The 55,778-nt window shown below is 66.0% G+C and carries 55 protein-coding genes (2 of these 55 cut by a window edge); 40 read left to right on the top strand and 15 right to left on the bottom strand.

Translation table 11 applies throughout. The annotated features are described in order from the left end of the window. From ubiB to V6M63_RS14420, 20 genes are all read left to right on the top strand, one after another. A protein-coding gene (gene ubiB, locus V6M63_RS14515) for a ubiquinone biosynthesis regulatory protein kinase UbiB (RefSeq protein ID WP_332742929.1) crosses the window boundary here: on the top strand, positions 1-1,482 show its 3' portion. It extends 84 nt beyond the left edge of the window; the window shows 1,482 of its 1,566 coding nt (coding positions 85-1,566); the start codon falls outside the window, past its left edge; the stop codon is at positions 1,480-1,482. 163 nt (positions 1,483-1,645) lie between these two features. After that, positions 1,646-1,987, top strand: a complete 342-nt coding sequence (locus V6M63_RS14510; RefSeq protein WP_332742927.1) for an FmdB family zinc ribbon protein — start codon at positions 1,646-1,648, stop codon at positions 1,985-1,987. Positions 1,988-1,997: 10 nt separating this feature from the next. Continuing rightward, entirely contained in the window at positions 1,998-2,675 is a 678-nt protein-coding gene (locus V6M63_RS14505; RefSeq protein WP_332742925.1) for a DUF502 domain-containing protein, read from the top strand. 48 nt (positions 2,676-2,723) lie between these two features. Continuing rightward, on the top strand, positions 2,724-4,526 hold the full coding sequence (aspS, locus tag V6M63_RS14500) for an aspartate--tRNA ligase (RefSeq protein ID WP_332742923.1): 1,803 nt from the start codon (positions 2,724-2,726) through the stop codon (positions 4,524-4,526). Between the two features lie 156 nt (positions 4,527-4,682). Then, on the top strand, positions 4,683-5,003 hold the full coding sequence (locus V6M63_RS14495; RefSeq protein ID WP_332742921.1) for a DUF883 family protein: 321 nt from the start codon (positions 4,683-4,685) through the stop codon (positions 5,001-5,003). An 11-nt stretch (positions 5,004-5,014) separates the two neighbouring features. After that, a complete protein-coding gene (locus V6M63_RS14490) occupies positions 5,015-5,389 on the top strand; it encodes a phage holin family protein (RefSeq protein ID WP_332742919.1) in 375 nt (124 codons plus the stop codon). Then, the gene (locus V6M63_RS14485; protein WP_332742917.1) at positions 5,386-5,700 is read left to right on the top strand and encodes a YqjK family protein; all 315 of its coding nucleotides are present in this window, start codon (positions 5,386-5,388) and stop codon (positions 5,698-5,700) included. Before V6M63_RS14490 ends, V6M63_RS14485 begins: the two co-directional genes overlap by 4 nt. 13 nt (positions 5,701-5,713) lie before the next feature. Beyond that, positions 5,714-6,172, top strand: coding sequence for a dihydroneopterin triphosphate diphosphatase (gene nudB / locus V6M63_RS14480; protein WP_332742915.1), 459 nt, complete (start codon positions 5,714-5,716; stop codon positions 6,170-6,172). 41 nt (positions 6,173-6,213) lie between these two features. Then, entirely contained in the window at positions 6,214-6,942 is a 729-nt protein-coding gene (locus V6M63_RS14475) for an endonuclease/exonuclease/phosphatase family protein (protein WP_332742912.1), read from the top strand. Beyond that, entirely contained in the window at positions 6,939-8,255 is a 1,317-nt protein-coding gene (clsB, locus tag V6M63_RS14470; RefSeq protein WP_442909592.1) for a cardiolipin synthase ClsB, read from the top strand. Before V6M63_RS14475 ends, clsB begins: the two co-directional genes overlap by 4 nt. A 16-nt stretch (positions 8,256-8,271) precedes the next feature. After that, positions 8,272-9,315, top strand: coding sequence for a ligase-associated DNA damage response exonuclease (locus V6M63_RS14465; RefSeq protein WP_332742910.1), 1,044 nt, complete (start codon positions 8,272-8,274; stop codon positions 9,313-9,315). Further along, on the top strand, positions 9,312-11,198 hold the full coding sequence (locus V6M63_RS14460; RefSeq protein ID WP_332742908.1) for an ATP-dependent DNA ligase: 1,887 nt from the start codon (positions 9,312-9,314) through the stop codon (positions 11,196-11,198). The genes V6M63_RS14465 and V6M63_RS14460 overlap by 4 nt, the downstream gene beginning before the upstream one ends. A 26-nt stretch (positions 11,199-11,224) precedes the next feature. Next, positions 11,225-11,950 carry a GTP cyclohydrolase I gene (gene folE / locus V6M63_RS14455; RefSeq protein ID WP_056273008.1) on the top strand — a complete coding sequence of 242 codons (726 nt, stop codon included), beginning with the start codon at positions 11,225-11,227 and terminating at the stop codon, positions 11,948-11,950. A gap of 29 nt (positions 11,951-11,979) precedes the next feature. After that, positions 11,980-12,405, top strand: a complete 426-nt coding sequence (locus V6M63_RS14450) for a BLUF domain-containing protein (RefSeq protein WP_332742905.1) — start codon at positions 11,980-11,982, stop codon at positions 12,403-12,405. A 142-nt stretch (positions 12,406-12,547) separates the two neighbouring features. Further along, entirely contained in the window at positions 12,548-13,429 is an 882-nt protein-coding gene (locus V6M63_RS14445) for a DMT family transporter (RefSeq protein WP_332742903.1), read from the top strand. Between the two features lie 7 nt (positions 13,430-13,436). Beyond that, positions 13,437-14,282, top strand: a complete 846-nt coding sequence (locus V6M63_RS14440) for a DUF429 domain-containing protein (protein WP_332742901.1) — start codon at positions 13,437-13,439, stop codon at positions 14,280-14,282. 50 nt (positions 14,283-14,332) lie between these two features. Beyond that, complete coding sequence (locus V6M63_RS14435; RefSeq protein ID WP_332742899.1) at positions 14,333-14,836, top strand: 6,7-dimethyl-8-ribityllumazine synthase; 504 nt, start codon at positions 14,333-14,335, stop codon at positions 14,834-14,836. A gap of 71 nt (positions 14,837-14,907) precedes the next feature. After that, positions 14,908-15,414: a DM13 domain-containing protein gene (locus V6M63_RS14430; RefSeq protein WP_332742897.1), complete on the top strand. Its 507-nt coding sequence runs from the start codon at positions 14,908-14,910 to the stop codon at positions 15,412-15,414. Between the two features lie 148 nt (positions 15,415-15,562). After that, a complete protein-coding gene (locus V6M63_RS14425; RefSeq protein ID WP_056272989.1) occupies positions 15,563-15,784 on the top strand; it encodes a hypothetical protein in 222 nt (73 codons plus the stop codon). Positions 15,785-15,833: 49 nt separating this feature from the next. Then, entirely contained in the window at positions 15,834-16,355 is a 522-nt protein-coding gene (locus tag V6M63_RS14420) for a thermonuclease family protein (RefSeq protein ID WP_332742894.1), read from the top strand. A 1-nt stretch (position 16,356) separates the two neighbouring features. Here the strand turns inward: V6M63_RS14420 and V6M63_RS14415 are convergent, their stop codons facing one another. The 3 genes from V6M63_RS14415 to gpmA form a co-directional block, all read right to left on the bottom strand. Then, on the bottom strand, positions 16,357-17,109 hold the full coding sequence (locus V6M63_RS14415) for a HesA/MoeB/ThiF family protein (protein ID WP_332742985.1): 753 nt from the start codon (positions 17,107-17,109) through the stop codon (positions 16,357-16,359). 34 nt (positions 17,110-17,143) lie between these two features. After that, positions 17,144-18,625, bottom strand: coding sequence for a S41 family peptidase (locus V6M63_RS14410; protein WP_332742984.1), 1,482 nt, complete (start codon positions 18,623-18,625; stop codon positions 17,144-17,146). 147 nt (positions 18,626-18,772) lie between these two features. Then, on the bottom strand, positions 18,773-19,516 hold the full coding sequence (gpmA, locus tag V6M63_RS14405; protein ID WP_332742892.1) for a 2,3-diphosphoglycerate-dependent phosphoglycerate mutase: 744 nt from the start codon (positions 19,514-19,516) through the stop codon (positions 18,773-18,775). 116 nt (positions 19,517-19,632) lie between these two features. Here gpmA and V6M63_RS14400 point away from each other — a divergent pair, with 116 nt between their 5' ends. The 4 genes from V6M63_RS14400 (at position 19,633) to V6M63_RS14385 (ending at position 21,948) form a co-directional block, all read left to right on the top strand. Next, positions 19,633-20,043 carry a rhodanese-like domain-containing protein gene (locus tag V6M63_RS14400; RefSeq protein ID WP_332742890.1) on the top strand — a complete coding sequence of 137 codons (411 nt, stop codon included), beginning with the start codon at positions 19,633-19,635 and terminating at the stop codon, positions 20,041-20,043. 39 nt (positions 20,044-20,082) lie between these two features. Then, complete coding sequence (gene grxC / locus V6M63_RS14395) at positions 20,083-20,340, top strand: glutaredoxin 3 (protein WP_332742888.1); 258 nt, start codon at positions 20,083-20,085, stop codon at positions 20,338-20,340. Between the two features lie 104 nt (positions 20,341-20,444). Then, positions 20,445-20,903 (top strand): protein-export chaperone SecB, encoded by a 459-nt coding sequence (gene secB, locus V6M63_RS14390; protein ID WP_056272968.1) that lies wholly within the window; start codon positions 20,445-20,447, stop codon positions 20,901-20,903. Between the two features lie 22 nt (positions 20,904-20,925). After that, the gene (locus V6M63_RS14385) at positions 20,926-21,948 is read left to right on the top strand and encodes an NAD(P)H-dependent glycerol-3-phosphate dehydrogenase (RefSeq protein WP_332742982.1); all 1,023 of its coding nucleotides are present in this window, start codon (positions 20,926-20,928) and stop codon (positions 21,946-21,948) included. A gap of 33 nt (positions 21,949-21,981) precedes the next feature. Here V6M63_RS14385 and V6M63_RS14380 read toward each other — a convergent pair whose 3' ends face one another. The 3 genes from V6M63_RS14380 to panB all read right to left on the bottom strand — a co-directional run bounded on the left by V6M63_RS14380 (position 21,982) and on the right by panB (position 24,092). Beyond that, a complete protein-coding gene (locus tag V6M63_RS14380) occupies positions 21,982-22,227 on the bottom strand; it encodes a DUF1272 domain-containing protein (RefSeq protein WP_332742886.1) in 246 nt (81 codons plus the stop codon). Positions 22,228-22,244: 17 nt separating this feature from the next. Further along, positions 22,245-23,096 (bottom strand): pantoate--beta-alanine ligase, encoded by an 852-nt coding sequence (panC, locus tag V6M63_RS14375; RefSeq protein WP_332742885.1) that lies wholly within the window; start codon positions 23,094-23,096, stop codon positions 22,245-22,247. A 108-nt stretch (positions 23,097-23,204) separates the two neighbouring features. Then, complete coding sequence (gene panB, locus V6M63_RS14370; RefSeq protein ID WP_332742884.1) at positions 23,205-24,092, bottom strand: 3-methyl-2-oxobutanoate hydroxymethyltransferase; 888 nt, start codon at positions 24,090-24,092, stop codon at positions 23,205-23,207. A 72-nt stretch (positions 24,093-24,164) separates the two neighbouring features. On the opposite strand from panB, the gene nadC reads away from it, so the two are divergent. Beyond that, the gene (gene nadC, locus V6M63_RS14365; RefSeq protein WP_332742882.1) at positions 24,165-25,028 is read left to right on the top strand and encodes a carboxylating nicotinate-nucleotide diphosphorylase; all 864 of its coding nucleotides are present in this window, start codon (positions 24,165-24,167) and stop codon (positions 25,026-25,028) included. Positions 25,029-25,048: 20 nt separating this feature from the next. Next, positions 25,049-26,155: a quinolinate synthase NadA gene (gene nadA, locus V6M63_RS14360; RefSeq protein ID WP_332742880.1), complete on the top strand. Its 1,107-nt coding sequence runs from the start codon at positions 25,049-25,051 to the stop codon at positions 26,153-26,155. Between the two features lie 6 nt (positions 26,156-26,161). Here nadA and nadB read toward each other — a convergent pair whose 3' ends face one another. From nadB to V6M63_RS14340, 4 genes are all read right to left on the bottom strand, one after another. Next, the gene (gene nadB / locus V6M63_RS14355; RefSeq protein WP_332742878.1) at positions 26,162-27,769 is read right to left on the bottom strand and encodes an L-aspartate oxidase; all 1,608 of its coding nucleotides are present in this window, start codon (positions 27,767-27,769) and stop codon (positions 26,162-26,164) included. A 12-nt stretch (positions 27,770-27,781) separates the two neighbouring features. Then, positions 27,782-28,633, bottom strand: coding sequence for a segregation and condensation protein A (locus tag V6M63_RS14350; protein ID WP_332742877.1), 852 nt, complete (start codon positions 28,631-28,633; stop codon positions 27,782-27,784). Positions 28,634-28,659: 26 nt separating this feature from the next. Continuing rightward, positions 28,660-28,872: a DUF3460 family protein gene (locus tag V6M63_RS14345; protein ID WP_332742876.1), complete on the bottom strand. Its 213-nt coding sequence runs from the start codon at positions 28,870-28,872 to the stop codon at positions 28,660-28,662. Positions 28,873-28,943: 71 nt separating this feature from the next. Then, positions 28,944-30,575: a SulP family inorganic anion transporter gene (locus V6M63_RS14340; RefSeq protein ID WP_332742875.1), complete on the bottom strand. Its 1,632-nt coding sequence runs from the start codon at positions 30,573-30,575 to the stop codon at positions 28,944-28,946. A gap of 112 nt (positions 30,576-30,687) precedes the next feature. On the opposite strand from V6M63_RS14340, the gene V6M63_RS14335 reads away from it, so the two are divergent. Further along, a complete protein-coding gene (locus V6M63_RS14335) occupies positions 30,688-31,203 on the top strand; it encodes an outer membrane protein assembly factor BamE (protein WP_332742874.1) in 516 nt (171 codons plus the stop codon). A gap of 26 nt (positions 31,204-31,229) precedes the next feature. Here the strand turns inward: V6M63_RS14335 and metG are convergent, their stop codons facing one another. Continuing rightward, positions 31,230-33,284 carry a methionine--tRNA ligase gene (gene metG / locus V6M63_RS14330; RefSeq protein ID WP_332742873.1) on the bottom strand — a complete coding sequence of 685 codons (2,055 nt, stop codon included), beginning with the start codon at positions 33,282-33,284 and terminating at the stop codon, positions 31,230-31,232. A gap of 156 nt (positions 33,285-33,440) precedes the next feature. Here metG and apbC point away from each other — a divergent pair, with 156 nt between their 5' ends. After that, the gene (apbC, locus tag V6M63_RS14325) at positions 33,441-34,532 is read left to right on the top strand and encodes an iron-sulfur cluster carrier protein ApbC (RefSeq protein WP_332742872.1); all 1,092 of its coding nucleotides are present in this window, start codon (positions 33,441-33,443) and stop codon (positions 34,530-34,532) included. Between the two features lie 144 nt (positions 34,533-34,676). Further along, entirely contained in the window at positions 34,677-35,528 is an 852-nt protein-coding gene (locus tag V6M63_RS14320; RefSeq protein ID WP_332742870.1) for a GNAT family N-acetyltransferase, read from the top strand. Between the two features lie 14 nt (positions 35,529-35,542). On the opposite strand, the gene V6M63_RS14315 is transcribed toward V6M63_RS14320, so the two are convergent. After that, positions 35,543-37,105, bottom strand: a complete 1,563-nt coding sequence (locus tag V6M63_RS14315) for a benzoate-CoA ligase family protein (RefSeq protein WP_332742868.1) — start codon at positions 37,103-37,105, stop codon at positions 35,543-35,545. Positions 37,106-37,134: 29 nt separating this feature from the next. Further along, entirely contained in the window at positions 37,135-38,712 is a 1,578-nt protein-coding gene (locus V6M63_RS14310; RefSeq protein ID WP_332742866.1) for a 3,4-dehydroadipyl-CoA semialdehyde dehydrogenase, read from the bottom strand. A 198-nt stretch (positions 38,713-38,910) separates the two neighbouring features. On the opposite strand from V6M63_RS14310, the gene V6M63_RS14305 reads away from it, so the two are divergent. The 8 genes from V6M63_RS14305 (at position 38,911) to V6M63_RS14270 (ending at position 48,601) form a co-directional block, all read left to right on the top strand. After that, on the top strand, positions 38,911-39,840 hold the full coding sequence (locus V6M63_RS14305; protein ID WP_332742980.1) for a helix-turn-helix transcriptional regulator: 930 nt from the start codon (positions 38,911-38,913) through the stop codon (positions 39,838-39,840). A 120-nt stretch (positions 39,841-39,960) separates the two neighbouring features. Then, complete coding sequence (gene boxC, locus V6M63_RS14300; RefSeq protein ID WP_332742864.1) at positions 39,961-41,670, top strand: 2,3-epoxybenzoyl-CoA dihydrolase; 1,710 nt, start codon at positions 39,961-39,963, stop codon at positions 41,668-41,670. Between the two features lie 38 nt (positions 41,671-41,708). Beyond that, positions 41,709-43,136 carry a benzoyl-CoA 2,3-epoxidase subunit BoxB gene (gene boxB / locus V6M63_RS14295; protein WP_332742862.1) on the top strand — a complete coding sequence of 476 codons (1,428 nt, stop codon included), beginning with the start codon at positions 41,709-41,711 and terminating at the stop codon, positions 43,134-43,136. Between the two features lie 143 nt (positions 43,137-43,279). Beyond that, on the top strand, positions 43,280-44,566 hold the full coding sequence (gene boxA / locus V6M63_RS14290) for a benzoyl-CoA 2,3-epoxidase subunit BoxA (RefSeq protein WP_332742860.1): 1,287 nt from the start codon (positions 43,280-43,282) through the stop codon (positions 44,564-44,566). A gap of 106 nt (positions 44,567-44,672) precedes the next feature. After that, entirely contained in the window at positions 44,673-45,308 is a 636-nt protein-coding gene (locus V6M63_RS14285) for a DUF3305 domain-containing protein (protein ID WP_332742859.1), read from the top strand. A 2-nt stretch (positions 45,309-45,310) separates the two neighbouring features. Then, positions 45,311-45,943 (top strand): DUF3306 domain-containing protein, encoded by a 633-nt coding sequence (locus V6M63_RS14280; protein WP_332742857.1) that lies wholly within the window; start codon positions 45,311-45,313, stop codon positions 45,941-45,943. Continuing rightward, a complete protein-coding gene (locus tag V6M63_RS14275; RefSeq protein ID WP_332742855.1) occupies positions 45,903-47,969 on the top strand; it encodes a 4Fe-4S binding protein in 2,067 nt (688 codons plus the stop codon). Before V6M63_RS14280 ends, V6M63_RS14275 begins: the two co-directional genes overlap by 41 nt. A gap of 14 nt (positions 47,970-47,983) precedes the next feature. Next, entirely contained in the window at positions 47,984-48,601 is a 618-nt protein-coding gene (locus tag V6M63_RS14270) for a TorD/DmsD family molecular chaperone (protein ID WP_332742853.1), read from the top strand. A gap of 43 nt (positions 48,602-48,644) precedes the next feature. On the opposite strand, the gene V6M63_RS14265 is transcribed toward V6M63_RS14270, so the two are convergent. Then, positions 48,645-50,747, bottom strand: a complete 2,103-nt coding sequence (locus V6M63_RS14265) for a sensor histidine kinase (RefSeq protein ID WP_332742851.1) — start codon at positions 50,745-50,747, stop codon at positions 48,645-48,647. Between the two features lie 34 nt (positions 50,748-50,781). Beyond that, a complete protein-coding gene (locus V6M63_RS14260; RefSeq protein ID WP_332742849.1) occupies positions 50,782-52,170 on the bottom strand; it encodes a sigma-54-dependent transcriptional regulator in 1,389 nt (462 codons plus the stop codon). A gap of 99 nt (positions 52,171-52,269) precedes the next feature. Between V6M63_RS14260 and V6M63_RS14255 the strand changes: the two genes are divergently transcribed. The 3 genes from V6M63_RS14255 to V6M63_RS14245 all read left to right on the top strand — a co-directional run. Continuing rightward, complete coding sequence (locus tag V6M63_RS14255) at positions 52,270-52,509, top strand: hypothetical protein (protein ID WP_332742847.1); 240 nt, start codon at positions 52,270-52,272, stop codon at positions 52,507-52,509. 139 nt (positions 52,510-52,648) lie between these two features. Further along, the gene (locus V6M63_RS14250) at positions 52,649-52,879 is read left to right on the top strand and encodes a formate dehydrogenase (protein WP_332742845.1); all 231 of its coding nucleotides are present in this window, start codon (positions 52,649-52,651) and stop codon (positions 52,877-52,879) included. Positions 52,880-52,977: 98 nt separating this feature from the next. Then, on the top strand, positions 52,978-55,778 hold the 5' portion of the coding sequence (locus tag V6M63_RS14245) for a formate dehydrogenase subunit alpha (protein WP_332742843.1). It continues 166 nt past the right edge of the window; the window shows 2,801 of its 2,967 coding nt (coding positions 1-2,801); its start codon is at positions 52,978-52,980; the stop codon falls past the right edge of the window.

The following is a 55,778-nucleotide window of genomic DNA, read 5'->3' as shown; positions in this document are numbered from 1 at the left end:
GGCCGCTGGATCCGCCTGCTCACCCGCGTCGTTTCCGTTGGCCGCAACCTGGATGCGCCCCGCGGCGAGCGTCTGCGCGAGGCCCTGGAGCGCCTGGGGCCGATCTTCGTGAAGTTCGGCCAGGTTCTGTCGACCCGCCGTGACCTGCTTCCGTCCGACATCGCCGACGAACTCGCCCGACTGCAGGATCGGGTACCCCCGTTTCCCAGTGAAGTGGCCGTGGCCAGCATCGAGCGTGCGTTCGGCAAGCCGCTGTCCGAGGTGTTCACGCACTTCGAACAGGTGCCGGTGGCCAGCGCGTCGATCGCCCAGGTGCACTTTGCGACCCTGCGCGACGGCCGCCATGGCGGGCGCGAAGTGGCGGTGAAGGTGCTGCGGCCCAACATGCTGGCCGTGATCGACAAGGACCTGGGCCTCATGCGCATGATGGCTGGCTGGGTCGAACGGCTTTCCGCCGACGGCAAACGCCTCAAGCCGCGTGAGGTGGTGGGCGAGTTCGACAAATACCTGCACGACGAATTGGACCTGCTGCGCGAGGCGTCGAACGCCGCGCAACTGCGCCGCAACATGCAGGGCCTTGATCTGGTGCTGATCCCGGAAATGCTCTGGGACTATTGCTACACCGAGGTGATGGTGATGGAGCGCATGCATGGCCTGCCCATCAACAAGGTCGACGAATTGCGCGCCCTGGGCGTGGACATCCCGAAGCTCGCGCGCGACGGCGTGACCCTGTTTTTCACCCAGGTGTTCCGCGATGGTTTCTTCCATGCCGACATGCACCCGGGCAACATCCAGGTGAGCACGGAGCCAGCCACGTTCGGGCGCTACATCTCGCTGGATTTCGGCATCGTCGGCACACTCACCGAGTTCGACAAGGAATACCTGGCGCAGAACTTCACCGCCTTCTTCCGGCGCGACTACAAACGCGTGGCCGAGCTGCACATCGAGTCCGGTTGGGTGCCCGCCGAGACGCGTGTGGACGAGCTCGAGTCGGCCATCCGTGCGGTGTGTGAACCGTACTTCGACCGCCCGCTCAAGGAGATTTCGCTTGGCCTGGTGCTCATGCGCCTGTTCCAGACCTCACGCCGCTTCCAGGTGGAAATCCAGCCCCAGCTCGTGCTGTTGCAGAAAACCCTGCTCAACATCGAAGGCCTGGGCAGAGAACTCGATCCCGAGCTGGATCTCTGGAACACCGCCAAGCCGTTCCTGGAGAAGTGGATGATCGAGCAGGTGGGGCCGCAGAAGCTGCTGCAGCAACTCAAGGCCGAAGCACCGCAATACGCCAAGCTGCTGCCCGCGCTGCCACGCCTGCTGCACGACTACCTGCATCACAAGCCGCACGAACTGCGGCGCGAACTCGACAGTCTGCTGGCCGAGCAGCGACGCACCAACCGCCTGCTGCAAGCCATCCTGTATGGCGGACTGGGCTTTTTGCTCGGGCTCATCGTGATGCAGGTGCTGGTGCGCGTGCGCCTCTGGTGAAGACGGGCGGCTGCGTGCCGCCCGGGGCCGACGCCCGGCAGGGGCGCCTGACACCCCCTCAATTTATAATGACGGGTTTTGTTCCGCTTCCACCGCGGAATGCAGTGCGCCCGCCGGGTGACTGCCTTGACCGGACACCCCCCTTCTTCACCAGGTTCACGCCATGCCCATCTATGCCTACAAGTGCGAGTCCTGCGGCCATGCCAAGGACGTGCTGCAGAAAATGTCCGACGACCCGCTCACCGTGTGCCCGGCCTGCGGTCAATCCAGCTTCAAGAAACAGCTGACCGCTGCCGGCTTCCAGCTCAAGGGCTCGGGCTGGTACGTCACCGATTTCCGCGAGGGCAGCAAGCCCGCCGCCACACCAGCCGCCGAGGGCGCGCCCGCTGCCGCGGCGCCCGCCAAGCCGGCCGGTGACGCTGCCGCACCCGCGCCTGCCGCTGCACCCGCAGCCGCGCCGGCTCCCGCCGCACCGACCACACCGACCACACCGTCGGGCTCCTGAGTTATCCCGCATGCCGTCGTTTCGCAAATGGTTGTTCTCGGGCCTGCTGGTGCTGGTGCCCCTGATCATCACGCTGTGGGTGCTGGAGTGGGTGGTCAGCACGCTCGACCAGACCCTGCGCATCCTGCCCAGCAGCTGGCAGCCCGATCAGGTGTTCGGCATGCACATTCCTGGCCTGGGTGTGGTGTTCGCGCTGGTGGTCGTGCTCTCCATCGGTGCCCTGGCATCCAACATCATCGGCAACAAGCTGGTGAGCTGGTGGCACGCGCTGCTGCACCGCATTCCCGTGGTGCGCTCCATCTACTCGGGCGTCAAGCAGGTGTCGGACACGTTGTTTTCCGAGAAGGGAAACGCGTTTCGCAAGGCCTTGCTGGTCGAGTGGCCGCACGAAGGCATGTGGACCATCGGCTTCCTCACGGGTTCACCCGCGGGTGACGTGCTGACCCACCTGCAATCCATGCCCGGTGGCGCCGAGCACGACGAATTCCACAGCGTGTACGTGCCCACCACCCCCAACCCCACCGGCGGCTACTTCGTGATGGTGCGCAAGAGCGCCTGCGTGGAGCTGCAGATGAGCGTGGATGAAGCGCTGACCTACATCGTGTCCATGGGCGTGATCGTGCCCGGCGGACCCAAGAATCCGCACCTCAAGGTAGGCGCCGACGGCGCCATCCAGAAGACCCCCTGATCTCTCCCTGCGGGCCCGACCTGCGAACCTGTTGAAAGAAGAAGCGAAATGGCGATGCGTACCCACTATTGCGGTCTGGTGACCGAGGCTCAACTGGGCGAAACCGTGAAGCTGTGCGGCTGGGTGAACCGCCGCCGCGACCACGGTGGCGTGATCTTCATCGACCTGCGTGATCGCGAAGGTTATGTGCAGGTGGTGTGCGACCCCGATCGCGCCGAGATGTTCAAGACCGCTGAGGACGTGCGCAACGAATTCTGCGTGCAGGTCACCGGCCTGGTGCGCGCGCGCCCCGCCGGCACCACCAACGACAAGCTCAAGAGCGGCCAGATCGAGGTGCTTTGCCACGAACTGAAGGTGCTCAACCCCTCGGTCACGCCACCCTTCCAGCTTGACGACGAAAACCTCTCCGAGACCACACGCCTGACGCACCGCGTGCTCGACCTGCGCCGCCCCTACATGCAGAACAACCTGATGCTGCGCTACCGCGTGGCCATGGAAGTGCGCAAGTTTCTGGACGCCAACGGCTTCATCGACATCGAAACACCGATGCTCACCAAGAGCACGCCCGAGGGCGCGCGCGACTACCTCGTGCCCAGCCGCGTGCACGACGGCCACTTCTTTGCGCTGCCGCAGTCGCCCCAACTCTTCAAGCAGCTGCTGATGGTGGCCGGCTTCGATCGCTACTACCAGATCACCAAGTGCTTCCGCGACGAGGACCTGCGCGCCGACCGCCAGCCCGAGTTCACGCAGATCGATATCGAGACCTCGTTCCTGACCGAGGAAGACATCCGCGACATGTTCCAGGGCATGATCAAGACGGTGTTCCAGAACACGCTGGGCGTGGACCTGGGCGAATTCCCGGTGATGGCCTACAGCGAAGCCATGCACCGCTTCGGCTCCGACAAGCCCGACCTGCGCGTGACGCTGGAGTTCACCGAACTCACCGACGTGATGGGCGATGTGGACTTCAAGGTCTTCTCGGCGCCCGCCACCATGAAGGGTGGCCGCGTGGTCGCCCTGTGCGTGCGCGGCGGCGCCGACATGAGCCGCAGCGAGATCGATGCCTACACCGAATTCGTCAAGATCTACGGTGCCAAGGGCCTGGCCTGGATCAAGGTCAACGACGCCTCCAAGGGCCGCGACGGCCTGCAGAGCCCGATCGTGAAGAACCTGCACGACAAGGCCGTGGCCGACATCCTGGCGCGCACGAAGGCGCAGAACGGCGACATCATCTTCTTCGGCGCCGACAAGGCCAAGGTGGTCAACGACGCCATTGGTGCGCTGCGCCTGAAGATTGGCCACAGCGAGCTGGGCAAGAAGAACGGCCTGTTCGAGAGCCGCTGGGCACCGATGTGGGTGGTCGATTTCCCGATGTTCGAACACGACGAGGAAGCCGATCGCTGGACCGCCGTGCACCACCCCTTCACTGCGCCGAAAGACGGCCACGAAGACTGGATGGTCACCGCGCCCGAGAAGTGCATTGCCAAGGGCTACGACATGGTGCTCAACGGCTGGGAGATCGGTGGCGGTTCTGTGCGCATTCACACCGCAGCGGTGCAGCAGAAGGTGTTCGATGCGCTGAAGATCACGCCCGAGGAGGCCCAGGTCAAGTTCGGCTTCCTGCTCGATGCGCTGCAATACGGTGCGCCGCCCCACGGCGGCCTGGCCTTCGGCCTGGACCGCATCGTCACCCTGATGACCGGTGCCGAATCGATCCGCGACGTGATTGCCTTCCCCAAGACCCAGCGCGCCCAGTGCCTGTTGACCCAGGCACCCAGCCTGGTGGACGAGAAACAGCTGCGCGAGCTGCACATCCGCCTGCGCAACACGGACCTGGCCAAGTCCGCCTGACCTGCGGCTTCGGCAACACCAAAAAGGGCGACGACGGTCGCCCTTTTTTTTGGTGATGGGCGAGGGCGGATCCACACCACAGAGCAGCGGTAACAAAACGTACGGCGTGGTACGGGTACGGGTTTGTTAGGATGACTTTTTGAAAGGAGCCCATCCATGAGCAAGAACGCCCAAGACACCCTGGCCAACAAGGAGAAGCTGGTCGCCGACCTGCAGCGCGTCATTGCCGACGCCGAAGAGTTGATGGTGGCCACCGCCCACCAGACCGAAGGCAAGGTGGCGGAGTTGCGCGAGCGCATCAACGAAAACCTGCGCCTGGCCCGCCACAAGCTGCTGGACGCGGAAGACGCGATCAAGGAGAAGAGCCGTGAGATGGCCCGCGTCACCGACGACTACGTGCACGAACACCCCTGGCGCGCCGTGGGCACGGCTGCCGGCATCGGCTTGGTGATCGGTCTGCTCATCAGCCGGCGTTGACCGGACTCGGCATGTCTGTGCCAACGACCCGTTTGTCGGCCTCGCTCAAGGGGTTGACCGCCACCGTGCTGGAACTGCTCCAGCTGCGGCTGGAGCTGCTCAGCGTGGAAGCGCAGGAGGAAGTGTTGCGCGTCGGCGGCCTGCTGGTCTACGGCGCCGTGGCGGTGGCCTTCCTCAGCCTGGGACTGGGCTTTCTGGCCATGCTGATCACCGTGGCACTCTGGGACACCCATCGCCTCGTGCCGTTGGCGGTGTTCGCCGGGCTGTTTCTGGGTTTGGGCGGTGTGGCGGCCTGGCTCGCCCGCGAGCGCGTGCGCAGCGGCACCAGGCTGTTTTCGGCCACGATCGAGGAACTCCAGCAGGACCGAGAAGTGCTTCGCTCATGACCACACGCAAGCCCGACCGTGCCGCGCAGTTGGCTCGCCGACGCCAGGTGCTCGTGCACCGGTCCGGGCGCCTGCGCGTTCAGGTGGTTGACCGGTTGCAGGTGGTCCAGCCTGCGCTGGCCTGGGCCGACCGTTTGCAGGACGCCTGGCGCTGGTTGCGGGCGAACCCGCTGGCCGTGGCGGGGAGCTTGCTGGCGGTCGCCATTTGGCGGCCGCGCCGATCGTTGGGGTGGGCGCTGCGGGTGTGGTCGGCCTGGAAGCTGTTGCAGCGGGCACGTTCGGCCGGCCATGCGGCCTCTCGCCTCTTCTGACCTTCTTTTTTTCATGGTGGCGAAGATCCCGCAATCGGTGCTGGTCGTGATCCACACGCCGGCGTTGGAGGTGCTGCTGATCGAGCGCGCGGACGCGCCAGGCTTCTGGCAATCGGTGACCGGCTCCAAGGACACGCTGGATGAGTCGTTTGAACTCGCCGCGGTGCGCGAGGTGGCCGAGGAAACCGGGCTGAACGCACGAGCGAGCGGCCACGCGCTCACCGACTGGGCGCTGGAGAACGTGTACGAGATCTATCCGCAGTGGCGCCATCGCTACGCGCCGGGAGTGACGCACAACACCGAGCATCTGTTCGGGCTGTGCATCCCAGAGCCCGTGACCGTGCTGTTGAGCCCGCGCGAACACCGCGACCAGGTGTGGTTGCCGTGGACGCGAGCGGCCGAACGCTGCTTCTCGCCGTCGAATGCCGAGGCGATCTCCTGGCTGCCCAGAATGGCGGCGAGGCTGAACTGATTTGCACATGTCGCGGGTGGTGTTGGTGGCATGATTTGCTCATGAGCATTCTTCGCGTCGCCACCTACAACATCCACAAAGGCGTACAAGGCCTGGGTCCCACGAGGCGGTTGGAGATCCACAACCTCGCACACGCCGTGGAGCAGTTCGATGCCGACATCGTCTGCCTGCAGGAGGTGCGTCAACACAACCGCAAGCTTGAGAAGCACTTCACCCGCTGGCCCGACCTGGACCAGGCAAACTACCTGACACCCGACGGCTACGAGGCCGTTTACCGCACCAATGCCACCACGCGCCACGGCGAACACGGCAACGCGCTGCTCTCACGCTGGCCGGTGATCGACAGCCGGCACTCCGACGTCTCCGACCACCGCTTCGAACAGCGCGGACTGCTGCACGTGCAGCTGTTGATCGAAGGCATCGACGTGCACGTGGTCGTGGTTCACCTGGGGTTGATCCATGCCAGCCGAGCGCGCCAGGTGCAGCGCCTGGGCGAGTACGTCGCCACCGGAGTGCCCGAGACCGCGCCGCTGATCGTGGCCGGCGATTTCAACGACTGGGGCGCGCAACTGCTGCGGCCCATGGCAGACCTGGGCCTGCGCACCTTCGAAGGCATCCGTTTGCCGACCTACCCCTCGCGCCTGCCGCTGCTGCACCTGGACCGCATCTTCGTGCGGGGGTTGCGACCGGTCTCGGCGCAGGTGCCGCACGGGCGGGCCTGGTCGCGCATGTCGGACCACCTGCCACTGATCGCCGAGCTGGAGTTGTGAAAGCCGCCGACAAGTTGTTGCGCCGCTCGCGCGCTGTGCGCGGTGCCTTGCGAGGCGGTCACCAGCTGTTGCTGCTGCAGGGCGGCGCCGAGCTCTTCCCGGCCCTGGTGGCCGCCATGGATGCCGCGCGCCGTGTGGTGCATCTGGAAACCTACATTTTCGAGTTCGCAGGCTCTGCGCTCAGCGTGGCCGAAGCGATGGAACGCGCAGCCCGACGTGGCGTGGTGGTGCGGCTCGTGATCGACGGCGTGGGCACGCCGACGGTGCCCACGTCCTGGCAACAGCGGTTTGACGAGGCGGGCGTGCATTGGCACATCTATGCGCCGCTGGGGCGCTTCGGCCTGGTGCTGCCCAGCCGCTGGCGGCGGCTGCACCGCAAGCTCTGCGTGGTCGACGGCACGGTGGGCTTTTGCGGCGGCATCAACATCATCGACGACCAGGACGACGTGGCGCTGGGCAAGCTGGATGCACCGCGACTGGACTTTTCGCTGCGCGTGGCCGGGCCCTTGGTGCGCGACATGGCCGAGACCATGGAGCAGCTCTGGTGGCGCCTGCAAGCCGCTCGCAGCGCACGTCGGCGCGAGTTCAAGGCAGCGTGGGAGGCCTTGCGGGAATCGCGTCCCGTCGGTGATTTCTCGCGCCTGCTGCAGAAGCTCGACACGGCCCACACCAGCCCGCGGGAAGCGGGCAGCAACAGCACGTTTGGCGACGCGGCCACCATCCCCCTGGGCGTGGACAGTGCGCGCGCCACCTTGCTGCTGCGCGACAACGTGAGCCATCGGCACGACATCGAGCGCGCCTACCTCAAGGCGATCGGCGCAGCGCGGCGCGAGATCGTGATCGCCAACGCGTACTTCATTCCCGGTCGCAAGCTGCGCCGCGCGCTCATCCTGGCGGCCGCGCGGGGCGTGCGGGTGCGCCTGCTGTCGCAGGGCAAGTATGAGAACTTCTTCCAGTACCGCGCCGCGCGGCCGGTCTACCAGCACCTGGTCAACGCCGGCATCGAGATCCACGAGTACGCACCCAGTGCCCTGCATGCCAAGGTGGCGGTGGTGGACGAGCGCTGGGCCACGGTGGGTTCGACCAACCTGGACCCGCTCTCGATGCTGCTGGCGCGTGAAGCCAATGTGATGACCACCGACCAGCGCTTTGCCCGCCTGCTGCGCAGCCACCTCGATGGGCTGGTGCAAAACGCCGGTGACATGGTCGATGTGCGGGCTTTGAGCAGCCGGCACTGGACGCAGCGCGTGCTCGACCGCATTGCCTTCGGCATCATGCGCGCCACCCTGTTCGTCACTGGCCACCGCTATTGAAGTAACTCCCAAGGCCATGAACGACGATCTGATCGTCCAGCGCCCGCAAGGTCTGTACTGCCCGCCAGGCGACTTCTACATCGACCCGTGGCGCCGGGTCGAGCGCGCCGTGATCACCCATGCGCACGCCGACCACGCACGCCCTGGCCACGCGCACTACCTGGCCACCGCTGTGTCCGAGGGTCTGCTGCGCTCGCGCCTGGGACAGGGCATCACGCTGCAAGGGCTGGCCTACGGTGAGGTGGTGGAGCACAACGGCGTGCGCATTTCGCTGCACCCGGCCGGCCACGTGCTGGGTTCGGCCCAGGTGCGGGTGGAGCATGGCGGCCGGGTGTGGGTGGCCAGCGGCGACTACCGCACCACACCGGCCGGTGCCCCCCCCGACCGCACCTGCACGCCCTTCGAACCAGTGCCCTGCGATGTTTTCATCACCGAATCCACTTTCGGCCTGCCCATCTACCGCTGGCGGTCGGACGCGGAGCTGTTCGGCCAGATCGACCAATGGTGGGCCGACAACGCCGAGGCCGGGCGCGCCAGCGTGCTGATCTGCTACAGCCTGGGCAAGGCGCAGCGCATCCTGGGCGGGGTGGATGCGTCCATCGGCCCCATCGTCTGCCATGGTGTGGTCGAACCGCTCAACCGCGCCTACCGCGCCGCCGGTATTGCGCTGCCCGAGACGTTGACGGTGAGCGACGCGAACGACAAGACCAGCCTGCAGCGCGCGCTGGTGCTGTGCCCCGGCAGCGCGCTGGGCACGCCGTGGATCAAGCGCTTCGGTGATTTTTCGGACGCGTTTGCCAGCGGCTGGATGCAGGTGCGCGGACAGCGCCGGCGTGGCGGGCACGACCGCGGCTTCGTGCTCAGCGACCACGCCGACTGGCCCGGGCTGCTCGGTGCCATCGGTGCCAGTGGTGCCGAACGCGTGATCGTCACCCACGGCAGCGTTCCGGTGCTGGTGCGTTACCTGCAGGAGCAAGGGCTGCAGGCCGAAGGCTTCGAGACCGAGTACGGTGACGAACACGAGACCCGAACCGGGACCACGCCAGCGTCGACCCCATGAAGCGCTTTGCCGACCTGTTCGCCGAGCTGGATGCGACCACCGCCACCAGCGCCAAGGTGACCGCGCTGAGGCGTTACCTGGGCGCCGTCGACGACGCCGATGCGGCCTGGGCCGTGTACTTCCTCTCGGGCGGCAAACCGCGCCAGTTGATCAAGACCGCGCAGTTGCGCGCCCTGGCGCAAGAGGCTTCCGGATTGCCCGAATGGTTGTTTGAAGCGAGCTACCAGACCGTCGGCGACTTGGCCGAGACCATCGCGCTGGTGCTGCCCGCTCCCGAGAGCACCGAGGGCCTGGAGGCCGGCCTGAGCGACTGGATGGAGCAGCGTCTGCTGCCCCTGCGCGGGCAGGGCGAGGACATCGTGGCCATGGCGGTGCGCGCCTGGTGGCGCGAGCTGGACATGACCGGGCGGTTCCTGCTGGTCAAACTGGTGGGCGGCGGCTTCCGTGTGGGCGTGAGCAAGCTGCTGGTGCAGCGCGCCATCGCTCAACACGCGGGGCTGGACGCCAAACAGGTGGCCGCGCGCATGATGGGTTTCACCGACAGCAAGCGCCTCCCGACGGCGGCCATGTACCGCGCCCTGATCGCACCGGCCGGTGAAGCGGGCAACGAACATGCCGGACGCGAGCCCAGCCAGCCCTATCCGTTCTTTCTCGCCAGCCCGCTGGGCATGGATGCCGGCGACGACCTGCTGGGCCTGGAAGTGGCCAGCACCGACGTCGCGCAGGCCATGCAGGCGCGCCTGGGCCCCGCCACCGACTGGCTGGCCGAATGGAAGTTCGATGGCATCCGCGGCCAGATCGTCAAACGCGGCGGTCAGGTGTGGGTGTGGTCGCGCGGGGAAGAGCTCATGAGCGAGCGCTTCCCGGAACTGCAGGCCCTCGCCCAGCGTTGGCCCGACGGCACGGTGGTCGATGGCGAGATCCTGGTGTGGGACGAGGGTGATGGCGTGAGCGCCTTGCCCGGCAACGACCGGCCCGGCCGACCCGCACCGTTTGCCTTGCTGCAACAGCGCATTGGCCGCAAGACACTGAACGCCAAAGTGCTGGCCGATGCGCCGGTGAACTTCATGGCCTACGACCTGCTGGAAGCCGATGCGCAAGACCTGCGCGCGCAGCCACAGACCGAACGCCGCGCGCGCCTGGAGGCCCTGGCCCGGGGCATGAACGCCGTGTCGGGCCCGCGCCTGTGGCTCTCACCCGGCATCGCCGCCAGCGACTGGCCCACGCTCGCCGAGCAGCGGTCGAAGGCGCGCGAACTCGGCGTGGAGGGACTGATGCTCAAGCATCGCCGCAGCACTTATGGCACCGGCCGGCAGAAGCGCTGGACCGGCCCGGGCACCCAAACCGAAGACGGGGTGGTGGCCTGGTGGAAATGGAAGATCGACCCGCTGAGCATCGACGGCGTGTTGATCTACGCCCAGGCCGGCCACGGCCGCCGCGCCTCGGTCTACACCGACTACACGTTCGCGGTCTGGAACCGCTTGCCGGCCAGCGCCGAAGAGGCGCAGGCCGTGGTGGAGGCGATCGCTCGCCGAGAACCCGCCGTGCCCGGCGCGCTGCAACTGGTGGCCTTCACCAAAGCCTATTCGGGCCTGAGCGACGAAGAATTCAAGTCGGTCGACGCCGTGATCCGCCAGCACACGCTGGAGAAGTTCGGCCCGGTGCGCAGCGTGCGACCGACCCTGGTGTTTGAACTCGCCTTCGAAGGCATCGCCCGCAGCACCCGCCACAAGAGCGGTGTGGCGCTGCGCTTTCCGCGCATGCAACGCATCCGTTACGACAAGCCATTGCACGAGGCGAGCACCTTGCAGGAGCTGGAAGCCTTGCTGGGCGATGGAACGGGGGCGGCTCCACATCCCGGGAAAAGCCTTATTCATGCTTGAAAGAAAAGCGGGTGATAGCATGCCCCATGCTCATGAAATCCGACTCCGCCATGACCCCAGCCGTCCCCGACGACGACCACGGAACACCTGTCTCCGTCAAGATCCGCGAGCGCGTGAAGGCGGCTCGCCAGCGCTTTCACTCGAACGACAACATCGCCGAATTCATCCGGCCCGGTGAACTCGACCTGTTGCTCGACGAGGTGGCCGAGAAGATGAAGGGCGTGCTCGACAGCATGGTCATCGACCTCGACAACGACCACAACACCGGCGACACCGCGCGCCGCGTGGCCAAGATGTACATCAAGGAAGTGTTCAACGGCCGCTACGTCAAGGGTCCGGCGGTGACCGAATTCCCGAACGCCGAACACCTCAACGAGCTGATGATCGTGGGTCCCATCACCGTGCGCAGTGCCTGCAGCCACCATTTCTGTCCGGTGATCGGCCGCATCTGGATCGGGGTGATGCCCAACGAGCACACCAACGTGATCGGTCTGTCCAAGTACGCGCGCCTGGCCGAGTGGATCATGGGCCGCCCGCAGATCCAGGAAGAAGCCGTGGTGCAGCTGGCCGACCTGATCCAGGAGAAGACACAGCCCGACGGCCTGGCCATCGTGATGGAGGCCAGCCACTACTGCATGGCCTGGCGCGGAGTGAAGGACATGGACAGCAAGATGATCAACTCGGTCATGCGCGGCGTGTTCCTCAAAGACCCCAACCTGCGGCGCGAGTTCCTGTCGCTCATCCCGCGCTGAATTCACCGCTCATCCAGAAGAAGACCGCCATGCTTGTCCGCCTCCTCTACGTCAGCCGCGCTGTCGAAAAAGACTCCCCCCGTGTCATCGAGTCCATCCTGGAATCCGCGCGTTCGCACAACATGGGCCACGGCATCACCGGCGTGCTGTGCTATGGCGGTGGCGTGTTCCTGCAAGCCATCGAAGGCGGCCGCAGCGCGGTCAACACGCTCTACAGCCACATCGTGGCCGATCCGCGCCACTCGGACGTGGAGTTGCTGCACTATGAAGAGATCACCGAGCGCCGCTTCGGGGGCTGGACCATGGGTCAGGTCAATCTGACCAAGCTCAACATCTCCATCGTGCTGAAGTACTCGGAGAAGCCCGAGTTCGATCCGTACCTGGTCTCGGGCAAGGTTTCCCTGGCCCTGCTCGAAGAGCTGATGGCAACCGCGAGCATCATCGGCCGGGCTTGAAGGGTTGAGGAACTCCCCCCTGCGCCGCTGCGCGGCTTCCCCCCTCTCTGGAGCGCCTGCGGCGCCTGGAAGGGGGACGGCACCTGTGGCCGGCAGAGCCGGACCCTTGGTGCCCCTGGAATCCGGCTTCTTCTGACGCTGCATGTCGCTGACCGCCCTGGGCCTGATCGTTCTCGCGGGCCTGATCCACGCCTGCTGGAACATCGCCGCCAAGAAGGCAGGGGGCGACGCACGCTTCGCGTTCTTCAGCGCCTTTTTCATGATGCTGGTGTGGGCGCCGCTGGGCTGGTGGATGGGACGCGATGTGGTGGCCGACTGGGGCGCCATCGAGTGGGCGCTGGTGCTGGCCAGCGGAGTGCTCCACGTCTTCTACTACGTGATCCTGCTGCGCGGCTACCGCAAGTCCGACCTCACCGTGGTTTACCCCATGGCGCGCGGCACGGGGCCGCTGTTGTCCTCCCTGGTCGCCATCGTGCTGCTGGGTGAGCAGATCTCTGCCCTCGGCGTGGCGGGCATTGCCGGCGTGGTGGGTGGCGTGTTCCTCATTGCCGGCGGGCCCGGCCTGCTGCGCGCGGCGCACGACCCGGTGGCACGCAAGCGCGTGCACAAGGGCATGGTGTACGGCGTGGTCACGGGTGTCTTCATAGCGGCCTACACGGTGGTCGACGGCTACGCGGTCAAGGTGGTGTTGATGTCGCCCATCCTGGTGGACTACATGGGCAATTTCGTGCGCGTGGCGCTGCTGGCGCCCAGCGTGCTGCGCGACCTGCCCACCGCTCGCCAGCTGTGGCACACGCAGTGGCGCTACGCGCTGCTCGTGGCGGTGGTCAGCCCGGTGGCCTATGTGCTGGTGCTCTTCGCCATGCAACAGGCGCCGTTGTCGCACGTGGCGCCCGCGCGCGAGGTGTCGATGTTGTTCGCAGCGCTCATCGGCGGGCAGTTGCTCGGCGAAGGCGACCGCCTCGCGCGCTTGCTCGGGGCCATCTTGATCGCCGCCGGCGTGGTGGCGCTGGCGCTGGGATGATCGCGGCATGACGACTTCACCTTCGCCAGTCTTGTTGGGCTGCGATTTCACCAGCGCGCCGAGCCGACGCAAACCGATCGTTCTGGCGGTCGGCCGGACGGAGCGCAACCGCGTGGTCTTGAATGGCATTGAGCGCTTCGAGACGCTCGATGCCTGGTTGGCGCGCATGTCGGCACCCGGCACCTGGGTGGGCGGCTTTGACCTGCCCTTTGGCTTGCCGCGTGAGCTGGTGACCGCCTTGGGCTGGCCCACCGACTGGGCCGCCTGCATGGCGCACTACGGCGGCCTCAGCCGGGAATCCATTCGCGAGTCGTTTGCCGGGTTTTGCAACGCACGTCCGGTGGGGGGCAAGTTTGCCCACCGTACCACCGACGGCCCGGCGGGTTCGAGCCCCAGCATGAAGTGGGTCAATCCGCCGGTGGCCTTCATGCTGCATGCGGGCGTGCCGCGTCTCATGGCGGCAGGCCTCACCTTGCCGGGTCTGCAGCCGGGCGATGGCTCGCGTGTGGGCCTGGAGGCCTACCCCGGCCTGCTGGCGCGCAGCGTGCTCGGTGCCACGTCGTACAAGAGTGATGACAAGGCCAAGCAGACACCTGATCGGCTGATCGCCCGCAAGACGCTGATCAACGCGCTGGAAAACGGCCAGGCACCGCTGCTGCTGGCTGGTGGCCTGCGCCTGAAGCTCACGCACGCCCAGCGCGATCAATTGGCCGACGATGCCAGCGGCGACAGTCTGGACGCCGTGCTCTGCCTGCTGCAAGCCGCCTGGGCGCAAGCGCAGCACGCTGCGGGCCACCCGCGCTGGGGCTTGCCAGAATTCGATCCGCTGGAAGGCTGGATCGTGACCGCCTGACACCCCACGATACCTACAATGGCCGCGAGCCCTTTGCCACATTCCACACCATGACCACCACCCCGACCGAACTCCCCACGCTGCCCGAACTGCCCGCCGGCCTGCGTTTTGCTTTCGTCGAAGCCTCGTGGCACGCCGACATCGTGCACCAGGCCCGTGATGCGTTTTTTGAAGAAATGGCGCGCGGTGGTTTTCAGGCCGATGCCATCGACGTGTTCGATGTGCCCGGCGCGTTTGAAATCCCGCTGCATGCGCAGCGTCTGGCCCGTTCGGGTCGCTACGCCGCGGTGGTGGGCAGCGCGCTGGTGGTGGACGGCGGCACCTACCGCCATGATTTCGTGGCGCAGACCGTGGTGCAGGCGCTGATGGACGTGCAGCTGGACACCGGCGTGCCCGTGATTTCGGCGGTGCAGGCGCCGCACCATTTCCACGAACACGTCGAGCATCGCAAATACTTCATGCGCCACTTCGCCGTGAAGGGCACCGAGGCCGCACAGGCCTGTCTGCAGACCGTGGCCGGGCTGAGGCGCCTGGACGCCTTGTTGCCGTCCTGAAAGCGGCCCGTCGGCTGTAAGGCTTTCGCCCGTCGCCAGACGAACCAGGGTCTCGTTGAAGGAGTCCTTCCATGTCCGACACCGCCCGCCCCGCTTTTCGCCGTCGCATGCTGATGCTCATTGCGTCGCACGCGCTGGTCTTGCTCGTGGGCTTCGCCGCAGGCATCTATGCACTGCCCATCCTGATCGCACCGGACGGACCCAGCGCCCGGCAGGTGGCTCAAGCTGCCGCGGGTAGCACGTACAGCGGTGAGTTCCGCCGCGACTTGAAGGACAGTGATGCCCTGCACTGGGGCGAGGGCACGGTGACCGTGAGCCCTCGGCAGATCACCTTCACCGGACGCCTCGCGCCTGGGCCCGACTACAAGCTTTACCTGTCGCCCGAGTTCGTGGAGACCGAGGCCGATTTCAAGCGGCTCAAGGCGACCATGCTGCGCGTGGGCGACGTGAAGACCTTCGACAACTTCATCGTGGCCTTGCCCACCGGCACCGACCCTTCGCGCTACAGCAGCGTCATCGTGTGGTGCGAGACCTTTGACCAGTTCATCTCCGCTGCGCGTTACCGAGATCCGGCCTGAGCCGTGACAGCGTCTTGCGCGCGCGCCTTGCGGCGCGGCGAGTCGCCCGGCAGTCTCGCTTGCAATTGATGCATCATCGCTTCAGCGCTTCGTCGAGGCCGCTCCTGGATCGTCGACGCAAGCGCAGACATCAAAGAACGGAACAATCATGAACTCAACCAAACTGATCGGCATCCTTCTCATCGCGGCGGGCGCCATCGCCCTGGTGTACGGCAGCTTCAGCTACACCAAGGAAACCGAGGCCGTGAAGCTCGGCCCTCTGGAACTGACGGTGAAAGAAAAAGAAACCGTCAACGTGCCGGTGTGGGCCGGCGTTGGCGCCATCGTCATCGGTGGTTTGCTGCTTGTCATGGGTGGCAAAAAGGGCTGAGGCACTTCGCATCCGGTTCGTCGTCGTCCATGCTGTGCCGGTTTGTCGCATGACATTGCGCGGGATGTGCCGGTTTGCGCTCGCTGGCGCTTGCGTGTTTGGCGGCATGGCCCAGGCGCAGGAGCGGCCGGACGAGGTGTACAGCGCGCGCGTCAGCCGCGTGTTTGACGGCGACACGCTCTGGGTCAAGCCGCTGCAGGGTGGGCGTTACCGCAAGCTGCGCCTCGATGGCGTCGACGCCCCCGAAATCTGCCAGCGTGGCGGAGAAGCGTCGCGCGAAGTGCTGGCCAGACGCGTCCTGAACCAGGTTGTCGAGGTGCGTGTGCGCAGCCAGGACGACTATGGTCGGGGCATTGCACGCATCGTGCACCAGGGCGACGATGTCGCCGCCTGGTTGGTGGGCAATGGTCAGGCTTGGTCGTATCGCTGGCGGCGCAGCCTGGGGCCGTTTTCTGCCGAAGAGGCCGCGGCAAAAGAGCGTGGCCGGGGCCTGTTCGCAGAGGCTGCACCCGAGTTGCCGCGTGATTTCCGCAAGCGCCACGGGCCGTGCCCGATGCCATCGCGCGGCTGAATCAGTGAGGGCGGCCGCACACCGCGCACTGCGGGTTCTGTGGCAATGTGATTTGGGTGAAAGCAAGGTCGCGCCCGTCGAGCATGAGCAGTTTGCCGGTGAGGCGAGAGCCCAGGCCGGTGAGCAGTTTCAGCGCCTCGGCCGCCTGCATGGTGCCCACGATGCCCACCAGCGGCGCGAACACGCCCATGGTCGCGCAGCGGGTTTCCTCCAAGTCAGCCGACTCGGGAAATACGCATGCGTAGCAGGGGTTGTCCGGGCTGCGCGCGTCGAACACGCTGAGTTGCCCGTCCATGCGGATCGCTGCGCCCGAAACCAGCGGCTTGCGGTGTTTCACGCACGCGCGGTTGATGGCGTGACGCGTGGCGAAGTTGTCTGTGCAATCGAGTACCACGTCGGCTTGGGCGATCAGTTCGCTCAGCAAGGCCTCGTCGGCCCGCTGCACGATGGGCGTGACCCGCACGTCGGGGTTGATGGCGGCGATGGCTTCCACGATGGACTCGGCCTTGGGGCGGCCCACGCGCGCCAGGTTGTGTGCAATCTGGCGCTGCAGGTTGGTCTCGTCGACCACGTCGTGGTCCACCACCGTGATGCGGCCCACGCCAGCGCTGCCCAGGTACAGCGCGACAGGCGACCCCAGGCCACCCGCGCCGATGATGAGCGCGTGGGAAGCCAGCAAGGCTTCCTGGCCCTCGACGCCAAGTTCGTTGAGCAGGATGTGGCGCGAATAGCGCAGAAGCTGTGCGTCGTCCAAAAGCGTCACAGCGGGCTGTCAGCCCGCTGTGTCCTCAGTTTTCTTTTTTCTCTTCGGTGCGCACCGTCTGGCTCTTGCTCACCATGACCGGGCGACCCTTGAGCTGGTTGATCGCCTGCATGAGCTGGAAATCTTTGTCGGTGCCGAACTCAGGCACGAGACGCTGGCCCGGATTCTTTCGGGCTTCCTCTTCGAGTCGCTTGCGCGCCAACTCGCGGTCTTCACTGCGCTGCTGCTCGGCCGCACGCATGGCGTCTGTCATCGGTACCGCCGCGGCCTTGGGGTCCTTGCCGTTGGTCAGGCTGTTCGCCAGATCGGCTTCTCGAGTGCGCAGCGCGGCGAACACGTTGCCTTCCAGCGTTTCGTCCACCAGCACGTCGGGCACGATGCCCTTGCCCTGGATGGAGGTGCCCATCGGCGTGTAGTAGCGCGCCGTGGTCAGCTTCAGACCGGTGTCCGGACCGAGCGGGCGCACGGTCTGCACCGAACCCTTGCCAAAGGTCTGGCTGCCAATGATGGTGCCGCGCTTGTGGTCCTGCAGGGCGCCGGCCACGATCTCGCTGGCCGACGCCGAGCCCTCGTTGACGATCACCACCAGGGGCACGCGCTTCAAGGCGCCTTTGGTGTTGTCGGTCAGGCGCTTGATGGGGTCGTTGCCGCCGCGACGCAGGTAGTGCTGCGGAATGGCCTTGTAGATGAACTTGCTGTCTTCAAGCTGGCCGTTGGTGGAGACCACGGTCACGTTTTCAGGCAGGAAGGCGGCCGACAGCGCCACGGCGGCATCGAGCAGACCACCGGGGTCGTTGCGCAGGTCCAGCACCAGACCCTTGAGGTTGGGCTCGGTCTTGTACAGGTCTTCCACCTTGCGGGCGAAGTCTTCGATGGTGCGTTCCTGAAACTGCGACACACGAACCCAGGCGTAGCCCGGCTCCACCACGCGCGACTTCACGCTCTGGGTCTTGATCTCTTCGCGGGTGATGGTCACCGGGAAGGTGCGGTCCTCGTCCTTGCGGAAGATGGTCAGCAATACCTTGGTCCTGGGCTCACCGCGCATGAGCTTGACCGCCTCGTTGATCGACAGGCCTTTGACGTTGGTGTCGTCGATCTTGGTGATCAGGTCGTTGGTCTTGAGACCAGCACGGAAGGCGGGCGAATCTTCGATGGGGGAGACCACCTTCACCAGACCGTCTTCCATGGTGATCTCGATGCCCACACCCACGAAACGGCCGCTGGTGCCTTCGCGGAATTCCTTGAACGACTTCTTGTCGAAGTACTGGGAATGCGGGTCCAGGCTCGCCACCATGCCGGTGATCGCCTCGGAAATCAGCTTCTTCTCGTCCACCGGCTCCACATAGTCGGTCTTGACCATGCCGAAAACCGCGGCGAGCTGCTGCAGCTCTTCGAGCGGCAGCGGCGCCAGCGTGCCGCGGGCAACCGCCTGCAACTGGACCGTGGTCAGCGCGCCCGCGACCGCACCAATGGCCACCCAGCCTGCAATTTTCAGCTTGTGACTCACCTGTTTTGCCATTGAATTACCTCAGTAATGACGCCCATGTCGGACCACTTGACCCGACGGCGGATCAATATACACCTATGAGCATGGAGAATCGGTTCGGTTCCCCAATGCCCGGCCCGATGCCCGGGCTGTCCCGATCGCCGGTTGTCAGGCCTTGCCTTGTGCCGCCACCGCAGCGGCCGCCTGGGCTGCCGCCTCGGCGTCGCCCAGGTAGTAGCTTTTGATCGGTTTGAGGTCGGCGTCGAGTTCGTAGACCAGCGGGATGCCGTTGGGGATGTTGACGCCCACGATGTCGTCGTCGCCAATGCCGTCGAGGTACTTCACCAGCGCGCGGATGCTGTTGCCATGGGCGGCCACCACCACGCGTTTGCCGGACTTGATCGCGGGTGCCATGGCTTCGTTCCAGAACGGCAGCACACGCGCCACGGTGTCCTTGAGGCACTCGGTGAGGGGGATGTCCTGGGGATTGAGGCGGGCGTAGCGGCGGTCGCCGCGTTCGCTGCGCGGATCGCCTGGCTCCAGCGCCGGCGGCGGCGTGTCGTAGCTGCGGCGCCAGACCAGCACCTGTTCATCACCGTACTGCTTGGCCATGTCGGCCTTGTTCAGCCCCTGCAGGGCGCCGTAGTGGCGTTCATTGAGGCGCCAGCTGTGCACCACTGGCAGCCAGGTGCGGTCCATCTCGTCGAGCACGTGCCACAGGGTGCGGGTGGCGCGCTTGAGCACGCTGGTATAGGCCAGGTCGAAGTCGTAACCCTCGGCCTTGAGCAACCGACCAGCGGCTTTGGCTTGCTCCAGACCGGTGGGGGTGAGGTCGACATCGGTCCAGCCGGTGAAGCGGTTTTCCAGGTTCCAGGTGGATTCGCCATGGCGAATCAGGACGAGTTTGTGCATGGGGAAGAGGTGGCGTTGGGGGCAAGGGAGCCGTGAAATACGGCTGCACCGTGGATCACTTTGGCACAGTGCAGCCCGCCATTCTAAAATCGCGGGCTTACTCGAAAGGTGTCCTCGTGAGTTTCTTCATCGATAACTGGATTTTGCTGGCCGTGGCGTTCTCGTCGGGTGCCATGCTGTTGTGGCCCATGGTTTCTGCGGGCGCGCGTGCCGGCTCGCTCACCACGGTGGAGGCCGTGCAGCTCATGAACCGCGACAAGGCGGTGGTGGTGGATGTGAGCGAGCCCGCCGAATTCGCTGCTGGCCACGTGATCGGTGCCAAGAACGTGCCCCTGTCGGAGCTGGAGGCCAAGCTGCCCGGCACCGTCAAGAACAAGGCCATGCACCTGATCCTGGTCTGCCCCAACGGGTCCAAGGCCAACCGGGCAGTGGCCGTGGCCAAGAAGCTGGGCTATGAGAATGCGCAATCCCTGACGGGCGGCATGGGCGCCTGGCGCGCAGCCAGCCTGCCGGTGCAAAAAGCCTGATCATTTGGGCTTCGTTTTCGCACCGACAGGAAAGTTCGCATGGCCAAAGTCAAGATGTTCACCAGCGCCTATTGCCCCTATTGCAGCGCCGCCAAGGCTCTGTTGCAAAGGCATGGTGTGGCCGATCTGGAAGAAGTTTTCGTCGACGGGCAGCCGGAGTTGCGCGCGCAGATGAGAGCCATCACCGGCCGCACCAGCGTGCCGCAGATTTTCATTGGCGAGCAGCACGTGGGCGGTTGCGACGACCTGCACGCTCTCGATGGGCGTGGTGGGCTGGTGCCCATGCTGCAAGCCTGAGTCATCGAGTCGCCATGCCGGGCTGACATAATTCGCCCAGTGCCCGCCGCGGGAACGCTCCCCCGGCGGGTTTGTTTTTTCAACGCATTCTTCGAGACATCACCATGGCAGAAAACCAGGAACCCACTTTCCAGATCCAGCGCGTCTACCTCAAGGAAGCGTCGCTTGAGCAACCCAATTCGCCTGCCATCCTGCTCGAGCAGGAGCAGCCCACGGTGGACATCCAGCTCGGCGTGGAAGCCAGCCCGGCGGCCGACGGTGTGTTCGAGGTCTGCGTGACCGCGACTGTGACGACCAAGATCAAGGATCGCACCGTGTTCCTGGTTGAGGCCAAGCAGGCCGGCATCTTCGAAATCCGCAACCTGCCACAGGAGCAGATGGGTCCGATCATGGGCATCGCCTGCCCGCAGATCGTCTACCCCTACCTGCGCAGCAACGTGGCGGACATCATCCAGCGCGGTGGTTTCCCGCCCGTGCATCTGGCCGAGATCAACTTCCAGGCCATGTACGAGCAGCAGCAGGCGCAGGCCGCCGCCGACGCTCCCCGCATCGTCACGCAATAAGGCCTTGCCCGGCACCGGCCCGATGAACATCGTCGTGCTCGGAGCGGGCGCCTGGGGCACTGCACTGGCCATCAGCGCGGCTTCGCCAGGGGATGCGGGGCGGCGCGTCACGCTCTGGGCGCGAGACGCGCAGCAAGCCGCCGACCTGAAACAGCACCGAGAAAATCGCCGCTACCTGAGCGGGGTGTCGGTGCCGGAGGCGGTGCGGATCGCCACGGGCCCGCTGCACGGTGGCGCACCCGCGCTGGCAGGTGCCGACCTCGTGATCGTCGGAACGCCCATGGCCGGCCTTCGTGCCATGCTGACGCTGCTGGCCAGCCAGCGCGCTCCGGTGGCGTGGTTGTGCAAAGGCTTCGAAGCTCCGCTGGATGCCGCTCATTCCAACGGTTTGATGGGTCACGAGGTGCGCGCCCAGGTGGCACCCCAACTGCTGGCGGGGGTGTTGAGTGGCCCAAGCTTTGCCCTGGAAGTGGCGCGAGGACAACCCACCGCCCTGGTGGCAGCCAGCGAACACGCCAGCGTGCGCGACGTGCTCGTGGCCGCTTTTCACAGCCCCACCCTGCGCGTGTACGCGAACGACGACATCGTGGGTGTGGAAGTGGGCGGCGCGGTGAAGAACGTGCTGGCGATCGCCACCGGCCTGTGCGACGGCCTGGGCCTGGGGCTCAACGCGCGCGCGGCGCTCATCACCCGTGGCTTGACCGAAATGACGCGCCTGGGGCTGGCCCTGGGCGCCAGGGCCGAGACCTTCATGGGGCTCTCGGGCCTGGGAGATCTGGTGCTCACCGCCACCGGCGATCTCTCACGCAACCGCAAGGTGGGCCAACTGCTCGCGCAGGGCATGAATCTGCAGCAGGCGGTGGATTCACTGGGCCATGTGGCAGAGGGCGTTTACAGCGCGCGCACCGTGGCCCAGCGCGCGCGCGCGCTCGGTGTGGACATGCCCATCACCGATGCGGTGGTGGCCTTGCTGGACGGCGACCTGCTGCCAGCGCAGGCTGTGGCCATGCTCATGGGCCGCGACCCCAAGGACGAACTGCGCTGATGGACCGGGCAAAGCCCTTTGTCCGACGCCGGTTCAAGGTGCGGCGCAACCTGCCGGGTTGAACACCCGCTCGGTCGATGCCGGGTTGCGTGCCAGTGCCGCCGCTGGCCGGCGCGGGCGGCGCACCAGCTCGCCGCTGCAGTTCGGGCAGGTGTTGTTCAGCTTCGATTCAGCGCAGTCATTGCAGAACGTGCACTCGAAAGTGCAGATGCGTGCGTCCAGCGATTCGTTGGGCAGGTCGCGGTTGCAGCATTCGCAGTTGGGACGCAGCTGGAGCATGGCAAGGCCTTTCGACGTCAGATTTCAAAGTTGTCGATGAGCCGGGTGTTGCCCAAGCGAGCAGCGCCCAGCACCACCAGTGGATCACCCGCTTGCGGCGCTTGCAGGTCAGCCCGGCGGCGCACCGTGAGGTAGTCGGGTTGCCAGCCGCGCGCAGCCAGGTCTGCCATGGCGCGCGCCTCCAGCGCGGGCAGGTGCCGCGCCAGACCGTCGGCGGCGGCCAGCGCATCGCGGCCCAGCTCGCGCAACGCCAGCGAGAGTTGCACGGCCTCGGTGCGCTCGCTTTCGCTCAGATAGCCATTGCGCGAGCTCAGAGCCAGGCCGTCGGGTGCACGCCGGGTGTCGCCGCTGACGATGGTGATGGGCAGCGCAAACTGCCTCACCATGCTGCGAATCACCAGTTGCTGCTGATAGTCCTTTTGGCCGAAAACCGCGTGGCGCGGGCCCTTGGCCTCGGAAAAAACGCTCTGGAACAGCTTCATCACGACGGTGCACACCCCCGTGAAAAACCCGGGGCGAAAGTGGCCTTCGAGGATGTCGGCCAGCTCGGTGGGCGGTTGCACCTTGAAGCCCTGAGGCTCGGGGTACATCTCTTTTTCAGACGGCGCAAACACCACGTCGCAACCCTCCGCAGCGAGCTTGTCGCAATCGGCCTGCAAGGTGCGGGGATAGGTGTCGAAATCCTCATGGGGCGCGAACTGCAGGCGATTGACGAAGATGCTGGCCACGGTCACGTCGCCCAGCGGCTTGGCTACGCGCACCAGATCGAGATGGCCCGCGTGCAGGTTGCCCATGGTGGGGACCAGCGAGGGGCTGTTGAACGGCCGCAACGTGGCGCGCAGGTCTTCGAGGGTGTGGACGATTTTCATGAGCGAGAAGTGTCTTTTCAAGGGGCGCCGCGGAACCGGCTTTGCCGGGCCGCCAGCGCCGCCCCCTCGAGGGGGTAGCGCCGCAGGCGCTGCGGGGGTGATCCAGTGCTACCAGGCGTGCAGACTGTCGTCGGGAAAGCTGCCGTCCTTGACCGCGCGCACGTAGGCGGCCATGGCGTCGCGCACGCTGCCGGCGCCTTCCATGAAGTTGCGCACGAACTTCGGGTTCTTGCCCAGATTGACGCCCAGCATGTCGTGCATCACCAGCACCTGACCGGCGGTGTCCTTGCCCGCGCCGATGCCGATGGTGTGACAGCTCGGGAGTTGCCGCGTGATTTCGGCGGACAGGGCCGCGGGCACCATCTCCAGCACGACCATGGTGGCGCCTGCGTCCTGGAGTTCGAGCGCATGGCGCTTGAGCACGAGTGCGGCGGCGTCTCCGCGACCTTGCACGCGGTAACCGCCCAGCGCGTGCACCGTCTGCGGAGTCAGGCCCAGGTGCGCGCAGACCGGGATGCCGCGCTCGACCAGGAAGCGCACGGTCTCGGCGGTCCAGCCGCCGCCTTCGAGCTTGATCATGTGCGCGCCGGCGTGCACCAGTTGCGCCGCGCTGCGCATGGCTTGTTCTTTTGATTCGTGGTAGCTGCCGAAGGGCAGGTCGCCGAGCAGCCAGGCCGTGCCCTGCACGCGGCGCAGGCCGCGCGCCACGCTTTCCACGTGGTAGGCCATGGTCTCCAGCGTCACGCCCGCGGTGCTGGCGAGGCCCTGGCAGACCATGCCCAACGAGTCGCCCACCAGGATGCACTCCACACCGGCCGCGTCGGCCACGGCGGCGAAGGTTGCGTCGTAGGCGGTGAGCATGGTGATCTTCTCGCCACGCTCGCGCAACTCGTTCAGGCGCGGCAGGCTCACCGGCTTGCGCTGGGGCAGAGGCGAGGCTGTGGGCAGCGTGCCGTAAGGCGTGGCCATGGGCGCAGTCGGGGTGGGGGTGCTCATTCGTGGTTCCCGCGTGTTTCAGGGGTGGGTGAGAATGCGGGACTATAGACCATCCCGGTATGCTTGCGACCCATGAAACACCTCTCAGAATTCACCCTTGTTGACCTGCACAAAGTGGCCAGTTGCGATGTTGCGCTGGCCTTGGCGGAGGACGTGGGCGCGGGCGATCTGACCGCCGCGCTGGTGGATGCCACCCAATCTGCGCGTGCACGCATTCTGGCGCGAGAGTCCGCGGTGATCTGCGGCACGCCATGGGTGGAGGCGACCGTGCAGGCACTCGATCCGCAGGCCCGGCTGACCTGGCATGTGAGCGAAGGCCAGCGCTGTGCGGTCGACCAGACGGTGCTCACCATCGAGGGCGAGGCCCGGGCGCTGCTCACCGCCGAGCGCACGGCACTCAACTTTCTGCAACTGCTCTCGGCCGTGGCCACCAAGACCGCGGTGTTTGTGGAGGCGGTGGCGGGCACGCGCGCGCAGATCGTGGACACGCGCAAGACCTTGCCGGGGCTGCGGCTTGCGCAGAAATACGCGGTGAAGACCGGTGGGGGTGTGAACCACCGCATCGGCCTGTATGACGCGGTGCTGATCAAGGAAAACCACATCGCCGCGGCCGGCGGCGTGGCGCAGGTGCTGCAACGCGTGCGCGAGACCACGCCCCAGGCGAGATTTGTGGAAATCGAGGTGGAAACCCTGGCCCAGCTCGACGAGGCCCTCGCCAGCGGCGCCACCATGGTCTTGCTGGACAACATGGACATCCCCACCTTGGAGGAGGCGGTGCGGCGCAACGCGGGCCGTGCGGTGCTGGAAATCTCTGGGGGTGTGAACCTGCAGACCGTGCGCGCACTGGCAGAAACCGGGGTGGACCGCATCTCCATCGGTGCCCTCACCAAGGACGTGAAAGCGGTCGATTTCTCCATGCGATTCGAGGCGCTTTGACGCCTCGCGAAAGACCAACCATGAACACCGAAGCCAGCGTCATCGACGTCGAATACGAACAACCCGCCTGTCCCACGCAGCACGCCTGGGCGCGCGTGCCGGTGGAGCCGGGTCCCAAGCAGCGCGCCGAACTGAAGGACAAGATCCGCCGCCTGCTGAAGGAGCGCAACGCGGTGATGGTGTCGCACTACTACGTGCACCCGGACTTGCAGGACCTGGCCATCGAGACCGGGGGCATCGTGAGCGATTCGCTGGAGATGGCGCGCTTCGGGCGCGACCACGCGGCGCAGACCTTGATCGTCTCGGGCGTGCGCTTCATGGGTGAGACCGCCAAGATCCTGAGCCCGGAGAAGACCGTGCTCATGCCCGACCTCGACGCCAACTGCTCGCTCGACCTGGGCTGCCCGATCGACGAATTCAGCGCGTTCTGCGACGCCCACCCGGACCGCACGGTGGTGGTGTACGCCAACACCAGCGCGGCGGTGAAGGCGCGTTCCGACTGGTTGGTCACCTCCAGCTGCGCGCTCGACATCGTGGGCGCCTTGAAGGACAAGGGCCACAAGATCCTGTGGGCGCCTGACAAACACCTGGGTGGTTACATACAGCGCGAGACCGGCGCCGACATGGTGATGTGGGGCGGCGCCTGCATCGTGCACGACGAGTTCAAGGCCTTCGAGCTGCAGGCGCTGATGAAGGAGCATCCGCAAGCCAGGGTGCTGGTGCACCCGGAGAGCCCGGCCGACGTGATCGCGCTGGCCGACTCGGTGGGTTCCACCTCGGCCATCCTGAAAGCGGCGCGCGAGATGGACGCGCCCGAATTCATCGTCGCCACCGACAACGGGATGATGCACATGCTGCGCCAGCAGAACCCGGGCAAGGTGTTCATCGAAGCGCCCACGGCCGGCAACAGCGCCACCTGCAAGAGTTGCGCGCATTGCCCCTGGATGGCGATGAACGGCCTGGCGGGTGTCGCTCGGATTCTGGAAAAGGGCCTGAACGAAATCCACGTCGACCCGGCGTTGATTCCACGCGCGCGACTCCCGATCGACCGCATGCTGGCATTTACTGGTGCGCAGCGCAGTGGTCAAAATCCTGGCGCGCTGGTGCCGAATATCGGCGCGGCCTGAATCGCCTCAGCGAGCTGGCGGTACGAGGATGGTCGGTTTGGCGACCGGCAGCAGTTCCGGATAGTCCCGGCTGAAGTGCAGGCCCCGGCTCTCATGCCGCAGCATGGCCGACATCACGATCAGGTCGGCCACCTGCACCAGGTTGCGCAGCTCCAGCAGGTCGCGCGTGACGTGGAACTGCGAATAGAACTCGTGGATTTCGGCCTGCAGCAGCGAGATGCGGTGCGCGGCGCGCTCCAGTCGCTTGTTGGTGCGCACGATACCCACGTAGTCCCACATGAAGCGGCGCAACTCGTCCCAGTTGTGCGAGATCACCACCTGCTCGTCGGCGTCGGTCACGCGGCTGTCGTCCCACTGTGGCATGGCTGGCGTGCCGGCGTCGGCTGCCGAGCGAATCGCATTCACCGCGCCTTGCGCAAACACCATGCACTCCACCAGCGAGTTGCTCGCCAGGCGGTTGGCGCCGTGCAGGCCGGTGCAGGTGGTTTCGCCCACAGCGTAAAGACCGGCGATGTCGGTGCGGCCACCCAGGTCGGTCACCAGACCGCCGCAGGTGTAGTGCGCGGCCGGCACCACGGGAATGGGTTCCTTGGTGATGTCGATGCCCAGCTCGGCGCAGCGCGCGAGGACGTTGGGAAAGTGCTCACGCAGGAACTCGGGCGGCTGGTGCGAGATGTCCAGGTGCACGCAGTCCAGGCCGTGCTTTTTCATCTCGAAGTCGATCGCGCGCGCCACCACGTCGCGCGGTGCAAGTTCTGCGCGCGGGTCGTGGTCGGGCATGAAGCGGTGGCTGCCCAGGTGCGGCGGCAGCTTGAGCAGGCCGCCTTCACCACGCACCGCCTCGGTGATCAGGAAGCTCTTGGCGTGCGGGTGGTACAGGCAGGTCGGATGGAACTGGATGAACTCCATGTTGCCCACCTGGCAGCCCGCGCGCCAGCCCGCGGCGATGCCGTCGCCGGTGGCGGTGTCGGGGTTGGTGGTGTAGAGGTAGACCTTGCCCGCGCCGCCCGTGGCCAGCACGGTGTGGGTGGCGCTGAAGGTGACCACCTCGTCACGCACAGTGTCGAGCACGTAGGCGCCGAAGCAGCGCTCTGCCGCGTGGCGTGCCGGATCGTGGCCGCCCAGCTTGCGGTCGGTGACCAGGTCCACCAGCATGTGGTGCTCGAACACCTGGATGGCGGGCGTGGCGCGCACGCGCTCGATCAGCGTGGCCTGCACCGCAGCGCCCGTGGCGTCGGCCGCGTGCACGATGCGGCGGTGGCTGTGGCCGCCCTCGCGCGTGAGGTGCAGCTCGCCCGCTTCCAGCGAGAAGGGCACACCGAGTTCCCGCAGCCAGGCGATGGCCGCGGGCGCGTTCTCCACCGTGAATTGCGTGGCTTCAAGATCGCACAGGCCCGCACCGGCGACCAGCGTGTCGTCCACGTGAGACGCGACGCTGTCACCCTCGGCCAGCACGGCGGCAATGCCGCCTTGTGCCCAGTTGCTGGAGCCGTCGAGCAGGGCGCGTTTGGTCACCACGGCCACGCGGTGGGTGGTGGACAGGTGCAGTGCCGCGGTCAAGCCGGCCAGGCCGCTGCCGATGATGAGGACGTCGAAGCGGTGAGAGTCGGTCATGGATGAAAAGATCTAGCTGGGCGTGTAGGCCAAGCGGACATAGATCGGTGCAAAGGCCTCGGCCTGGGTCAACTCGATGAGTGTCTCTTTGGCCAGTTCGAGCATCGCGATGAAGGTGACGACCAGCACCGGCGAGCCCTTCGTGGGGTCGAACAGTTCGCCGAACTCGACGAACTTGCGGCCCTGCAGGCGGCGCAGCACGATGCTCATGTGCTCGCGCACCGAGAGCTCTTCGCGGCTGATCTTGTGGTGCTGCACGAGCTTGGCGCGCTTGAGGATGTCGCGCCAGGCGCTTTGCAGGTCGATGGCGCTCACATCGGGAAAACGTGGCGCCAACGCCTGCTCCACGTAGACCTGGGCGCGCAGGAAATCGCGGCCGTATTGCGGGGCATCGGCCAGGCGCTGGGCGGCCAGCTTCATCTGCTCGTATTCAAGCAGGCGTCGCACCAGTTCGGCGCGCGGGTCTTCCGGCTCTTCGCCCTCGGCCGTCTTCTTGGGCGGGAGCAGCATGCGCGATTTGATCTCGATCAGCATGGCCGCCATCAGCAGGTATTCGGCCGCCAGCTCCAGGTTGTTGGCGCGGATCTCATCCACATAGGTGAGGTACTGGCGGGTCACCGCCGCCATCGGGATGTCGAGGATGTTGAAGTTCTGCTTGCGGATCAGGTAGAGCAGCAGGTCCAGCGGGCCTTCAAAGGCTTCCAGGAAAATCTGCAGTGCGTCCGGCGGGATGTAGAGGTCGCGCGGCATGGCGAACAGCGGTTCGCCATACAGCCGCGCCAGCGCCACGTGGTCGACCACGGTGGGCAGCACCGCGTCGAGGCCCTGGGGCGCCTCGTCGAGCGTGTGGACCTCGTTGCCCATGTCGTGGTGAGGGGGGAGCCGTCGGATCAGCTGTGATCGGAGCCGGTCTGGTAGACGTAGGGCTGCTGAGGCACGCGGGCCGTCTCGGCTTCGGCCTGGAAGCTGCGGTCGATCTGCTTGTCCCACAGCAGCGAGCGGCCCAGACGCTGCGACTGCTCCAGCCCCGGCTTGTCGGCCTTGAGCTTCTCGATGAACAGCGTGGCGTCGGACTTGTAGTGCGGGCGGGCGAAGAAGGACATGGTGGTCGGGGCCTGGTGCGGGAGGAAAGGCGCGATTTTACCGGTCTGGGGCTGCTCGGGTTGCCCGCAGGTCACTCGCAAGTATTGAGTCGCGTTGCAAAGCCGGAACGCTCGATCAGGGAGCGCGGCTGGGGGTGCAGCCCCACCATGCCCAGATGCCCGCCGCGCTTGTGCACCGCCTTGTGCAGTTGCTCCAGCGCGTCCAGGCCGGTGGTGTCCAGCGAGATCATGTGGCTGGCGTCCAGCATCACATTCAGCGGCATGGTTGTGCGCTCGACCTCGGCCACGATGGGATCGATCTTGGCCACGGCGCCAAAGAAGAGCGAACCGTAGAGCTTGTAGGTCGCCTGGTGTTCCGTGCGCGCCACCGGTTCGGCACGGAAGATCTCGCTCTGGCGCCGCACGAACAGCACCACCGCGAGCACCAGCCCGAGCTCGACCGCCACAGTAAGGTCAAAGACGATGGTGACGAAGAAGGTGGAGAGCATCATCAACCGGTAGTGGTTGCTGAAGTGCTTGAGCCGCGCGAACTCGCGCCATTCGCCCATGTTCCAGGCCACGAACAGCAGCACGCCGGCCAGCACGGACAGCGGAATGTGGTACGCCAGCGGCGCGGCCAGCAGCACCACCGCGGCCAGCGTGAGGGCATGCACCATGCCCGCCACCGGCGAGGCGGCGCCCGACCGGATGTTGGTCACCGTGCGCGCGATCGTGCCGGTGGCCGGCATGCCGCCAAAGAAGGGCACCACCGTGTTGGCAATGCCCTGGGCCATGAGTTCCTGGTTGGGATCGTGCTTGGGCGCGTCGCCCAGTTGGTCGGCCACGCGCGCGCACAGCAGCGATTCGATGGCGCCCAACAGCGCGATGGTGAGCGTGGGCGTGACCAGCAGGCGCACGGTTTCCCAGGAAAAGTCCGGCAGCTCGAAGTTGGGCACACCCTGCGGGATGCCGCCAAAGCGGGTGCCCACCGTCTCCACCGGCAGGCTGAGCAGCCAGGCCAGCAGTGAGAGCGTGATCAGCGCGACCACCGGGCCGGGGATGCGCGACGTGGCCTTGAGCGCACTCACCGTCTCGATGGATTCGAGTTGGCGGCGGAACTGCGAGTCGACCGCCCACAACCGCGGCCACACCACGAGACCCAGCACGCACAGGCCACCGAGCCCGAGTGCGAAGGGGTTGAGGCTGTGGATGTGGTCGGTGATGGCGCCGATCTGGCCGAAGAAGCTCGCCGGCATCTTCTCGATGTCCAGCCCCAGCAGATCACGCACCTGCGACAGGGCGATGAGCACCGCGATCCCGTTGGTGAAGCCGATCACCACCGTCACCGGCACATAGCGCACCAGCGTGCCCAGGCGGAACAGACCCATGAGGAAGAGCAGCACGCCGGCGCTCGCGGTGGAGATCAGCAGGTTGGCCACGCCGTAGCGCTCGACGATGCCGTAGACGATGACGATGAAGGCGCCCGCCGGTCCCCCGATCTGCACCGAGGTGCCGCCCAGCGCCGAGATCAGGAAGCCCGCGATGATGGCCGTCCACAGCCCGGCCTCGGGCTGCAGGCCGCTGGCAATCGCGAAGGCCATGGCCAGCGGCAGCGCCACGATGCCGACCGTGGCGCCAGCCCCCATGTCGCGCGCCAGCTTGTCCCGGTTGTAGCCCTTGAGGTCCTGGATCAGACGCGGACGGAACGGGGCGAGGGGCGGCATTCCTTGAAACATGGGGCATGTTACCTTTGGCAACGGCCTGCGAAGCTGACAGGCAGGGCCTCAAACACTGCGGGTTTACACTGAATTTTTCACCCTTGAAGAGGTTGTCCGCATGCGTGGTTTGTCCGATGCCGTTCGCCAAGGATTCCTGATCACCCTGCTGGCGCTGGCCTCGTTGCTGGCGGGATGCGACGTGAAGAACATCAGTGAACTTGAAGAGGGCGTGTCCACCGAAGCCGATGTGCGAGAGCGCTTTGGCGCACCCGAGGCGGTGTGGGAAGGCGAGGAAGGCGCGCAGATCTACGAATACAACCGCCAGCCCGCCGGCCATGTGAACTACATGATCACCATCGGCCCCGATGGCCGCATGGCCGCGCTGCGTCAGGTGCTCACCGAACGCAACTTCGCACGGGTGTTGCCCGGCATGGCGATGGAAGAGGTGCGTCGCATGCTGGGCAAGCCGATGAAGATCACCACCTATGCGCTCAAGCGTGAGACGCACTACGACTGGCGCTACCTCGACGGCGCCAGTCGGTCGGACTCCATGGTGTTCACCGTGGTGTTCGACCCGGACTTGCGGGTGGTCAACACGATGACCGCGCCCGATCCGGACCTGGAACGCAGATAGCGGATCAGCCCCCGTGGGGGGGCAGCCTACCTGACGCGCATGCCGGGCGTGGCACCGGGCCACGGGTTGAGGATGTGGATGCCCGGCTCGGCGTTCTCGTCGGCGTGGCTGGCCGCCAGCACCATGCCTTCGCTCACGCCGAACTTCATCTTGCGTGGCGCCAGGTTGGCCACCATCACGGTGAGCTTGCCCACCAGGTCTTCGGGGGCATAGGCGCTGGCGATGCCGCTGAACACATTGCGCGTCCTGCCTTCGCCGACGTCCAGCGTCAGGCGCAGCAGCTTGGTCGAACCTGCCACCGCTTCGCAGTTCACGATCTGCGCGATGCGCAGGTCGATCTTGCTGAAGTCGTCGATGGTGATGGTGTCGGCGATCGGCTCGCCACCGGGCACGGTGGCTGCCACCGCCGGGACCGGAGGCGGTTCGAACAGCGCGTCAAGCTGCTTCACGTCCACGCGCTGCATGAGGTGCTGGTAGGCGTTGATGGTGTGTCCGGCTCCCAGCAGGCGGCTCGCATCGGTGAACTGCAGGGGTTCGACCTGCAGGAAGGCCTCGACGTTGGCGGCGAGCGCAGGCAGCACCGGCTTCAGGTAAAGCGTGAGCAGGCGGAAGGCTTCGATGCAGGCGGTGCACACATCGTGCAGACGCCCATCCATGCCTTCCTGCTTGGCGAGCTCCCAGGGCTTGTTCTGGTCAACGTAGGCGTTCACGCGGTCGGCCAGCTGCATCACCTCGCGCAGTGCCTTGCCGTACTCGCGCTCGGCATACAGTGCCGTGATCGATGGCGCAGCGGTCTGCAGGTGGTCGAGCAGGTTGTCGCCATCGGCCGAGACTTCACCGAGCTTGCCCTCGAAGCGCTTGGCGATGAAGCCGGCCGCGCGCGAGGCGATGTTGATGTACTTGCCGATCAGGTCGCTGTTGACCCGGGCCATGAAGTCCTCGGCGTTGAAGTCCACGTCTTCATTGCGGCTGCTGAGCTTGGCCGCCAGGTAGTAGCGCAACCACTCCGGGTTCATGCCCAGGCTCAGGTATTTCAACGGATCCAGGCCGGTGCCCCGGCTCTTGCTCATCTTCTCGCCGTTGTTGATGGTGAGGAAGCCGTGCACGAACACCGCGTTGGGCACCTTGCGGCCGCTGAAGTGCAGCATGGCCGGCCAGAACAGCGTGTGGAAGGTGATGATGTCCTTGCCGATGAAGTGGAACTGCTCGGTGGCCGGGTCGGCCATGAAGGCGTCGAAGTCGCGTCCGGTCTTGCCGAACCAGTTCTTCAGCGAGGCGAGGTAACCCACGGGCGCGTCCAGCCACACATAGAAGTACTTGCCGGGTGCGTCGGGGATCTCGATGCCGAAGTAGGGCGCGTCGCGGCTGATGTCCCAGTCCCCCATCTTCGGCTTGCCGTCTTCGCCCGGTTCGATCCACTCGCTGATCTTGTTGAGCACCTCGGGCTGCACCGCGCCGCTTTGCGTCCATTGGTCCAGAAAGGCCAGGCAGCGCGGGTCGGAGAGCTTGAAGAAGAAGTGTTCCGATTGCTTGAGCACCGGCTTGGCGCCAGACAGGGCGGAGTAGGGGTTGATCAGCTCCGTGGGGCTGTAGACCTTGCCGCAAACCTCGCAGTTGTCGCCGTACTGGTCTTTGGCATGGCAGTTCGGGCACTCGCCCTTGATGAAGCGGTCGGGCAGGAACATGTTCTTCTCGGGGTCGAAGAACTGTTCGATGGTGCGTGTCTCGATCAGGCCGTTGGCCTTGAGGTCGCGGTAGATCTGTTGCGCGAGCTCGTGGTTCTCGGGCGCGTCGGTGCTGTGCCAGTTGTCGAAGCCGATGTGAAAGCCATCGAGGTAGGGCTTGCGGCCGGCCGCGATGTCGGCCACGAACTGCTGCGGCGTCTTGCCGGCCTTGTCGGCCGCGATCATGATCGGCGCGCCGTGCGCGTCGTCGGCGCAGACGAAATGCACCTCATGGCCCTGCATGCGTTGGAACCGCACCCAGATGTCGGCCTGGATGTACTCCATGATGTGACCGATGTGGAAGTGGCCGTTGGCGTAGGGCAGGGCGGTGGTGACGAACAGGCGTCGCTGGCTCATGGGATGGGCTTTCTTCTGGGGAACCGGCGATTTTAGGGCGTCGGCCTGTCTATGTCCTCATGGCGATTGTGTGAATGACCCCGGTCAGGGTGGGGCGTTAGACTTCAGCCCGTTCGTTAGATCCGATACCCCCATCCCCACTGGAGCCAGTTCCCCATGCCCGTTGATTCCCAGGCGCTCCTGACCGCGCTGCAAGCCGTCATCGATCCGAACACCGGACGCGACTTCGTCACCAGCAAGGCGCTGAAAAATCTCCAGACGCAGGACGGCGATGTGTCCTTCGATGTTGAACTGGGTTATCCGGCCAAGAGCCAGATGCCGGGGTTTCGCAAGACCCTGATCGCCGCGGCCAAGTCGGTGGCGGGCGTGGAGAACGTCTCGGTCAACATGACCATGAAGATCACGGCGCATGCGGTGCAGCGCGGTGTGCAGGTCATGCCCAATGTGAAGAACATCATTGCCGTGGCCTCGGGCAAGGGCGGGGTGGGCAAGAGCACCACCGCGGTCAACCTGGCGCTGGCACTGTCGGCCGAAGGCGCCAAGGTCGGCATTCTGGATGCCGACATCTACGGCCCGAGCCAGCCCATGATGATGGGCGTGGAAGGCCGCCCCGAGAGCGCTGACGGCCAGACCATGGAGCCGCTGGAGAACTACGGCGTGCAGGTGATTTCGATCGGTTTCCTGATCGACCGCGACGAAGCCATGATCTGGCGCGGCCCCATGGCCACGCAGGCGCTGGAGCAACTGCTGCGCCAGACCAACTGGAAAGACCTCGACTACCTGATCGTCGACATGCCCCCGGGCACCGGCGACATCCAGCTCACCCTGAGCCAGCGCGTGCCGCTGACCGGCGCGGTGATCGTGACCACGCCGCAGGACATTGCCCTGCTGGACGCGCGCAAGGGCATCAAGATGTTCGAGAAGGTGGGCGTGCCCATTCTGGGCATCGTGGAGAACATGGCGGTGCACGTGTGCGAGAAGTGCGGCCACGTGGAGCACATCTTCGGCGCCGACGGCGGCAAGAACATGGCGGCCGAGTACGGCATGGACTACCTCGGCGCGCTGCCGCTCAACATGAGCATCCGTGTGCAGGCCGACAGCGGCATGCCCACCGTGGTGGCCGACCCCGAGGGCGAGATCGCTGGCCTGTACAAGTCGGTCGCGCGCCAGTTGGCGATCAAGATCGCGGCCAAGGCCAAGGACTTCTCGAACAAGTTTCCCAGCATCAAGATTTCCAAGGAAACCTGAATCGGCCTGTCGACCGTTCCTCTCCCAAAAAGCCGGCCCGTCGCCGGCTTTTTTGCGCCTGGGTGCCTCTCAAAGTACTGCCAATGAAGTATGGCGCGACCGTTGGGTTTGCGATGTGATGCCGTATACCCCCTGGAGCACACCTTGTCATTTGCGTCTTACGAGATTCGCCGCATGACCCGCGGCCACCTGTCCACCACCATCGGTTGGGCCGCACGCGAAGGCTGGAACCCCGGACTGCACGATCTGGACCCCTTCCACGTCATCGATCCCGACGGTTTCTTCATGGGCTGGCTCGGTGAACGGCCCGTGGCCTCGATCGCCTGCGTGCGCTATGGCGACAGTCACGGATTCATCGGCCTCTACATGGTCGAGCCGACACTGAGGCGCCATGGATTGGGTCTGGCCCTCTGGAACGCGGCACTGGGCCATGTCAAGGGCTGCGTCGTTGGCCTGGATGGCGTGCCGGCCCAGCAGGACAACTACCGCCGCAGCGGTTTCGAGCTGGCTTGGTACAACGTGCGCTACAGGGGTTGGGGCCGCGAGTCGGTTGCGCAGGACCGGCGGGTGGTGTCGCTGTCGTCGCTGCCGTTTGCGCGGCTGGTCGCCTACGACCAGGCCTTTCAACCCGTTGCACGCCCGGTGTTTCTGCAGGCCTGGATCCAGATGCCGCAGAGCCATGCACTGGGGTGGTGGGAAGACGGCGAATTGCGGGGCTATGGCGTCCTGCGGGCCTGCAAGGAAGGCCACAAGCTTGCACCCCTGTGCGCCGACTCGCCGGCCATTGCCGAGGCCTTGTTCGAAGCGCTGTGCGCGCGGGCACGCAGGGACCAGCCGGTGTTCATGGACGTGCCCGAGTGCAACCTGCAGGCCACCCGGCTGGCCCTGACCCAGGGCATGGAGGCCACGTTTCCCACCGCACGCATGTACCGCGGCCCGGCGCCGCAACTGGCGCTCTCGCGCCTGTACGGGCTGACGACACTGGAAGTCGGCTGATTCAGGTGCCTGGATCAGGCGCTGGGTGCCTCGCGTTCGCGCAGCCGAAAGCGCTGGATCTTGCCGGTGGCGGTCTTCGGCAGCTCGGGCAGGAATTCGATGAAGCGTGGGTACTTGTAGGGCGCCAGCTTCTCCTTCACGAAGGCCTGCAGCTCGGCTTCGGTGGCGTGTACACCGCTCTTGAGCACCACGAAGGCCTTGGTCTTGGTCAGACCGTCGGCGTCCGTCTTGCCGATCACGGCGGCTTCAAGCACCGCGGGGTGCTGCACCAGCGTGGCCTCCACCTCGAACGGGCTCACATAGATGCCGCTGACTTTCAGCATGTCGTCGTTGCGCCCGGCGTAGGTGCAGTAGCCGTCGGCGTCGCGCGTGTACTTGTCGCCGGCCTTGGTCCAGCCGCCCTGAAAGGTGTCGCGGCATTTGGCGCGGTTGTTCCAGTACATCAACGCCGCGCTCGGGCCCTTGATGTAGAGGTCGCCGATCTCGCCGTCAGGCACGGGCGTGCCGTCTTCGCCGCGCAGTTCGATTTCGTAGCCCGGCACCGGCTTGCCGGTGGTGCCGTAGCGCACGTCGCCGGGGCGGTTGGAGAGGAACACGTGCAGCATCTCGGTGGAGCCGATGCCGTCGATGATTTCCACGCCGAAGTGGTTCGTCCAGCGCTGGCCGATGTCTTGCGGGAGCGCTTCGCCGGCCGAGGAGCACAGGCGCAGCGCGACCTCACTCTTCTTCGGCAGGTCGGGGCTGGCGAGCATGCCGCCATAGCCGGTGGGGGCGCCATAGAACACCGTGGGCTTCAACTCGGTGAAGCGCTTGAAGCAGGCTTGCGGCGTCGGCCGTTCGGCCATCAGCACCACGCTGGCGCCCACGCTCAGCGGGAAGGTCAGTGCGTTGCCCAGGCCGTAGGCGAAGAACAGTTTGGCGGCGGAGAACACCACGTCGTCCTCGCGCAGACCGAGCACGGCCTTGCCGTAGAGCTCGGCCGTCCAGTACAGGTTGGCCTGGGTGTGCACCGTGCCCTTGGGCGCGCCGGTGGAGCCGCTGGAGTAGAGCCAGAACGCAGGCTCGTCGCCGTGCGTGTCGGCCGCCTCGGCGGGCGCGCTCTTCGCGACCAGTGAGGTGAAGTCGTGTGCACCTGCCGGCAGGGCCTCGCTGGCGCGAGAGACGATCAGGTGCTTCACCTCGGTGGGCTGCGAGGCCAGCGCGGTCTGCAACGTGGGCAGCAGCGCCGCCGAGACGATGGCCGCCTGCGCGCGGCTGTTGCTCAGCATGTAACCGTAGTCCTGCGCGGTCAGCAGCGTGTTCACCGCCACCGGCACCACGCCGGCGTGCAGCGCGCCAAGGAAGGCCACCACCCAGTCGCTGCAGTCGTGCATGAGCAGCAGCACGCGCTCTTCGCGATGCAGGCCGAGAGCGCTCAGCGCGCCGGCAAAACGCCGCACCTGATCGGCGAGCTCGCCGTAGCTCAGCGTGCCCTGGTCGTCGGTGAGGGCGTTCTTGCTGGCGCGGCCGCTGTTGAGCGCGAGCAGGTGGCGCGCGAAGTTGAAGCGCTCGGGTGGCGGCGCGACGGGGGTGTTCATGGGGTTTGTCTCCTCTGCGGGTTTTGGGGTCAGACGTTGAACGGTACGGCAGATGCCGCCAACACGTCCAGCGCGGCGCTGCTGGCCTGCACCGCGCTGCGGCGGTGGTAGAAGCCCAGCGCGCGCAGGCCGCCGAGCTCTTCGCCGCCCCCGGCGCGACCCGGACCACCGTGCAGCGACATCGGCATCACGTTGCCGTGGCCACTCTGGCTGGACGCCACGTCGGGCGAGATCGCGTGCACGCGACCATGGGCCGAGCCGAGTTCGAGCGCGGCACTGGCGATGAAGGCCGGATCGGCGCTGTAGACCGAGCAGACCAGCGAACCTTCGCCGCGACGAATCAGCTCATAGGCTTGTTCGATCCCGTCGTAGGCCATGAGCGTGGCCACCGGGCCGAACACTTCCACCTCGTGCAGCACCTTCGCCTTCGCGGGTTCGCGCGAGCCCAGCAGCGTGGGCGCCACGCAGGCGGCCACCGAGGCGTCCGCATCCACCAGCACGGCGCCGCTGCCGTCGAACAGCAGTTCCGCCTCCGTGCGCAACGTCGCAAGGCCTTCGAGCACGCTGGCCTTCTGTTCCTGGCTCACCAGCGCGCCCATGCGCACGGTCTCAACGCGCGGGTTGCCCACCGAGACCTTGGCGAGCTTGGCACCGATGGCCTGGGCGGCCGCGTCAAACAGGGTGCGCGGCACGAACACGCGGCGGATCGCGGTGCACTTCTGGCCGCTCTTGACCGTCATCTCGCGCACCACCTCGCTCACCAGCAGGCCGAAGGCCTCGCTCTCGGCCGTGGCGGCCGGGTCGAGCAGCGCGCTGTTGAGGCTGTCGGCCTCGATGTTGCAACGCACCGAACGTTCGGCCACGGCCGGGTGGCTGCGGATGATGCGTGCGGTCTCGGCCGAGCCCGTGAACGAGACCACGTCGAAGGGCTGCAGCTGGTCCATCAGGCCGGCGGACGAACCGCAGACCACCGACAGCGCGCCCGACGGCAGGATGCCGGCGTCGATCACGTCCCTGACCATGCGCTGCGTGAGCCAGGCGGTGGCGGTGGCGGGTTTCACGATCACCGGCACGCCCGAGAGCAGGGCGGGCGCGGCTTTTTCCCACAGGCCCCAGCTCGGGAAGTTGAAGGCGTTGATGAACAGCGCCACGCCGCGTGTGGGGGTGAGCATGTGCTGGGTCTGGAACACCGGGTCCTTGCCCATGCGGATGCGCTCGCCATCCAGCAATGCGCGTGCATCGCCCAGCGCCTCACCCTGCTTGGCGTAGTAGCCCAGGGTGAAGATGCCGCCGTCGATGTCGACTGCCGAGTCCTTGGTGGTGGTGCCGCAGTTGGCGGTCGCGATCTCGTGGTACGCGTCGCGGTTGGCCTGCAGCACCTTGACGATGGCGCCCAGCAGGCCGGCGCGCTCGCCGTAGCTCAGGGCACGCAAGGCGGCGCCGCCCTGTTCGCGGGCAAAGGCAAAGCCCGAAGCGAGATCGAGCCCGGCGCTGCTCACGCGGGCCAGTTCGGTGCCGAGCACCGGGTCGAACAGCGGCGTGCCCGCGCCGGTGCCGGTCACCCATTGGCCGCCGAGGTGGTTGGGGAGCAGGGAGGTGGTGGTCATGGTGTGAATGGGGTGGGCGAGCGGCCTGGGCTGTTCGCGGATGGAGAATGGCGCTATAAATGCACTATCTTGCGTGCGTCGAGATGTGCATTAAAGTGCATGTGGCGCCGCTTTGCAAGCCCCCTTGCCGGTTTTTCCCTACCCGATGAATCTGTTTGAAAGCGCAGGCACCCCATGGATGCAGCCGATCCCGGCCTGATGGTCACCGCCCGGCCTGTGGACCCCGCTCCCGTGGACGAGGAGGCGAGAAACCCCTTTCTGGTGGCACTGGGTGAGCGCGTGCGCACCCTGCGCTCGCGCCGCGGCATGACGCGCAAGGCTGTGGCCGTGGCGGCCGACGTGTCCGAGCGGCACCTGGCCAACCTCGAATACGGCACCGGCAACGCCTCCATCCTGGTGCTGTTGCAGGTGGCGCAGGCGCTGCATTGCTCGCTGGCCGAATTGCTTGGAGATGTGAGCACAAGCTCACCCGAGTGGCTGCTGATCCGTGAGTTGCTCGAAGGCCGCGGCGAGGCCGATCTGCGTCGTGTGCGCGTGGCCATCGGCGGCCTGCTGGGCGGCGGCGCCGTGCCCGGCGGCGACCCGGGACGCAGCTCGCGCATCGCCCTGATCGGCCTGCGTGGCGCCGGCAAGTCCACCCTGGGCCAGCGCTTGGCCGACGACCTCGGTTTTGCCTTCATCGAACTCAGCCGCGAGATCGAGAAATTCGCCGGTTGCAGCATCCACGAGATCCATTCGCTCTACGGCACGCCCGCCTACCGTCGCTACGAACGTCGCGCGCTGGAAGAGGCGATCCAGATCTACCCCGAGGTGGTCATCGCCACGCCCGGGGGGCTGGTGTCGGACGCGGCCAACTTCAACCTGCTGCTTTCCCACTGCACCACCGTGTGGCTGCAGGCCGACCCGGCCGACCACATGGGCCGCGTGGCCGCGCAGGGCGACATGCGCCCCATGGCGGCCAGTCGCGAGGCCATGGAAGATCTGAAGCGCATCCTGGCCGGGCGCTCGGCCTTCTATTCCAAAGCCGACATGAGCTTCAACACCAGCGCCTACAGCCTGGACGACGCCTTCCAGGCGCTGCGCGCCCAAGTGCGCGAGCGCTTGGACCTGGTTACAAAACATGCATAAAAGTGCATTGACCGATTTGGCTTTGTGAATTATTATTCACGTCATTGGGCTCCCGCTGGCAGTTGAATGCCGGTTTGGCGGGGCCCCTGTTCAGCCCCGCAGCCCCGAGGAGACAAACCCATGAGTGACACCGCCATCGCCAGCGCGCCCGTTGCGGCCGCCCCCGCCACCAGCACCGCGCCCACCACGGTCGATTACCGCACCGAGCCGGGCCAGTACCGCCACTGGAAGCTGTCGTTCGACGGTGCCGTGGCCACGCTGTCGATCGACATCAACGAAGACGCCGGCATCCGTCCCGGCTACAAGCTCAAGCTCAACAGCTACGACCTCGGCGTGGACATCGAGCTGCACGACGCGCTGAACCGCGTGCGTTTCGAGCACCCCGAGGTACGCACCGTGGTGGTCACCAGCGCCAAGGACCGTGTGTTCTGCTCCGGCGCCAACATCTTCATGCTCGGTGTGTCCAGCCACGCCTGGAAAGTGAACTTCTGCAAGTTCACCAACGAGACCCGCAACGGCATCGAAGACTCCTCCAGACACAGCGGCCTCAAATTTGTGGCCGCGCTCAACGGCGCCTGTGCCGGTGGTGGCTACGAGCTGGCACTGGCGTGCGACGAGATCGTGCTGGTCGACGACCGCTCGTCCGCCGTCTCGCTGCCCGAAGTGCCCTTGCTCGGTGTGCTGCCGGGCACCGGCGGCCTCACCCGCGTGACCGACAAGCGCCACGTGCGCCACGACCTGGCCGACATCTTCTGCACCACCAGCGAAGGTGTGCGCGGCAAGAAGGCGGTCGACTGGCGCCTGGTGGACTCGATCGCCAAACCCCAGCAGTTCGCTGCTCACGTGAAGGAACGCGCCGACGCGCTGGCCTTGAGCAGCGACCGCCCGGCCGCCGGCCAGGGCGTGGCCCTGCCACGCATTGAGCGCACCGACAGCGCCAACGGCCTGAGTTATGCCTTCGTGAACGTGGTCATCGACCGCGCGAAACGCAGCGCCACCCTCACCCTGAAGGCACCCACCGGCGCCCAGCCCAAGGACATCGCCGGCATCGAAGCCGCGGGCGCCGCCTGGTGGCCGTTGCAGATGGCGCGTGAACTCGACGACGCCATCCTCTGCCTGCGCACCAACGAACTCGACATCGGCACCTGGCTGCTCAAGACCGAGGGCGACGCCGCCGCGGTGCTGGCCAGCGACGCGCTGATGCTGGCGCACAAAGACCATTGGCTGGTGCGTGAGACGCTGGGCCTGATGCGCCGCACCTTCGCGCGGCTCGATGTGTCCTCGCGCAGCCTGTTCGCCCTCATCGATTCCGGCTCGTGCTTCGCCGGCTGCTTCGCCGAGCTGGCCTTCTGCGCCGACCGCGCCTACATGCTGGCCCTGCCCGACGATGCCGACAAGGCGCCCAAGCTGCAGCTCGACGAGTTCAACTTCGGCTGTCTGCCCATGGTCAACGACCAGTCGCGCCTGCAGCGCCGCTTTTACGAAGAGGCGGCACCGATGGAAGCCGCGCGTGGCGCCATCGGCCAAGCGCTGGACGCCGATGCCGCCTTCGCACTCGGCCTGGTCACCGCCGCTCCGGACGACATCGACTGGGACGACGAGGTGCGCATGGCGCTGGAGGAGCGCGCTTCCATGTCGCCCGACGCGCTCACCGGCCTGGAAGCCAACCTGCGTTTCGCGCAGAAGGAAAACATGGCCACCCGCATCTTCGGGCGGCTCACCGCCTGGCAGAACTGGATCTTCATCCGCCCCAACGCTGTTGGCGAAAAAGGTGCCCTGAAGGTCTACGGCAAAGGCGACAAGGCCGCCTTCGATTTCAACCGCGTCTGATTGATTCATCCCCGTCACCGAACCCGAGGAAGCACAACATGAGCACGATCGACTACAGCGACAAGATCCCCAACAACGTCAACCTGAGCGAAGACCGCACGCTGCAGCGCGCGCTGGAGCAGTGGCAGCCCAACTACCTCAAGTGGTGGGACGACATGGGCCCGGACGGTTCGCAGAACTTCGACGTCTACCTGCGCACGGCGGTCAGCGTCGATCCGCAGGGCTGGGCCCAGTTCGGCCACGTGAAGATGCCCGATTACCGCTGGGGCATTTTTCTGAACCCGGCCGAGCAGGACCGCAAGATCCACTTCGGTGACCACAAGGGCGAGGCCGCCTGGCAGGATGTGCCTGGCGAATACCGCGCCAACCTGCGCCGCATCATCGTGACGCAGGGCGATACCGAGCCGGCGTCGGTCGAGCAGCAGCGCCACCTGGGGCTGACGGCGCCCAGCCAGTACGACCTGCGCAACCTGTTCCAGGTGAACGTGGAAGAAGGCCGCCACCTCTGGGCCATGGTGTATTTGCTGCACAAGTACTTCGGCAAGGACGGCCGCGAAGAGGGCGAAGCCCTGCTGGAGCGCAACAGCGGCAACGCCGACAACCCCCGCATCCTGGAGGCCTTCAACGAAGAGACGCCCGACTGGTTGAGCTTCTTCATGTTCACCTACTTCACCGACCGCGACGGCAAGTTCCAGTTGTGTGCGCTGGCCGAAAGCAGCTTCGACCCGCTCGCCCGCACCACCAAGTTCATGCTGACCGAAGAAGCGCACCACATGTTCGTGGGTGAATCCGGTGTGAGCCGCGTGATCAACCGCACCTGCCAGGTGATGAACGAGCTCAAGACCGACGACCCGGCCAAGCTGCGTGCCGCCGGCGTGATCGATCTGCCGACCCTCCAGCGTTACCTGAACTTCCACTTCTCGGTGACCATCGACCTCTTCGGCGCCGACGAATCGAGCAACGCCGCCACCTTCTATTCCACCGGCCTCAAGGGCCGCTACGAAGAGGGAAAGCGCGCCGACGACCACATCCTCAAGGGTCAGACCTACCGCGTGCTCAACGTGCAGAACGGTCAGCTGGTCGAAAAGGAAGTGCCGATGCTCAACGCGCTCAACGAAGTGCTGCGCGATGACTACATCAAGGACAGCGTGGGCGGCGTGGAGCGCTGGAACAAGGTGATCGAGAAGGCCGGCATCCCCGTGCGCCTGACCGTGCCGCACAAGGCCTTCCACCGCAACATCGGCTTGCTCAAGGGCGTGAAGGTTGCACCCGACGGCCGCGTGATCTCCGAGTCGGAATGGGCCGCCAACCGCGACAACTGGCTGCCCAGCGAGTCGGACCGTGCCTTCGTGGCCAGCCTGATGGGCCGTGTGGTCGATCCTGGCAAATTTGCCAACTGGATCGCGCCACCGGTCATGGGTGTCAACCGCCAGCCGGTGGACTTCGAATACGTCCGCTTCGCTTGAACTGACTCCCCCCGCGCCGCGCCTGCGGCGCGTCACCCCCTCAAGGGGGCGTCGCCTGCGGCCTGGCAAAGCCAGTTCCGCGGCGACCTTGGTTGAATGTCCCCTCGCTCCTACACTGTCTCTTGATCACTCGGAGACTCACCATGAACGCCCCAGCCGAACTCGCTGTCATCAAGCAGCACCTGATCGATCCCGAGATCTGCATCCGCTGCAACACCTGCGAAGCGATCTGCCCGGTGCAGGCGATCACGCACGATTCGCGCAACTACGTGGTCGATGCCTCCAAGTGCAACCTGTGCATGGACTGCATCTCGCCGTGCCCCACCGGCTCCATCGACAACTGGCGCACCATGCCGCTGGTGCGCGCCTACACACCCGAAGAACAGCTCACCTGGGACGAGCTCCCGCCCGAGCTGCCGCCTGAAGAGCTGGAAGGCCTCGGCGATGCCGTGGCCGTTCGGACCGAGCTGGTCGAAGCCCCCGCCACCACCGCCAGCGGCGAACAGACCTTCGTGGCCAGCAGCTACGGCGCCACGCTGCCGCCCTGGTCCGCCGCACACGCCTACACCAACCTCTACGGTCCCAAGGCCACACAGAAGACCGTGACCGCCACCGTGGTGGGCAACCTGCGTGTGACCGAAGTGGGCAAGACGGCCGGCAGCGACTACGACACGCACCACGTGGTGCTGGACTTCGGTGCCATGCCCTTCCCGGTGCTCGAAGGCCAGAGCATCGGTGTGATCCCGCCCGGTGTGGACGCCAAAGGCAAGCCGCACCATGCGCGCCAGTACAGCATTGCCAGCCCGCGCAACGGCGAGCGCGTGGGTCACAACAACCTGTCGCTGACCATCAAGCGCGTGCTGGAAGACCACCAGGGCCAGCCGGTGCGCGGCGTGGCCAGCAACTTCATGTGCGACCTCAAGGTGGGCGACACGGTGGACGTGATCGGGCCCTTCGGCACCAGCTTCCTCATGCCCAACCACCCGCGCTCGAACATCGTGATGATCTGCACCGGCACCGGCAGCGCCCCCATGCGCGCCATGACCGAGTGGCGCCGCCGCCTGCGGGCTTCGGGCAAGTTCGAGGGCGGCAAGCTCATGCTGTTCTTCGGCGCGCGCTCGCAGGAAGAGTTGCCGTACTTCGGCCCGCTGCAGAACCTGCCCAAGGACTTCATCGACACCAACTTCGCGTTCAGCCGCACGCCAGGGGCACCCAAGCGCTACGTGCAGGACGCCATGCGGGAGCGCGCGGCCGACCTGGCCGTGTTGCTGCAGGACCCCGACACGCACTTTTACGTGTGTGGCTTGAAGAGCATGGAAGAGGGTGTGGTGCTGGCCTTGCGCGACGTGGCCGAAGGTGCGGGACTCAGATGGGACGACCTCGGTACAGCCCTCAAGCGCGAAGGCAGGTTGCACCTGGAAACGTACTGAGGTCCAAGGGCCTCAGGGTTTCCCCGCGCATTGTTGCGTCTGTGGCGGGGGCAAGGGCGGTGCCTTCTTCGCCTCGGGTGAGGATGCCTTACATTGCTGCCTGCGTATGAACACCCCCCATACCCCCGTCCCCACCAGCAGCCGGCCCGCCATCGAGGTGGACGTGGTGATGCGGCGTGAGCCCGTGAGTGGCCCCATGAGCCGCTGGCAGCCGTTTCGCTGGGTCTTGGGCGACGTGTTGTTGCGCGGCAGCCCGGACGAAACCGGGCCCGAGGGTGTGGAGCACGACCACGAGCCGCAGGCGGTCGAACCCGTCGATGCCCCCGCAGAGGACGGCAGCACCACCCACTGGCTGTTTCCCCGTTTTCGCGTGATGCTGTTTCGCGACGACGCCGAGGGCTATTTCCTCAACCTCAACAGCCCACAACCCTGCTTCTGGGTGTTCTGGCGTGCCGATGAAGAGCGCCTGCTCGACGGTGAGCCCATGGCCGTGCCGCAGATCGTCACGCTGAGCTACCACGATGCCGGTCGCTGGCTCGACGCACAGGAGCGCGTGGACCAGGTGCCCGCCGCTCCCGAGGTGGTGGACTGGTTGCGTGGCTTTGTGGACGTCACCTACCAGCCCGAGCCCAAGCGCCGCCAGCGTCCCGAGAGCTTCAAACCCTTGACCGACCGTTTTGGCCAGCCCGTGCGCGTGACGACCGAGAAGCGGCGCGGCGGTGGTGGACCTCCGGGACAGTGAGCATGGCCACGGACGACGACAGCAATTTCTTTTCGCGCTGGTCGCGCCGCAAGGTGCAGGTGCGCACCGGCGAACCGCTGCCGGCCGAGCCACCAGCCCCGCTCGCGGCGGTCGTGGTGCCCGCTGCCGTTGCACCGCCCGCGCCCGTGACTCCATCGGTGGAGGAGCAGCCCGAAGCACCCCCCGCACTCACGCTCGACGACGTGGCCCGCCTCACACCCGAATCCGATTACTCGGCCTTCGTGGGCAGGAGCGTGTCGCCCGACGTGCGCAATGCAGCGGTGAAGAAACTCTTCACCGACCCGCACTACAACATCATGGACGGGCTGGACATCTACATCGACGACTACTCCCAGCCGAGCCCGCTTTCGGTGGCGGACATGGCGAAGATGGTGGGTGCGCAGTTCCTGAAACTGGTGGACGACCCGAACGAAGAGAAGCCAGCCGCCGCCGTGGCCGCAGCGCCCCCGACCGAGACCACCGACGCCGCACCCGAAGCAGGCGAGGCCTTGCCAGACGACCACAACGACTCCCCCGTCCCCGAGACACCGGACCCCCACGATGACCACGCTGATCTGCAATTGCAACCAGACCATGCCCCTGAACCCCCGGGTTCTGGGCGAGGCCCTGGATGAAGACCTGACCCTGCACACCACACTGTGCCGCCGCGACGCCCCCGCGTTCCAGCGTGCCGTGCGCAGCAACGACGACCTGGTGGTCGCCTGCACCCAGGAGAGCCGCCTCTTCACCGAACTCTCCGAACAGACCGAGGGCGCGGTGTCGCTCGACGTGCGGCCGATCAAGTTCGTGAACATCCGCGAAACCGGCGGCTGGAGCCGCGAAGCCAAAGACGCCACGCCCAAGATGGCCGCCCTGCTGGCCGCCGCCCGCCTGCCCGACGCCGAACCGGTGCCCACCGTCACCTACAAGAGCGCGGGTCGCCTGCTGATCATCGGTGCGTTGCAAGACGCCGAGCGCGTGGCCGATCTTGTGTCCGACACGCTGGAAGTCAGCCTCATGTCCACCGGCGGCACCGGCATGCAGACCCGCCGCTACCCCGTGATCGCTGGCGACATCGGGGAAGTGCGCGGCTGGCTCGGCGCTTTCACGGTGGACTGGACCACCAGCAACCCGATCGACCTGGACCTCTGCACGCGCTGCAACGCCTGCGTGGCCGTCTGCCCGGAAGGCGCCATCGGTCTGGACTACCAGATCGACCTCGACAAGTGCAACAACCACCGCGCCTGCGTGAAAGCCTGCGAAGCGGTGGGCGCGATCAACTTCCAGCGCGACGCACAGGACCACAGTGAGAAGTTCGACGTGGTGCTCGATTTGAGGGCCGAACCGGCCTTCAGGCAGCATGCCCACCCACAGGGTTACTTTCATCTGGGCAGCGGCATCGACAACGCCGCCGGCATGGCCACCGTGCTCAAGCTGCGCGAACTCGTGGGTGAGTTCGAAAAGCCCAAGTTCTTCACCTACAAACAGAAGATCTGCGCGCACGGCCGCAACGAAACCGTGGGCTGCAATGCCTGCGTCGAGATCTGCTCGGCGCTGGCCATCAGCAGCGACCTCAAGCGCAACCAGATCGTCGTCAACCCCAACCTCTGCGTGGGCTGCGGCGCTTGCACCACCGTGTGCCCGACCGGCGCGCTCTCGTACGCTTACCCGCGTGCGAGCGAGCAGGGCGTGAAGCTGCGCACCCTGCTGGCCACCTACGCCAAGGCCGGCGGACAGAACGCCGCGCTGCTGTTGCACAGCCAGGAAGCGGGTACGGCGCTGGTCAACGAACTGGGCCGCGTGGCATCGATGGACAAAGCCTTCCGCGGCGTGCCCGCGCGCGTGATTCCGATGCCGCTGTGGCACACGGCGTCCATCGGCCTGGACGTGTGGCTCTCGGCGTTTGCCTACGGCGCCTCGCAGGTCTGGGTGCTCATGACCGGCGAAGAAGCGCCGCAGTACCGCGAGGCGGTGCGCGAGCAGATGGCGGTGGCCCAGGCCTTGGTGCTCGGCCTGGGTTACAGCGGACACCACTTCCGCCTGATCGACGTCAACGACATCCAGGCCCTGGACGCCGCACTCGTCGAAGCCCCGGCCCAGACAGTCAAGCGCCGCGCCACCTTCGCCATTCAGGCGGAGAAGCGCGCCACCGTCGAGCTGGCCATCGACCACCTGCTGCAGGACAGCGCCGCCCAGCGCCCGACCATGGAAGCCATCGCGCTGCCCGGCGCTTCGCTGCTGGGCACGATCGCGGTCAACAAGGACACCTGCACGCTCTGCCTGAGCTGCGTGAGCGCCTGCCCGGCCAGTGCCTTGCAGGACAACACCGAGCGCCCGCAGCTGCGCTTCATCGAGAAGAACTGCGTGCAGTGCGGCCTGTGCGCCAGCACCTGCCCGGAAGACGCCATCACGCTGCAGCCGCGCCTGTTGCTCGGCGAGCAGCGCAAGCAGTTGCGCGTGCTCAACGAAGCCCAGCCCTACCACTGCATCCGCTGCGCCAAACCCTTCGGCACCCTCAAGGGCATCGAGGTCATGCTCGGCAAGCTCTCTGGCCATGCCATGTTCCAGGGCGAGGCGCTGGAACGCCTGAAGATGTGCGGCGACTGCCGCGTGGTGGACCTGTACTCCAATCCGGGCGAGACCCGCATCACCGATATCTGAACGCCCACCCCGCCATGAACAATGCCATTCCGATCACGTCCGCCCTGGACGAAGAAACCGCCCGCGCCGAGGTCTATGGTCTGCTGGCCGCGCTGTACTACGCACCGCCCCCGCCCGAGCTCATGGCCCAGCTGCGCGTGGCCGTGACCGAAGCGCCCGCCGCTGGCGGGTTCCTCGAAGAGCCCTGGCGCGAGGTGGTGGCCGCTGCCCGCGACATGACCGATGCCGCCGTGACCGCCGAATACAACGCGCTCTTCGGCGGCGTGGGCAAGCCCGAGGTTTACGTCTTTGGCTCGCATTACCTCAGCGGCTTCCTGAACGAAAAACCCCTGGCCGCGCTGCGCGGCGATCTGGCCGCGCTCGGCCTCGGCCGCGACGACACCATGCCCGAGACCGAAGACCACGTGGCCTATGTCTTTGAAGTGATGCGCTATCTGATCGCTGGTGAAGACGTCGAGGTGGCCAACCTCACGCAACAGCAGAAGTTTTTTGTCGCCCATGTGCAGCCCTGGGTGCCGGCCATGTGCGAGGCCATCGTTGCCCATCCCAAGGCGAAGTTCTTCGCCACCCTGGCCGCCTTCACCAACGCCTTCGTCGGTGTCGAGGCGCAGGGCTTCGACATGCTGGTCTGACCAACCATCGCCAGTGTCCGGGCTGGACGCGATCAGCTGCTGTTCAGAGTCCAGTCTCGCGCGCGCCAGGGCGCCCGTCGTGGGTGTTCGTGGCAGCGGGCGCCTGCGGCTCGGTGAACAGCCGCACGCTGAAGATCGCGCCGGACCTGCCGTCGTCGCGGTTGGCGGCCGCTATGTGGCCACCGTAGCGCTCCACGAGCCCCTGGCTGATCCACAGGCCCAGGCCGTTGCCGTCGTTCTTGGTGGTGAAGAACGGGCGGAACAGGCGCTCTTGCGTGGCCTCGCTCAAACCGGCACCGCTGTCGATCACGCGCAACTCGGCGCCTTCGTCGCGGTCGCGCGTTTCCAGGCGCAGTACGCCGCCCTGCGGCATGGCCTGGATCGCGTTGATCAGCAGGTTGATGATGACCTGCTGCAGTTCCTGGCGGTTGCTGCCCACACGCTGTGTACACAGCAGGTCGCGCTCAACCTCGATCTGGGTCTGCGACATCAGATGCCCCACCAGCACCAGGCAGTCGTTGACCGTGCGGTTGAGGTCAAGCGACTCCACGTAACCGGCGTATTCGGTGGGCCGCGCGTATTGCAGCAGTTGGGTGACGATCAGGCGCATGCGTTCGACCTGCTCGTCGAGCAACTGCAACTCGCCACGCACCGGCTGCGCGTGCGTGCCCAGGGTCTCGCGCATCAGGTCGAGGTTGCCCTGCATCACCGCAATCGGGTTGTTGATCTCGTGCGCGATGCTGGCGGTGAGCTGGCCGATGGCCGCGAGCTTTTCGCTTTTGACCAGTTGCTGCTGCGCCATCTGAAGCGACTCGTTGCTCATCTCCAGCTCACGCGTGCGCTCGGCCACCTTGTGGTCGAGCTCCTCGCCCCAGCGCTGCAGCGCGGCGGTCTTGTCGTCGATGACGTCCAGCAGTTCGTCCAGATGGCCGGCCAGTGCACCGAGTTCGTCGCGCGCCGAGATCTCGCCCACGCGTGCCTCTGACTGACCTTCTTCCACCAGCTGCATGGTGCGGTTCATGCGCTGCACCGGCTGGAAGATGCTGCGCGCCCAGCGCAGCGAGAACCAGGCCGAGAGCGCCATGACGCCGAGAAAGATCAAGCCCATCACCGCCAGCATGGCGTGGCGCACCAGGCGAAAGGGGGCTTCGGTGAAGCCCACGTAGAGCATGCCGATGCGTGCTCCCGTGGCATCCTGCAGTGGCTCATAGGCGGACACGTACCAGTCGTTGACGACGAAGGCGCGGTCCAGCCAGGTGTTGCCGCGGCCCAGCACCGCGTCGCGCACCGCCTGCGACACCCGGGTGCCGATGGCGCGCTGGTCCTGGAACAGGCGCACATTGGTGGTGATGCGCACGTCGTCCATGAACAGGGTGGCCGTGCCCTGGCTGCCGAAGGGCAGGGCGCCTTCGGGGTAGACGATGCGGTTGATGTGGTCGATGAAATCGAGGTTCTGGTTCAGCAGCAGGCCACCGGCGAGCACCGCGATGGTCTGGCCCTTGGCATCGAGCACCGGGTGCGTGGAGAGCATCACCATGGCGCGGTGCTCGGCCTCGCGCGTGTCGGGCGCGGCGTTGCGCGTGGCCACCAGCGGAATGCGCAGGCGCGGCGAGAGGTGGGGTGCGAGCGCTTCGAGTGCCTCAGGCGCCAGCAGCAGCAGCCGGGCCTGCGCCTTCGTTCGACCGGGCTGCAGCGACGCAGCGAGCCCGGCGGGCATGGGCGGAATCGGCGCGGTGGCGTCAGCGCTGCTGAGGCCCGCGGGCACAGCGCGTGCGAGTGGCTCGCCTCTCGCGTCGTAGAGCAGCAGGAAATCGAGACCGAGCCGTTCGCGCGCCAACGCAAGTTGTTCGCTCAGGCCGTTCTTGTCCGTGGGGGCCTGGCGCAATGCCGCATACAGCGACTGCGAGCCCGCTACGCCCAGCGTGCCCGAACCGACTTCGCCGAGCACCTGCTGGAAATAGCCGTGCGCCACCGCCAGATCGCTGCGCACCTTGGTGATCAGGAGCCGGTCGTAGGCCACGTTGCCCCACAGGGCCAGCGCGATCACCAGCATCGGGAACGCCACCAGCAGCGGCAGCAGGGCCATGGCCAGCAGCTTGTTGCGGACCGAGCCCACGAGCCAGCGCGGCGTGCGCCAGAGTGTCATGCTGGTGGTCGCGCGCAGCGCGGCGGGGGTGTTTTCACAAGCTGTTCCACTCGGCCACGCGGCGCTCCAGCGTGCGTCGCGAAACACCGAGCAGTTGCGCCGCGCGCGTCTTGTCGCCCTGCACCGAGTCGAGCACGGTGAGGATGTGCAGCTTTTCCATCGCGTGCAGGTCGGTGGGCTTGGCCTGGGCCGTGGCGCTGTCCTGCGCCTGGTTGACGCCCGGGTACAGGGCCGAGACGTTGAGCGTGCCCAGGATCAGCGAACGCTCGATCAGGTTGCGCAGCTCGCGCACGTTGCCCGGCCAGTTGTACTGGGCCAGGAAGTCCATCTCCTGTGCGCTGATCGTCAAAGGCTCCACGCCGAGCGAGGGCGCGAGCTGTGCCATGAAGTGCGCCACCAGCTCGGGGATGTCCTGTTTGTGCGCGCGCAGCGGCGCCAGGTTCAGGTCGACCACCTGCAGGCGGAAGAACAGGTCCTTGCGGAAGCGCCCGGCCTCCACTTCGGCGCTGAGCTGGCGGTTGGTCGCCGCGATGATGCGCAGGTTGACCGGCACCAGTTGCTCGCTGCCCACGGGGCGGATCTGGAGGTCTTCGATGGCGCGCAACAGCGTGGCCTGGATCGGCAACGGCAGTTCGGCGATCTCGTCGAGAAACAGCGTGCCGCCCTGCGCGTAGTGAAAGAGACCGTCGCGCGCGCGGGTGGCGCCGGTGAACGCGCCCTTGGCGTGGCCGAAGAGTTCGCTCTCGATCAGCTCGGGAGACACCGCTGCGCAGTTGACCGGCACGAACGGTCCGCTGGCGCGGCTGCTCAGTGCGTGCAGCTCTCGCGCCACCAGTTCCTTGCCGGTGCCCGACTCGCCTTGCAGCAGCACCGTGCTGTTGACCGGCGCCACGCGGGCAATGGAGGTGCGCAGGGTCTGCATGTCCAGCGACTGGCCCACCATGGCGGTGCCGCGCCCGGGAGGCTGCGAGACGGCGCGGCGCAGCACGAAGTTTTCGCGGCGCAGGCGCGAGCGCTCGTAGCAGTGCTTCACCGCATTGAGGATCTGCGGCACACGAAACGGTTTGAGGATGAAATCGGAAGCGCCGGCGCGCAGCGCCTCGATGGCGGTGTCCAGGTCGGCGAAGGCGGTGATCAGGATCACCTCGCCGGTGAAGCCGTGTTCGCGCAACTCCTTGAGCCAGACCACGCCGCTTTTGCCGGGCAGCGAGATGTCCAGAATGATCAGGTCGACATGGTGGCCGCGCAACCACTGCGCGCCGTCCTCGGCACTGCCCGCGCTCATCACGAAATGGCAGCGTGGTGCCAACGTCTTGACGAGGAAGTTGAGCATGCCTTGCTCGTCGTCGACGATCAGGATCGACCAGTCGGGCCAGCCTTCCAGGGATTTGTCGGGCCCGGAGGGCGAAAGTGATGTTTCCACGCGTCGGGATTCTACGGACGTAGCCTACGAAAACAGTGGGGTATTGGCGCAAACCCCACGGTGGTGCGGGGTGCTGCGTCAGCAGCGCATGTGCTTCACGTGCGACAAGTTGTCGCACCGATGCGTGACAACTTGACCATGTGCGCTGTGGCACTTCGACATCCGCATGCGGGTATTCCCGAGGGCGTCGACCTGCTCGACGACCGCATCGTGAGTGTGCTCAAGGTGTGGCGCCGCATGGCCGCCTGGCTCCCCCGCATCGCTACCGACACCTTTGGCTTATGGCACGCTTCTGGCTATCAAAAGCGCAGCAAGCGGCGATGCTGCAATGCCGCATGAAGAGCACACGGGTCGTCGGGATCGAAACACGATTGGCTACGTATGAACCACCTTGCAACCCATACACGGTGGGGTTAGATTCCACGTATGCAAAAGGTCCGCACGTTGGTTGGCGGGCCATTTCAACCTGGAGATCTGCATGACCAAGCCCTCCCACCCGACCACAGGTGAAGAACGTTCCGGCCTGAACCGGCGCACCCTGTTTGCCGGAGCCTCCACGGTTGGCGCGCTCGCCGCTGCTGCGGCCTTGATCCCACGCGCAGCGATTGAAGAGACCGCTGCGATCGAGGCCAAACCCGCTCCCGCCAAAGGCGGTGGCTACAGCCTGAGCGATCACGTCAAACAGTATTACCAGACCACCCGCATCTGAGCGGACGGCTGTTCCTTGAATCCCCACGTTCTCGTTCGTTCGATGCCCCGGAGAGGGGCGCAAGCCGCTGCCCCGGCGGCTTCCCAGGAGGCAAAACCATGCTGCTGACCAAAAAATCATCCTCCACGGGTGGACACGCTGCCCGCGTGCATTCCACCTTTGTTCACAACCTGCAGCGCGGCCTGTCGACGGCGCTGCCCACCATGGACCGACGCGCGTTTCTGCGCCGCTCCGGCATGGGCGTGGGCGTGGGGCTGGCCGCGTCTCAACTCGTGCTGGTGAAGAAAGCCAGGGCGGCTGAAGGCAAGTCGATCGACGGCACCGGCAAGATCGAAGTCAAGCGCACGGTCTGCACCCACTGCTCGGTCGGTTGCGCCACCGACGCCATCGTCGAAAACGGCGTCTGGGTGCGCCAGGAGCCGGTGTTCGATTCCCCCATCAACCTCGGCGCCCACTGCGCCAAGGGTGCCGCCCTTCGCGAGCACGGCCACGGCGAATACCGCCTGCGTTACCCCATGAAGCTGGTCAACGGCAAGTACGAGCGCATCAGCTGGGACGTGGCCCTGAACGAGATCACCGCGAAGATGAAAGAGTTGCGCGAGGCCAGTGGCCCCGACTCGGTCTACTTCGTAGGCTCCTCCAAGCACAACAACGAACAGTCGTACCTGCTGCGCAAGTTCGTGAGCTTCTGGGGCACCAACAACTGCGACCACCAGGCGCGCATCTGCCACTCCACCACGGTGGCCGGCGTTGCGAACACCTGGGGCTATGGCGCCATGACCAATTCGTACAACGACATGCAGAACAGCAAGTGCGCGTTGTACATCGGCTCCAATGCCGCCGAAGCGCACCCGGTGTCGCTGCTGCACATGCTGCATGCCAAGGAAAACGGCTGCAAGATGATCGTGGTCGATCCGCGCTTCACACGCACCGCGGCCAAGGCGGACGAGTTCGTGCGCATCCGCTCCGGCACCGACATCCCGTTCCTCTTCGGCGTGCTGTATCACATCTTCAAGAACGGATGGGAAGACAAGCAGTACATCAACGACCGCGTGTTCGGCATGGAGGCCGTGAAGGCCGATGTGATGGCCAAGTGGACCCCGGACAAGGTGGAGGAAGCCTGCGGCGTGGGTGAAGCCCAGGTGGCCAAGGTGGCCGAGATGATGGCCAAGAACCGGCCGTCCACGCTGGTCTGGTGCATGGGGCAAACCCAGCACACCATCGGCAACGCGATGGTGCGCGCTTCGTGCATCTTGCAGCTCGCGCTCGGCAACATCGGCAAGAGCGGCGGCGGCGCCAACATCTTCCGCGGCCACGACAACGTGCAGGGCGCGACCGACGTGGGCCCCAACCCCGACTCGCTGCCTGGCTACTACGGCCTGGCCGCCGGCTCCTGGAAGCACTTCGCCGCCGTGTGGGGCGTGGAATACGAGTGGATCAAGAAGCAGTACGCCGAAGGCATGATGGAGAAGCCCGGCATCACGGTCTCGCGCTGGATTGACGGCGTGCTGGAGAACAACGAGCTGATCGACCAAGGTCCGAACCTGCGCGGTGTGTTCTTCTGGGGCCATGCGCCCAACTCGCAGACCCGCGGCCTGGAGATGAAGCGCGCGATGGACAAGCTCGACCTGCTGGTGGTGGTGGACCCCTATCCATCAGCGACCGCGTCGATGGCCGCCATGCCCGGCAAGCCCGAGGACCTCAACCCCAACCGCGCGGTATATCTGCTGCCAGCGGCCACGCAGTTCGAGACCAGTGGGTCCGTCACGGCGTCCAACCGTTCACTGCAATGGCGCGAGAAGGTCATAGAGCCGCTGTGGGAGAGCCGCAGCGATCACATGATCATGCACCAGTTCGCTGAAAAACTCGGCTTCGGCAAGGAGCTCAGCAAGAACTACAAGATGCAGCAGGTCAAGGGCATGGACGAGCCCGTGATCGAAGACGTGCTGCGCGAGATCAACGCCTCGGTCTGGACCATCGGCTATACCGGCCAGAGCCCGGAGCGGCTCAAGGCCCACATGCGCAACATGGGCGCCTTCGACATCAAGTCGCTGCGTTGCAAGGGCAAAGTGGTCGACAAGGAAACCGGCTACGACATGAGCGGTGACTACTTCGGTCTGCCGTGGCCCTGCTACGGCACCGCAGCGATCAAGCACCCGGGCTCGCCCAATCTGTACAGCACCGAGCGACACGTCATGGACGGCGGTGGCAACTTCCGCGCGAACTTCGGCGTGGAGCGTGAGGGCAAGAGCCTGCTGGCCGAGGACGGTTCGCACTCGCTGGGTGCCGAGATCACCACCGGTTACCCCGAGTTCGACCACGTGCTGCTCAAGAAGCTCGGATGGTGGGGCGACCTGACCGCAGACGAGCAGAAGTCCGCCGAAGGCAAGAACTGGAAGACCGACCTCTCCGGCGGCATCCAGCGCGTGAGCATGGCGCATGGTTGCCACCCGTTCGGCAACGCCAAGGCGCGCGCTGTGGTGTGGAACTTCCCCGATGCGATCCCGCAGCACCGCGAGCCGATCTATGGCATTCGCCCCGACCTCGTGGCCAAGTACCCCAGCCACGACGACCAGAAGAGCCGCTGGCGCATGCCGGTGCTCTACAAGTCGCTGCAGGCCAAGAACATCGAAGACAAGATGCACGAGAAATTCCCGCTCATCATGACCTCGGGACGCCTGGTCGAGTACGAAGGTGGCGGCGAGGAAACCCGCTCCAACCCCTGGCTGGCCGAGCTGCAGCAAGAGATGTTCGTCGAGCTCAATCCGGCCACGGCGGCCGCACGCGGCATTCGCAACGGCGAGCGCGTGTGGGTGAGCAGCCCGACCGGTGCGCGCCTCAATGTGCAGGCGCTGGTGACACCGCGCGTGGGACCGGACACGGTGTTCCTGCCGTTCCA

Origin of the sequence: Hydrogenophaga sp. (assembly GCF_036675665.1) — a bacterium.
In the GTDB taxonomy this organism is placed as follows: domain Bacteria; phylum Pseudomonadota; class Gammaproteobacteria; order Burkholderiales; family Burkholderiaceae_C; genus Hydrogenophaga.
Note: the sequence above shows the minus strand (reverse complement) of the source record. Positions and strands in the feature narration are given on the sequence as shown.

What these genes read in the sequence shown, in the direction of transcription:
- V6M63_RS14510 (WP_332742927.1), top strand. Translation starts at nt 1,646, where the DNA reads ATGCCCATCTATGCCTACAAGTGCGAGTCCTGCGGCCATGCCAAGGAC.
- V6M63_RS14505 (WP_332742925.1), top strand. Translation starts at nt 1,998, where the DNA reads ATGCCGTCGTTTCGCAAATGGTTGTTCTCGGGCCTGCTGGTGCTGGTG.
- aspS (WP_332742923.1), top strand. Translation starts at nt 2,724, where the DNA reads ATGGCGATGCGTACCCACTATTGCGGTCTGGTGACCGAGGCTCAACTG.
- V6M63_RS14495 (WP_332742921.1), top strand. Translation starts at nt 4,683, where the DNA reads ATGAGCAAGAACGCCCAAGACACCCTGGCCAACAAGGAGAAGCTGGTC.
- V6M63_RS14490 (WP_332742919.1), top strand. Translation starts at nt 5,015, where the DNA reads ATGTCTGTGCCAACGACCCGTTTGTCGGCCTCGCTCAAGGGGTTGACC.
- V6M63_RS14485 (WP_332742917.1), top strand. Translation starts at nt 5,386, where the DNA reads ATGACCACACGCAAGCCCGACCGTGCCGCGCAGTTGGCTCGCCGACGC.
- nudB (WP_332742915.1), top strand. Translation starts at nt 5,714, where the DNA reads ATGGTGGCGAAGATCCCGCAATCGGTGCTGGTCGTGATCCACACGCCG.
- V6M63_RS14475 (WP_332742912.1), top strand. Translation starts at nt 6,214, where the DNA reads ATGAGCATTCTTCGCGTCGCCACCTACAACATCCACAAAGGCGTACAA.
- V6M63_RS14465 (WP_332742910.1), top strand. Translation starts at nt 8,272, where the DNA reads ATGAACGACGATCTGATCGTCCAGCGCCCGCAAGGTCTGTACTGCCCG.
- V6M63_RS14460 (WP_332742908.1), top strand. Translation starts at nt 9,312, where the DNA reads ATGAAGCGCTTTGCCGACCTGTTCGCCGAGCTGGATGCGACCACCGCC.
- folE (WP_056273008.1), top strand. Translation starts at nt 11,225, where the DNA reads ATGCTCATGAAATCCGACTCCGCCATGACCCCAGCCGTCCCCGACGAC.
- V6M63_RS14450 (WP_332742905.1), top strand. Translation starts at nt 11,980, where the DNA reads ATGCTTGTCCGCCTCCTCTACGTCAGCCGCGCTGTCGAAAAAGACTCC.
- V6M63_RS14445 (WP_332742903.1), top strand. Translation starts at nt 12,548, where the DNA reads ATGTCGCTGACCGCCCTGGGCCTGATCGTTCTCGCGGGCCTGATCCAC.
- V6M63_RS14440 (WP_332742901.1), top strand. Translation starts at nt 13,437, where the DNA reads ATGACGACTTCACCTTCGCCAGTCTTGTTGGGCTGCGATTTCACCAGC.
- V6M63_RS14435 (WP_332742899.1), top strand. Translation starts at nt 14,333, where the DNA reads ATGACCACCACCCCGACCGAACTCCCCACGCTGCCCGAACTGCCCGCC.
- V6M63_RS14430 (WP_332742897.1), top strand. Translation starts at nt 14,908, where the DNA reads ATGTCCGACACCGCCCGCCCCGCTTTTCGCCGTCGCATGCTGATGCTC.
- V6M63_RS14425 (WP_056272989.1), top strand. Translation starts at nt 15,563, where the DNA reads ATGAACTCAACCAAACTGATCGGCATCCTTCTCATCGCGGCGGGCGCC.
- V6M63_RS14420 (WP_332742894.1), top strand. Translation starts at nt 15,834, where the DNA reads ATGACATTGCGCGGGATGTGCCGGTTTGCGCTCGCTGGCGCTTGCGTG.
- gpmA (WP_332742892.1), bottom strand. Translation starts at nt 19,516, where the DNA reads ATGCACAAACTCGTCCTGATTCGCCATGGCGAATCCACCTGGAACCTG.
- grxC (WP_332742888.1), top strand. Translation starts at nt 20,083, where the DNA reads ATGGCCAAAGTCAAGATGTTCACCAGCGCCTATTGCCCCTATTGCAGC.
- secB (WP_056272968.1), top strand. Translation starts at nt 20,445, where the DNA reads ATGGCAGAAAACCAGGAACCCACTTTCCAGATCCAGCGCGTCTACCTC.
- V6M63_RS14385 (WP_332742982.1), top strand. Translation starts at nt 20,926, where the DNA reads ATGAACATCGTCGTGCTCGGAGCGGGCGCCTGGGGCACTGCACTGGCC.
- V6M63_RS14380 (WP_332742886.1), bottom strand. Translation starts at nt 22,227, where the DNA reads ATGCTCCAGCTGCGTCCCAACTGCGAATGCTGCAACCGCGACCTGCCC.
- panC (WP_332742885.1), bottom strand. Translation starts at nt 23,096, where the DNA reads ATGAAAATCGTCCACACCCTCGAAGACCTGCGCGCCACGTTGCGGCCG.
- panB (WP_332742884.1), bottom strand. Translation starts at nt 24,092, where the DNA reads ATGAGCACCCCCACCCCGACTGCGCCCATGGCCACGCCTTACGGCACG.
- nadC (WP_332742882.1), top strand. Translation starts at nt 24,165, where the DNA reads ATGAAACACCTCTCAGAATTCACCCTTGTTGACCTGCACAAAGTGGCC.
- nadA (WP_332742880.1), top strand. Translation starts at nt 25,049, where the DNA reads ATGAACACCGAAGCCAGCGTCATCGACGTCGAATACGAACAACCCGCC.
- nadB (WP_332742878.1), bottom strand. Translation starts at nt 27,769, where the DNA reads ATGACCGACTCTCACCGCTTCGACGTCCTCATCATCGGCAGCGGCCTG.
- V6M63_RS14350 (WP_332742877.1), bottom strand. Translation starts at nt 28,633, where the DNA reads ATGGGCAACGAGGTCCACACGCTCGACGAGGCGCCCCAGGGCCTCGAC.
- V6M63_RS14345 (WP_332742876.1), bottom strand. Translation starts at nt 28,872, where the DNA reads ATGTCCTTCTTCGCCCGCCCGCACTACAAGTCCGACGCCACGCTGTTC.
- V6M63_RS14340 (WP_332742875.1), bottom strand. Translation starts at nt 30,575, where the DNA reads ATGCCGCCCCTCGCCCCGTTCCGTCCGCGTCTGATCCAGGACCTCAAG.
- V6M63_RS14335 (WP_332742874.1), top strand. Translation starts at nt 30,688, where the DNA reads ATGCGTGGTTTGTCCGATGCCGTTCGCCAAGGATTCCTGATCACCCTG.
- metG (WP_332742873.1), bottom strand. Translation starts at nt 33,284, where the DNA reads ATGAGCCAGCGACGCCTGTTCGTCACCACCGCCCTGCCCTACGCCAAC.
- apbC (WP_332742872.1), top strand. Translation starts at nt 33,441, where the DNA reads ATGCCCGTTGATTCCCAGGCGCTCCTGACCGCGCTGCAAGCCGTCATC.
- V6M63_RS14315 (WP_332742868.1), bottom strand. Translation starts at nt 37,105, where the DNA reads ATGAACACCCCCGTCGCGCCGCCACCCGAGCGCTTCAACTTCGCGCGC.
- V6M63_RS14310 (WP_332742866.1), bottom strand. Translation starts at nt 38,712, where the DNA reads ATGACCACCACCTCCCTGCTCCCCAACCACCTCGGCGGCCAATGGGTG.
- V6M63_RS14305 (WP_332742980.1), top strand. Translation starts at nt 38,911, where the DNA reads ATGGTCACCGCCCGGCCTGTGGACCCCGCTCCCGTGGACGAGGAGGCG.
- boxC (WP_332742864.1), top strand. Translation starts at nt 39,961, where the DNA reads ATGAGTGACACCGCCATCGCCAGCGCGCCCGTTGCGGCCGCCCCCGCC.
- boxB (WP_332742862.1), top strand. Translation starts at nt 41,709, where the DNA reads ATGAGCACGATCGACTACAGCGACAAGATCCCCAACAACGTCAACCTG.
- boxA (WP_332742860.1), top strand. Translation starts at nt 43,280, where the DNA reads ATGAACGCCCCAGCCGAACTCGCTGTCATCAAGCAGCACCTGATCGAT.
- V6M63_RS14285 (WP_332742859.1), top strand. Translation starts at nt 44,673, where the DNA reads ATGAACACCCCCCATACCCCCGTCCCCACCAGCAGCCGGCCCGCCATC.
- V6M63_RS14280 (WP_332742857.1), top strand. Translation starts at nt 45,311, where the DNA reads ATGGCCACGGACGACGACAGCAATTTCTTTTCGCGCTGGTCGCGCCGC.
- V6M63_RS14275 (WP_332742855.1), top strand. Translation starts at nt 45,903, where the DNA reads ATGCCCCTGAACCCCCGGGTTCTGGGCGAGGCCCTGGATGAAGACCTG.
- V6M63_RS14270 (WP_332742853.1), top strand. Translation starts at nt 47,984, where the DNA reads ATGAACAATGCCATTCCGATCACGTCCGCCCTGGACGAAGAAACCGCC.
- V6M63_RS14265 (WP_332742851.1), bottom strand. Translation starts at nt 50,747, where the DNA reads ATGACACTCTGGCGCACGCCGCGCTGGCTCGTGGGCTCGGTCCGCAAC.
- V6M63_RS14250 (WP_332742845.1), top strand. Translation starts at nt 52,649, where the DNA reads ATGACCAAGCCCTCCCACCCGACCACAGGTGAAGAACGTTCCGGCCTG.